We start from the raw sequence: 57,671 nt of genomic DNA, 5'->3' as shown, positions 1-57,671 counted from the left end.
AAATAAACGAATGCGTGATGTAGCTATTCCCATTTTTTCGCCGAGATAAGAACAAACGCCGAAAACTCCTTTTTCCACCAAATATTTTAACTGATAGAACATATTGCAAAGTTAAATTATTCTTGCATTCCCAAAACAAAATATCCCACATGGCAATGTAAACAATTGCGATTGTCGCAGTATTCTTTCTTTAATTGTATCATCGCCTGCGATTCAGCAGCATTCATAGCAGTAAATCCTAACTGTGCCCAATTCGCAATGATTGAATTTTTTTCCGGCTTCAATTTTTCAAGTAACGCAATTGCATCATCTATCATTTCTTGTTTACCATTTTTTAATCCATATAAATACTTAATGGGTGCAACGGTATTCATAAGTATAATTTGTATGGTTGATTTGCCAAGACCGGAAACAGAAACTTTTGCTGCTTTTTTAAAATGATAATGTTCTTTCCAATATTCACCGGGATGAATAGCAAAAACAGATTCCATTTTTTTTACATCATTTTGTAAAATCAATTTGTCGAATAATGCATCTGTTTTACAAATTAATGCAGCTAACTGACTGAGACGAATTGTAGGGAATGAGGCAGGTCGCAATCGTGAAAATTTCCATTGCAGCGAGGGGGCAATTAATTCAAATTTATTTTTTAAAAAACGATATTCCGATTGCAGCTTATGCGGATATAATTCTTTATAACTGCTTTCCAGAAATCCTGCGGTTCCAAATATTAAGGCTTCCACTTGAGTGGGATCATTTTTATGGCGCAATATAGTTTTTAATGGTAATGCATTTGCTACTTGTTCCATTGCATCACTATTTATTGGAGCACCAAAACTGCGAGCAATTAATTGATAGCAAGTTTCTTCCCAATCATTTTTATTGTAATGCAATCGCTCTTCAATATGTAACGCTTTTTGTTCTAATCTTTCGGCTGTTAATCGTTGCAACCAACTTTTCCATTTTATCTCAGGAAATTGATTGATATGTTTTTCGCAAGGAATCCACGCAGCAGTTTGCATCATCGCTGCATATTTATTTAAAAGTCTTCCGGGGATTTTTCCATTCAATTCCAAAACAGGAATTCCATTATCATATCCATCATCCATTAAAACAACATGCAGAATTACATTATTAAAAGCGGGGTCAGTTTGATGTGCATGTAATTTCCAATCGGAAGCTTTAATATGAATTTCAATATGTCCGGCCCAAATGGTATCACCAATTTTAATTTTTGCATGCAAAAAATCCGGACCGGCATTCGTATTTAAAGTACCGGCTTGCAGTATTTCTATTTTTTCATTATCGGAGGTAAACAATGCATTGGTTTCTAACAATTGCATACTCCATATAAATTGAAGTAAATCCTCGTTCACGGCGAAAGTTTAAATTAAAATTACAGGATTATTTTTTTGCTGCGCAATAAAACTTCCATTACTTGTTGAATTTCTGATGCAGCTAAAGATGCTTTTTCTGCAAAGTCATTTCCATTGGAAGCATAAATAATATTGCGTGAACTGTTTACCAATAATCCGCAATCCTTATTTAATCCATGTTCAGAAATTGCTTTTAAATCTCCGCCTTGTGCACCTACACCGGGCACTAATAAAAAATGATCAGGAGCAAATCTTCTGATATGTTGAAACACATTTGGATGTGTAGCACCAACAACATACATCAAATTTTCTGTGGTACCCCATTGTTGTGAGCGAAGAATAACTTGTTCAAATAATTTCTTCCCTTCGGATATCTGTAATTGAAAATCATTGCTACCTGTATTGGACGTAAGTGCAAGTAGTATAACCCATTTCTCATCCATAAAAAATGGCGTAACAGAATCTGATCCCATATAAGGAGCCACAGTAATTGCATCCGCTTGCATTGTTTTAAAAAATGCTTCTGCATAGCGTTGTGATGTATTTCCGATATCAGCTCTTTTTGCATCTGCAATTATAAAATGAGAGTCGCCGATATATGCAATTGTTTTTTCTAAACTTTGCCAACCTTTACTTCCATACGCTTCATAAAATGCAGTGTTTGGTTTGTAGGCAACACAATACTTTTTTGTAGAATCAATTATCTGTTTATTGAATTCAAAAACAGGATCTTCATTATCGAGAAGATGTGGAGGAATTTTATTGAGGTCAGTATCTAAACCAATACAGAGGTAAGATTTTTTATCTCGTATGGATTGTATTAATTGGTTGCGGTTCATTGTGCTTTACCGCAAATTTATAGAATATAATAATGGAGTAATTAATCAGGAAACTGTTTCAATAGATTTTATTTCTGGAATAGCATTGCGAATAGATTCTTCCACTCCGGCTTTCATGGTCATAAAACTCATCGGACAAGTTTCGCATGCACCCAATAGTTTAACTCTCACTATCATATCATCCGTAATTTCTACTATCTGAATATCACCACCATCCGCATTTAAATAAGGGCGGATAGTATCCAGCGATGATTCTACTTTTTCGTAAATGTCTTTAGGTAAACTCATAATGTATTCAGAAACAAAATTACTGTAATTATTAAAGTAACACTTCCACCTTTTTTGTGGGAGCCGCAGATTCATTTCGAATAGAAATAAATCGAGCAGTATTTTTTACCATTTCTTCAAATGCTTGTTCTACCTGTGGATTTTTAAATGCGGGCTTACCGTTATCACCACCTTCACGAATTCCCTGCACTAATGGTATTTGACTGAGTAAAGGAATTTTTAATTCATCGGCGAGTTTTTGTCCGCCACCTTCACCAAAAATAAAATATTTGTTTTCCGGTAATTCTTCCGGAGTAAACCAGGCCATATTTTCAACCACACCAATTATGGGCACATTAATATTCGGCATATTAAACATCGCAGCTGCTTTGCGGGCATCAGCAATTGCAACTTCTTGTGGAGTAGTTACCACAACAGCACCTGTAACCGGAACTGTTTGCACTAAAGTTAAATGCACATCACCGGTTCCCGGAGGAAGATCAATTACTAAATAATCGAGTTCTCCCCAATCGCAATCGCTTACAAATTGACGCAATGCAGAAGAAACCATCGGTCCTCTCCACACCACTGCTTGTGATGGATCCACCAAAAATCCGATGGACAACACTTTCAATCCAAATTTCTCTACAGGAATAATAGTAGCCTTGCCATTGATATCTTTAATCTTTGGTTTTGCATCCTGTAAACCAAGCATTAAAGGAATAGAAGGTCCGTAAATATCCGCATCAATAATTCCCACTTTAGCTCCTGTTTCTGCAAGACCCATTGCGAGATTTACTGTGATAGTGGATTTGCCAACACCACCTTTTCCGGAACAAATAACAATAATATTTTTTACACCGGGTAATAATACTTCATTTGATTTACGAGCTGAACTTACATTAGAACCCATTTTTACTTCCACTTCTGCATTTGCATCCACCAATTTTTTTATTGCAGTGATACAAGCATGTTGAATTTGTTCTTTCATTGGGCAGGCAGGTGTAGTAAGTATCACTGTAAAACTTACTTTGTTGCCATCTATCTTAATATCCTGCACCATATTTAAGGATACTAAATCCTTCTTCAAATCAGGATCATCCACATAACTCAGTGCGTCGAGAATCGCTTTTTCAGTAATCGCCATTTTAAAAAATTTATTTACAAAGGTATAAGCATAAGATTAAATACTTTCAACATAACCGCAATAAATAAGTTTGGGTTGGCAAAAATCTACTTAAATAAAAAAATAAAAAAAATTTATAATTAAATAGTGTATATAAAACATGGATAACGCTTATTATAATCTTTACTTTTTTTTGGATATTCCTTTTCAGATAAGTAATTATAAACAATTGTAATTAAGTGGAAAAAGAAATAGATTTTCGCATGAATGCATCACGATTTTTTAATAGTTTTAGTCTATGAATTCAATTAAATTATTCGAATCAAAAAAAGTCCGTACGCATTGGGACGAAGAAAATGAAATTTGGTATTTCTCGGTGGTGGATGTGATTGAGATATTAACGGGGAGTAGTATACCCAAACGGTATTGGAGCGATTTAAAAAAGAAACTTTCAAAGGAAGGAAGTCAGTTGTACGAAAAAATCGTACAACTGAAATTAGAAGCATCCGATGGTAAAAAATATGCCACTGATTGTTTAGATACTCCTAATCTTCTCCGCATGATCCAATCAATTCCTTCACCCAATGCAGAGCCTTTTAAACAATGGTTAGCTAAAGTGGGATATGAACGAATGCAAGAGATTCAAAACCCGGAAATGAAATGCTCTCAAAAAATACCACAAGTATTATTAGATGCAATTTAAATAAGAATAAACAAAGTGGATATGGGCGATGTTTGTTTAGATATGAAGAATAATACATTAATTTATTTATCACTATCACTATTATTTATGACAGCATTATTTTCTTGCGCTACTATTCCCAAAGGAGCAGAAGCGGTATCGTCTTTTAATAAAGAAAAATATTTGGGCAAATGGTATGAAATAGCAAGATTAGATTTTAAATACGAAAGAGATTTGAATAATACCACCGCCGAATATTCATTAAATGATAAGGGAACTATCAAAGTAGATAATCAAGGATATAATACGAAAGAGAAAAAATGGGAACAGGCAATTGGTAAAGCAAAATTTGTGGGTGATGATAGTATTGCTAAATTAAAAGTATCTTTCTTTGGCCCCTTTTATTCCGGATATAATGTTATTGCGATTGATAGTGAATATAAATATGCACTGATTGCCGGAGCTAATCTTAAATATTTATGGATTCTTTCTCGGGAAACAAAAATTCCTGAGTATATAAAAAATAATTATTTAAATATTGCAAAAGAGATTGGATATAATACAGATGATCTGTTATGGATAACACATGATAACCAAAAATAACTTTATATAAATCTTCTGTTGCTGCAAACTCAGTTATCATATCTTTTCTTTGATTTAATTTAATATCATCCAAAATTGTAATTGTTGGTATTAGTTTTAAAAAAATATTTCACATGTATTATCTGATGAATATTTTTAAAATAATGAAACCACAAAAAAACTCCTACATCCTGATAAATAGTTTTAAAGAATTGGAATAAAGCATTTTCACATTAAACCGATATCGGCAATTTTGATTTCAATGTTAAGTCAAACTTTTTCCTGAAGTGACATAAAAAAAATACAAACTTCTATTCCTGTAATTAATAAAATAATTATTTTACAAGGCTTGCACGCCACGATACAAGCCTTATAATCAGCGACATTCAACCCACTTTATCTGATTTGCGTCCTGGTTTCCTTGTCATAAGAAATAGTCAGTGAAAATTTGCTATTTCGGCATAAAGTTATATTTGCACCGAATCAATGACAGTTAATACCCAACACATGGCAAAAAATTTAATGATAGTAGAGTCGCCCGCAAAGGCAAAAACAATAGAGAAATTTCTGGGAAAGGAATTTATTGTGAAGTCTTGTTACGGACATATTCGTGATTTGGAAAAGAGTAATTTTTCTATTGATATTGAAAATGAATTTGCACCGAAATATGTAATTCCTGCGGACAAAGAAGATGTTGTAAAGGAATTAAAAAAGCTTGCAAAGGGCGCCGAAGAAATTTGGTTAGCGACGGATGAGGACCGTGAGGGAGAAGCAATTTCCTGGCATTTATGTGAAGTATTAGGTTTAGATCCGAAGGAAGCAAAACGAATTGTATTTCACGAAATAACAAAATCTGCAATACAAAAAGCAGTGGATAATCCACGCAATTTAAATATGGATTTGGTAAATGCACAACAAGCTCGTCGTGTGTTAGACAGATTAGTTGGGTTTGAATTATCTCCTTTATTATGGAAGAAAATAAATTTATCAAGATCATTATCTGCGGGAAGAGTGCAATCTGTTGCTGTGCGATTATTAGTGGAAAGAGAAAATGAAATTATCGATTTTACCGCTACAAGCAGCTTCAAAGTTGCCGGAATATTTGCAGTAAATAACGGTAAGAAAACTGCACAATTAAAAGCAGAGTTAAATCAAAAATTTGATCAGGAAAAAGAAGCAAAAGATTTTTTAGATAAATGTATTGGAGCAGAATTTACGGTAGCAGATATTACTGTTAAGCCGGGTAAACGTTCGCCATCAGCACCATTCACCACATCTACATTGCAACAGGAAGCAAGTGCTAAACTTGGTTATTCTGTAAGTCGCACAATGGTGGTTGCACAAAAATTATATGAAGAAGGACACATCACTTACATGCGTACTGATTCTGTGAATTTATCTGAACTTGCAATTGATGCGGCAAAAACTGAAATTGTAAAACAGTTTGGTGAAAAATATTCAAATCCTAGAAAGTATAAAACAAAATCATCTGGTGCTCAAGAAGCGCATGAGGCAATCAGACCGACATATATGGAAGCGCAGGATATTGAAGCGGGTAATGATGAAAAACGTTTGTATAAATTAATATGGCGACGTACTCTTGCATCCCAAATGAGTGATGCTGAATTAGAAAAAACAAATGTTACTATTGATATAAGTACTCGCTCTGAAAAATTTCATGCAAAAGGTGAGGTAATCATATTTGATGGATTTTTAAAATTATATACCGAATCAAAAGATGATGATGTGGAACAGGAAGATGATTCCATTATTCCTCCTTTAAATGTGAATGATAATTTAACTCCAACAGATATTTCTGCAACCGAAAGATTCACACGTCCCGCACCAAGATATACAGAAGCAAGTTTAGTGCGCAAACTAGAAGAGTTGGGTATTGGTCGTCCTTCAACATATGCACCAACCATTAGTACAATTCAGAAAAGAGAATATGCAATTAAGCAAGATAAGGATGGATTGGAAAGAAAATATGTACAATTAAATCTGAGTGAGAAAGAAGTAAAGCGTAAAGTACTTACTGAAATTACCGGAGCAGAAAAATCAAAATTATTTCCAACAGATTTAGGCATGTTGGTTACTCAATTTCTTGTAGAAAATTTTATGACTATCATGGATTTTAACTTCACTGCGAAGGTAGAAGAGCAGTTTGATGAAATAGCAGTAGGTAAAATAAATTGGCCGAAGATGATTGGTGATTTCTATTTTCCGTTTCATAAAACATTAGAAGAAACAGAAAAAACCGCACAGCGTGTTACAGGAGAGCGTCAATTAGGTGTGGCTCCTGACACAGGACTACCAGTAAGTGTACGCATGGGAAAGTACGGCCCGATTGCAGTAATGGGCGATACACAAAAAGAAGAAAAACCAAAATTTGCAGGCTTGCTGAAAAGTCAAAATATGCAAACTATTACTTTGGATGAAGCATTAGAACTTTTTAAATTGCCGAAATCAGTTGGTGAATATGAAGGTAAAGAAGTGGTAGCCGCAATTGGTAGATTCGGACCTTATGTAAGATGGAACAGTAAATTTTATTCTATTCCAAAACATCTCGAAGCAATTTCAATTACATTAGCTGAGTCAATTGAATTGATAAAAATCAAAGATGAAAAAGATGCAAATAAAATTATACATGATTGGCCTGAAAATGAGATACAAATATTAAATGGGAGATATGGGCCTTATATAAAAAAAGGAAAAGAAAATTACCGTATTCCTAAAGGTACAGAAGCAGCAGGTTTATCATTAGAGGAAGTAAATGAAATTATTGCGACAAGTAAACCTACAGGTGGTGGTAAAACTAAAGGCGGTGCTAAAGGAAAAGGCAACTCTAAATCAGAAGGTGAGACTAAATCAAAAGCAAGTACTAAAGCAAAGAGTGGTGCTAAACCAAAATCTAAAAAAGTGAAAAAATAGTTCAGCATGGATGCGGCAGAAAAAGAAATACAAGCGCTGATTGCTTTATTGGATGACTCAGATAACGAAGTATTTGATCATGTGGCACAGCGTTTATTTTCTTATGGCCCGCAAGTAATTAGTAAACTTGAAGATGCATATACCTCTATTCCCGATCAGTTGGCTCAGGAACGTATTGAAGGAATTATTAAGCATATACAATTTACAACTGTAGAAAAAGATTTTAAAGATTGGATTCGATCCGATTCTGATGATTTATTGAAAGGAACATTAATTATCAATCGCCATCGATATCCTGAATTGGATGAAGCTGAAATCACAGCAAAGATTCAAAAAATTAAAAAAGATATTTGGCTGGGATTAAATAATTATCTGTCACCGTTGGAGCAAGTAAATGTGGTGAATCAAGTGCTGTTTAATCAAATGGGTTTTTCGGGAAACATAGATCCTGCTGCCGATTTACCATTGAGTTATTTTCATAATGTACTCGATAAAAATAAAGGGAATCATTTTTCATTGGGCTTATTGTATTTAATTCTTTGTCAGCAATTAGAAATGCCGGTGTATGGAGTTTGTCTCGCAAGTCATTTTATTCTTACCCGTTGCAAAGAATATATCATTGACTTCACAGATATGGAAAGTTTGCGCAGTGATGTATTGTTTTATATCAATCCTTACAACAAAGGATTGGCATTTGGCGAAAAAGAAATTACAGTCTATTTAAATAAAGTAGATATGTTGGCAGATGAAAAATATTTTTTACCCGCTTCCAACAAAACAGTATTAAGAGAATATCTGTCGTGGTTGCAAAATCTATATGTAAAATCCAATGAAAAAAATAATGCTTTTGAATTGGATAATTTAAAAGCGCTTCTCGACGAATAATTACATTTCTACAACTTCTATTTCCACTCTTCTGTTTGCTGTGCGCTGTTCTTCTGTCGTTTCATATGGATAAATTTTTTCTTTGCCACCCATACCTTTAAAATCCATGCGTTTGCCATCAATTCCATTGCGCACTAAGTATTCATAAATTTCTTTTGCCCTGTTATAGGATAGATTCTGGGTATGTGTATCGTAATCATATCCATCAATAGATATATCTGGCTCACAACAAATATGTCCGATGATTAAAATGTGTAACGTTGGATTTTCTTTCATCACTTTCAATAAATTTTTTAGAGGGGGCATACTTTCCGGTAATAGTTTATGACGACCTCCAATAAAATGTAAACTCTCCAGAGCGAACTTATCACCCACATCATACTTAGTAATATCAATATCGCCTTCTACAAAATATTCCTCTTTTTCATCTTCCAATGTTTCCTCTTTTTTTTCATCATCATCATTTAAAACAGTAGTTTGCTCATGGCAATTACATATAAAATTTATTTCCACTCTGCGTTGTAATTGTCTTTCTGTTTCGGAACCTTTTCTATCATCTGCACTTTTTTCACCATAACCTTTGCAAAGCGCAATTGCAGATTCTTTTACTCCATTACTCAACAATATATTTTTTACATTGTCTGCTCTTTCTTGAGAAAGGGTATTGTTATAAGTGTCGTTGTCAATAAAATCGCAATAGCCTTTAATTTGAATGCTGTAACTGCGTTCTTTATCTAAGCTATCATCTAAAAAATATAGCAGGCGCATACGTTCATTAACAGGAAGTTCAGCTACATTAAATTCAAAATAAACGATCAAAGCATGATCCTGTGCCTGGAGATGAAAGGATGAAATAAATAGAAATAAGGAAGTAAGAATTTTGGAATTCATATTGGGATTAACGGTAAACAACTCCAATTATGTACAAAAAGAATTTTCATTTTATTCTGAGATATAACAAAAAAAAGACAACCCCTACATTAGAGGTGTCTTTAAAATTCTTAATTTGACCGAATGCCGTTATTTGGAGCTTACCACCTTACCGTCTTTCACCTTGCCGTAAAAATTCACATCATGTGTACGACGATATTGATCTATGGCGTTTTCTGCTTCTACCATAGTATCAAACCGCATTTTCATCGCTGAAGTATCTCCTGTGCGACGGATTTCTACATAGAAACCATCACGGAGTTTCGGCGGAGCGGTTGGTGGGCGGCCTAATTTTTTCTGCTTAATAACGATTGCGATTGAAGTTGTTACGCTTTGGCGCAAATCCTCCGCCACCACCACCACCTTCGGTTTTAGGGCGGGCTTTATTTACAACAACACTGCGTCCGTCAATTTCTGACTCGTTCAGGCCATTTATAGCATCGTTAGCCTGGGTATTATCCGGCATTTCAACGAAACCAAATCCTTTAGAACGACCTGTTTGGTTGTCCATAATAATTTTAACAGAATCAACCTGGCCAAAGGCCTCAAAAGCGTTCCGTAGCGTGTCTTCGGTAGTACTGTAATTCAGTTTACCTACAAAAATGTTCATGTACTCTAATTGTTTTTTAAATGATCAATGATTTTGCACGGACAAAAAAACACAGCGAACAGTCCGTTAAGGAACAATGAGAGATGTATTGATTTAAATCCAGAGCGAGTGTAAAGATAATGTATTTTAATTTATGCAACATACAATCAATATTGCAACTTTATGAACCGGGGTCAATTCCCTTTAATTAACGGCTTTTATTATTACTCACCATTCATAAAAGTATTGGCATCAAATGGTTTTACCGCATAATCTTTAGGCAAAGTAAAATGTGTCTTTGATGGTTTTTTGGTTTCCATATTTATTAGCTCCATCGAAATTACCATGCCTTCCACTTCAATTTCTGTGCGCATTGGCATACCTTTAATACCGTCAAAATAAAAGGTGGAATTCATATTCAGACCTTGCGAGTTTTTTACTTTAGGAAGCAAATACTTCTCATTTGCCCAAACATTTTGTGTAGTAGCAATATCATCTACTACAGAAATTACATTATATTTTTTGCAGGTGTATCCCAATATTTCTTTTGTTTCATCAGTTGCTGTCACTGTTGTTTGTGGTGTAGCTTGTTGTGTTAAGTCTATTGTATAAATTGTGGAATCGCCATCTTTAATAATAAAAGCTTCTCCTGTATTATCCTGATACAATACTTTGCCCATCATTTCTGAAACAAGTCCGCCTTGCATGTATAACAAGTAATCGCTTTTCAGAACTTCAAAAATATATTTCTCCGGCATCATGCCCGCCATCATTTCTGCCATACCGCCAGACATTTCAATCTTGTATTCTAAAGTACCCTGAAAAGTTTTTTGAGAAAATGTAGTCGTGACGCTTACTAATATTATCGCAATAGCGATTGTGATTTTTTTCATTATCTGATTTTATTTTGATTTAATTAATCTTTCCCATCCCAAAGCAAATATGCTTTAATAAATTCATCGAGTTCGCCATCCAAAACCGCACTTGCATTTCCTGTTTCATAACCGGTGCGGGCATCTTTTACTAATTTATAGGGATGCAATACATAGTTACGAATTTGAGAACCCCATTCAATTTTTTTCTTCGAGCCTTCGATTTTTGCTTTCGCATCTAAACGCTTTTGCATTTCCAAATCGTATAATTTCGAACGCAACATCTGCATTGCCATTTCACGGTTTTGTCCTTGGGTGCGGTTCACCTGACAACTTACAACTATACCTGTCGGGCCATGTGTAACTCGTACCGCTGTTTCTACTTTATTTACATTTTGTCCGCCGGCACCACCTGATCGAAATGTATCCCATTCCAAATCACTCGGACTAATTTTTATATCAATTGTATCATCAATCAAAGGCGAAACATATACACTTGCAAATGAAGTATGTCTTCTTGCATTGGAATCAAATGGGGAAATACGCACTAAACGATGCACACCATTTTCACCTTTCAATAAACCATAAGCAAATTCACCATCTACTTGTAATGACGCACTTTTAATTCCGGCAACATCACCTGGCTGAAAGTCTAATTCTGTTATTTTAAAATTATTTTTTTGAGCCCACATCATATACATGCGATATATAATACTTGCCCAATCGCAGCTCTCTGTTCCACCAGCTCCTGAGTTAATTGTAATTATAGCAGGCAACTGATCTTCGGGCTCGTCTAATGTGGTTTTAAATTCTAAAGCGTCTACCAATACTTTAGCAGCAGCAAACGATTTATCCAATTCTTCTTCGGTAACATCACCTGCTTCATAAAACTCGAATAATACACCGAGGTCTTCCACGGCTGTTTCTGTTTTTTTATATTCGGTTACCCAAAGATTGTTGAGCTTAATGCGCTTTAATACTTTCTCTGCATTTTTGGGATCGTCCCAAAACCCCGGTTGTTGAGTTATTTGTTCGTCTTCTTTTACCTGATGTACTTTATCATCGTAGTCAAAGAAACCTCCTCAACACCAGCATCTTTTCTCTTAATTCGCTGAAATGTTCTAATGTCATAATGGGCGCAAAAGTAATATTTTAAAAATGAGAAAAGTAAAATACTATACCACCATATATTCATCTTCTGCGGGAATTCGCAATTAACTTTATGCGTAATGCAGCAATTTTCATTTACAGCAAGAAAAGAAATTTTAAATCAATTACCAGATGTCGTTTATGATGTATTAGTAATTGGCGGTGGAATTACAGCCGCCGGTATTGCATTAGATGCTGCTTCAAGGGGATTGCGTGTTTGTGTGATAGAGAAAAATGATTTTGCATCGGGCACCAGTTCCAAAAGCACAAAACTTATTCATGGTGGTTTGCGCTATTTAAAAAATATGGAATTTGCATTGGTAAGAGAAGTTGGAAGTGAACGGGCTGTGATACATTCTTTAGCACCTTATTTAGTACAACCAATTTCTATGTTGTTACCCATTTATAAAAATGGAACACTCGGTAGAATAACAACAGCAATTGCATTGACAATTTATGATTGGCTTGCAAAAGTGAAACAGGAAGAAAGGTTTCGCATGCTGAAAAAAAAGGAGTTGCTGCAATTAGAACCTTTGTTAAATAATCATAATCTTATTGGCGGCGCATTGTATAAAGAATATAAAACAGATGATGCACGATTGACAATTACTGTTATGAAAACAGCGGTTAATTATGGAGCTGATTGTTTGAATTATTGCAAATATGAACTACCAATTTATAACAATAGTAAAATTGCAGGTGCTGAAATAACAGATGAATTAAATCACACCAAACTTATAATTCATGCTAAATATATTATTAATGCGGCAGGACCTTGGGTGGATGAAATAAGAAAATCAGATACAGCAATTTCCGGAAAATTTTTACACTTAACTAAAGGCGTACATATCGTAGTTTCAAAAAAAGATTTTCCCTTACAACAAGCAATTTATTTTGATGTGCAATCTGATAAGCGGATGATATTTGCAATTCCACGTCAGGATATTATTTATATAGGAACAACAGATACGGATTTTAATAACAACATTGATAATCCTGAAATAACAGAAACTGATATAACCTATTTATTAAATGCAGTAAATGAAAAATTTAAGGATTTAAATCTTTCAACTGCGATGGTGCAATCTACTTGGGCAGGGTTGCGACCATTAATTCATGAAACAGGAAAAGCACCGGGTGAATTATCCAGAAAAGATGAAATTTTTATTTCTGAAAGCGGTATGATTTCTATTGCCGGTGGTAAGTTGACAGGATATAGAAAAATGGCAGAGAAAACAGTGGATATTGTTGCAAAGAAAATGCAGAATAAATCAACTTGTAAAACAGATACTTTAAAACTTACAGGTGCAGATTTTCAAATTCCAATTTCTGAATTTATTGAACGCCGTTTTGGTGAAGCAAAGCAAGCGGGATTTACCAAAGAAAATATTGCAAAGTTGGTTTACAGATATGGAACTGCAACAGAAATCATTATTGAAAATGCATTTCAATTATATCATCAATATCCCAATGTAGAAGAAAGAAAATTAGCAGCCGAAATACAATATACTGTTGAACATGAAATGGTTTGCAACTTAAGTGATTTTTTAATACGCCGCACGGGTATGTTGTATTTTGAAATAGCAAAAGCAAAGTCTGTTTATATTTTTGTTGCTTGCGTAATAAAACAACTATTGCAATTATCCGAGGACGAATATCAATGGCAGGTAGATATGTTTGAAGAGGATTTAAATCTAATTTGAATAACGAGACACTCAATTATCAATTATCAGTAATGAGTTTATTTTATTCACTTTTAATTGACAATTTAAAAAGTCATTACCAAAGTAGTTGATGAATTGTAGGTTATTAATAAGAAAACAAAATATTAATTATTTCACCCTTCTTCCTGCCTTAAAAATTATTTATGTAGATTTGAAATACCAAAAATTTCAATCATCATGAAAATATTGAAATATTCTTTCTTCACTTCTTTTAAAAGCAACACTTTTCATAAGCTTTTGCAAGCTGTAAATCCTGCGTTCTATTTAATTTTTTTTCACACTTTAAACTAAAAATTATGACAAAGAATTCTACTATTAAATTTGGAAATGTGGATAATAATCGTTATCCTTCCTTCCTTCCTTCCTTCCTTATCTACTAACAACCATTTTATTCTTTACTATGAATAGCATTGTGTGGGGGCAATGCACTACTGTGGGTAGTGGCATATGCACTGCCGCTGCGGATGTTGGCTCTGCTACATGGAGTGGTTACTACTGCGTAAACAGTGATATTACAGTAAGCGGCGCCTTGGTAATTACCAGTGGTTCTACTTTAGAGTTTAGTGGTTTTTATAAAATAACTGTTGTCGCTGGGGCATCACTTAATATTACTAATACGGATATTTATGGCTTAACTACCTTATGGGATAGAATTACTGTGGAACCAGGCGGATATTTAGATTTAACTGATAGTCGTATTCAGGATGGCACAAAAGCAGTGTTTGCTCAAAACGGCATATCAGAATCTTTTCTGAATTTAACAGGCAATATATTTTGTAATAATGAAACTGGGATATATTTAAATTCAATAACCACTTCAACATTATTAACTACCAATATTGCAAACAACGAAATATATGCACCTTCATTAAAAGGCTCGGGTACTAAAGGTGATTTTGGAATATATATTAATGAAGTAAAAAATTCATCTTCAGGAGCTTATGCAGTTCGTATCGGAACACCTTTACCCTATACAGGATCTTCTTCCTATAATTATATTCATGATGTAAATATTGGAATAAGATCTTATAGAAGTTCACCATTAATTCAGAATAATTTAATTACAAATATTCTCGGTGGATCGCCTACTACTTTACCATCATTGGATGCACCTTATGCCAATACTGCAATAGCGGCTTCTTCCAATTCATCCGATTTGGTTTCTATACAAATTGGTTTAATGGCAATACCATCTGTTTATAATAATGAAATAAGAAATAGCACAACAGGAATTTCCTGCAATCAATATGTAAATACAATTATTACAGGTAATAATATTTTTGGAAATGTAGTTTCCGGAAGTTATTCAATGACACGAGGAATTTTTCTGTATGATAATATAAATACAGCAACCATAAATGGTAATCGCATCGAAAAATACAGCAATGAAGGTGTATTCTTTGATAATCTTTTATTGCAAGGAATAAAAACTGTTTCTGATAATAAAATAGGAACCGTAAGTGGATTTACATCTGTAATGAATCCACACGGAGTGAGGGTAAGAGAATTAGTGTTGAGCAGTAGTTATATATTAAATATTAGCGGCAATACAATAGATAAAGTGCGCACAGGTATATTCACTAACAATATAAACCATCCAACCATTTCGGGCAATATTGTAAACTTTCAATCTACTGGAGGTTCATCCACATCTTGCGGTATTCGCAGCATCGAATGTCCCACAGTACAGATATCAAGTAATACGGTTATTGGCGACTGTTTTTCCGGATTCTGTGGAGGAAATGTTAGACCTATAATGGTAGAGGGCTGTGGTGATTTTGTATTAAATGAAAACTATGTGCAATACGGTAGTGCAGGTATTTGGATACAGGATAATTCTGTTTTAGGAAATTTGTATTGCAATCAAATTAGAGATAGTTATAAAGGTGTGATGTTGTATAATATTGGTGGACCTTTACCTTCTCCATTAGGACCAGTTGAAGGACTTGGCGGATTTGCAAGTGATAATGCATGGTATTCCGCCAGTATTCAAAATAGACTTCATACTTTCGGAACGACAGATGCAAGTAATGTCAAATGGAGACACAGAATTATTCCTTCATTTGATAAATATGATCCCACGGTATTAAATACAGGAGGTGGTCCTTACCCCTCTTATGTTACGGCCACTAATTATTGTGATCTTCCAGATATGAAAATGACGGATGAGGAGGAAGGATATTTAATAAACAGATATGGTGATTGGATGATAGAATACATATCAGATGATGCATCTTATTCATCAACATCTTATTATTATAGCTGGCAATTTTGGAATGATATTCAAAATGACACAAGTGTAATAGAATCTTTATCTGATGATTTGCTTGAGGCTTATAATAAAATATCTGAAACAAATATTCCATTATTTTATGAAGTATTAACAGCTATTTCAGAAAACAATAAGGTGTATGCATTTGAATTAAATAATACAATTGTTTCTGAAAATGAAATTGAAGAAAACTGGCAAATTACAAATGGCATTTATCTGAATAGTTTAGATGATGAAGGAATTTTCAATTTGAGTGATGATAATGCGGCAATACTTCACAATATGGTTTCACTAAATCCGCAGGAATACGGATTTGGGGTTTACAATGCATGGAGTATGCTGGATACAGTGGTGAATTATAATTTAGATTGGACAGAAGAAAAACTTGTTCTTGATAATTTAGAACAATTACATTTTTATCCTAACCCAACAACAAATACAATTACCTTTTCTACTGCTTTAAATAGTGGTGATTTAATTCTCATTTCATCTTTAGATGGAAGAATGATAAAGCAATTTAAAATTCAAAATGAAATGAATATTATAGATGTATCATCATTAATAACAGGCATGTATATCATTACAGTTTTAGATGATAATAGCATTAAGTTGACAGACAAATTATTCATCATTAAATAATTAATTCCACTATGAAATATTTTATTTTATTAAGCATTGTTGCACAATTGTGTAGCAATGCTTACCCGCAAGGGTACAGTAATAATTGGGTATTTGGCGAAAGTGCAGGTTTAAATTTTAATGTTTCACCACCTGAGAGTTTTGAATCTTCAATAATCACATTTGAAGCTTGTGCAAGCATTTCCGACAGCTTAGGCAATTTATTGTTTTATACGAATGGTGGAAAAGTTTGGAATAAGAATAATGAATTAATGTTAAATGGAGATAGTCTGGAAATTGGACAGTTGTTTTATGAAGAATACGGCTCAAGTCTTACACAAGGAGTTATTATTATTCCTATACCAGGCAATACATATAAGTACTATATTTTTTATATCGCCTATGAAATATTGCCTGTAGAAAGTTTTGGCATACGCTACGCTGTGGTTGATATGAGTCCGGATGATGGATTAGGTAAAGTGGTATTAAAAAATTTTTCCATCTATGATAGTTTAACTGTAGAAAAAATGCAAGCAGTCAAGCATGCCAACGGAAAATATTGGTGGTTGATCACCAGACAACTTTCATTCAACGTTGATGAGCTAATTGACGTTAAATTCATCACATTTTTAATAACGCCTCAAGGTATAGAAGGACCCTATTTTCAATCTTATGGATCTGATAATGAATGGACAGCACAAAATATTGGAAATGCGGGTGAAATGGTGTTTTCTCCAAACGGAGATAAATTAGCCTATACGGCAGGACCCAATTTAGACATATATAATTTTGATCGTAATACAGGAGAATTGAACAATGTGAAAACAATTTATGATATTGATAGCTCAATAACTTACGGTTGCTCTTTTTCGCCTGATGGGAGTAAGTTATATGTATCTGGGGTTGAAAATAAAGCATTGTATCAATATTGCCTTGATTGCGCTACTGAAATAGAATTAACTCAGAGTTTAATTTATCAAATATCAGGTAACTACTCTATCACTCAAATGGAATTAGGCCCGGATGACAAAATTTACATTGCCACTCCTTATTATTACTCTTGGCCGCATGATGTATATTCTATAAAAAATCAAAATCTCTGTGTTATCAATAATCCCAATGCTTTAGGCTTAGACTGCGACTTAGATACCAATACTGTTTCATTAGGAGATGCCAGAGTAATTTTGGGTCTTCCGAATATGCCTAATTACAATCTTTGTGTTGTTGATGGTGGCGATTGCGATACATTGGATGTGGGTATGCAGGAATTAAATAAAGAAGAAGGCATAAAGATTTATCCTAACCCAACAACAAATACAATTACCTTTTCTACTGCTTTAAATAGTGGTGATTTAATTCTCATTTCTTCAACAGATGGAAGAATAATTAAGCAAATTAATATTCAAAATGAAATGTCTGTTATAGATGTTTCATCATTGTCAACTGGCATGTATATCATTAATGTCTTAGATGATAATAGCATTAAATTGACAGACAAATTATTCATCATTAAATAATTAATTCTACAATGAAATATTTTATTATATTAAGCATTGCTGCACAATTGTGCAGCAATGCTTACCCGCAAGGGCTTGATGCAAACTGGGTATTTGGAGATAGTGTAGGACTTAAATTTGAAGACGACGGCAGTTTTAATATTTTTAACAGCAAGATGTCAGCTTATGAAGCCAGTGCAAGCATATCAGATAGTATGGGAAATTTATTGTTCTACTCAAATGGCGAAAAAGTGTGGAATAAGAATAATGAAATAATGATGAATGGTGAAAATTTGGAAATTGGCTTATCTACTTCTTATGGATCTAGCCTTACACAGGGGGTAATAATTTTACCTGATTTTGACGGAAATAAATTATACTATATTTTTTATATTGCTTACCAGTTTTTCCCAACAGAAAACTATGGTCTTCGCTATGCTGTGGTAGATATGAGCCTGGACGGAGGATTGGGTGAAGTCGTTGAAAAAAATGTTTCGATATACGACGATATCACCACGGAAAAACTACAGGCAGTAAAGCATGCCAATGGTAGAGATTGGTGGTTGCTTACCCGTCAATGGAATAATGATGTAGAGAACCTAAATGAATTGCAATTTATCCGGTATTTAATTACACCGGATAGTATAAAAGGACCTTACTTTCAGAATTATGGGCCGGGAAATGAATGGACTACTACTAACTTCGGTAGCACTGGAGAAATGGTTTTTCTCCTCAAGGTTATAAGCTGGCATATACGGCGGGCTCTAATCTTGACATTTATGATTTTGATCGCTGCAACGGACAGTTAAGCAATGTGCAGACTATTTATGATTTAGATGAAATAGGTATTTATAGTTGTGCTTTTTCACCTGATGGGAATAAAGTTTATGTTTCTACATATGAAAGTAAAAAGCTTTATCAATATTGTTTAAATTGCAATGAAGTGATTGATTCGACTCAAGAATTAATATATAATATTGGTGGAAGTTATGTTATTGCCCAAATGGAATTAGGCCCGGATGATAAAATATATATCGCCACACCCTATTTTTCGATGCCAAGTGATGTCTATTCAATTAAAAATAAAACTCTATGTGTTATCAATAACCCAAATGAGTTGGGCTTAGCATGCGACTTTGACACAAATACTGTTTTTTTGGGAGTTGCAAGAACGCTTTATGGCCTTCCCAACATGCCCAACTATAATCTCGGTGCTTTAGCCGGAAGCGGATGCGATACACTTACCAATGTTATGCAAATAATAGAAAGTAATAATATTCAAATTTATCCCAATCCGGCAAAAGATTACTTCATTATTTCAGGAGATATAAATGCAAATGATCTTCTAAAAATATACAGTGCAGATGGAAGAGTAGTGTTGCAGGAAAAAATATATACCACAAATACGAAAGTGGATATTTCTAAGCTGCCGTCCGGTGTTTATGTTATTCAAATAATTGAAGATGGCTGGGTGAAGTATTCGGAGAAGTTGTTGAAAGAATAGTATCGGGTATCGGGTATCGGGTATTGGGTATTGTGTAATGAGTGATGAGTAATCAGTGATGAATTGAATTATCAGTGATGAGTAATAAGTTTTTTTATGTCAATGTTCAAAGTCAATAGTCATTGTTTAATTTGCCAATAGCTAACGGCCAAAAGCCAATAGCCATTAAATGAGTAATGAGTTTTTTTTACCCGGAACCTGAAACTCGAAACATGAAACTCGAAATTTCTTTTCATTGTCAATTGTCAACTGTCCACCCTCAATTGTTCAAATCAATCTTTCAACAATTTCCTTTTATCAAGATCAGTTAAAATCGCTTTAATAATTGTTTTAGAAAGTATTTTCACTATGAAGGGTGCCATTAATTTCAAACCAACTTTTTTAACTCCGGCTCCAAACAATTTTTTGATTTTAGATGGTGGTGGAAACTTTGCACTTAATATGGATGATGAAATGCGTAAATCAGAATCGTCTTTGGATTTTCCGTTGTGTAAAAATCCACCTAAATGATCGGATGAAATATTCACAATTTTTTCAAGTCTTGTTTCAATTGCATCCTGCATTTTAAATAATGTGGTTGAAGAATATTTTGGCATTTCCGATACAGGATATGTTTTTCTTTGCTGTGTTAATTGATCAAGAGTTTTTCCAATTACATCCATATCGGGAATTATAGGCAGAATAAATTTATAGCCTTTATCAATTCCGAAAGTGGTAATCATTTCCTGCGTCCAATTTTTATGTATCGGATGTCGTTTGCTTTCCATACCGGGTAACAGATCATCCGGGTTGTAGGTAATTGAAAAAAAATAGCGCAAAAAATTCATGCAGTTATGTCTTCCTAAAAAGTAATCATGCTTGCGAAATTCAAAATCCAGAAAGCCACCAAAAGCACCAAAGGATGCACATGCAATCGGATATTCTACTTCATCAATTTTGTCTGTATAATTTCCGTTTGCATCTGATTGATACATATTTTTTTTGGGAAATATCATTCCACGAGGATAATCATAACCATACTTGGTGAGTGAAGATCCTTTCTTTAAAAGCGACTGCTGACGAAGTGTATTGTAGATGTTAGGAATTACTGAAAAGATTTCCTGTTGATAGCCATGAAATTTTTCGCTTGCATTAAAATCCGGAAATGGATCTATCATTATCATTGCAAACTGATGATATAATTTATCATCCACTTCAATTACTGCAAGTTCATATTTATCATTTAATACACTTACCACTTCACCAAACGGCTCGTTGTTTACAGTGCCACCATCAATGGCTGTAAACTTAAATTTGTTGCTGTCCACTTCGCAACTTTTTAATAATACATTCCATGAATTATCATCCAGTTCATGATCGCCTGCATTTAAATATCTGTCGGTAATATTTTTTATATACTCTGCATTTAATTCGTCGAATTGCCGCATTTTTAAACCAAAGGGAAATGCGCCTGTTGCTATCGTTATTTTCTTTAAAAGCCTTGCAATTTTTTCATCATAAGGATTAAATTCAAGATATTGATTCTCGTCTGTTGCTCCATTATAATTCAATTTAAATTGTGCTATTAACCGGTGTTGATTCATACGGTGTGAAGGCAACAAATCTTTATTCATTTTAATATTGGTGATGGTATCAAAATTCACATCCACAGGAATTCCCCGCAGTGTACACAAGCTCAATATCATTTGTAAATCTTTAGAGATAAAATCCGGAAGTTGATTTATTTTTTCATCCAAATGCTTTTTGGAAGCAATGTCATTAGATAAAGATTCAGGACTACCAATTTTTTCTTTAGCACTATTAAAAACAGCATCCGCAATTTTTTCAATAGGAGTGGTATTGAATAGCGATGCAATAGTATTATCCTTCAAATCATCTGTTGCAAACATTTGCTCAAACGTACTTTCCTTATGTTGCAAATCATTTAAATACACCCAACTATCAAACAGAATATTATTTGTTTTTTCTCTGCGATTAAATCTTTCATCCTTCGGATTATTTACAGGATTATAATTGTTATAATCCAATAATGCCATCAATGACATTGTGGTTGTCATGCCACCAGCAGAAGCACCACCCATAGCATCAATTACAACTTTATGCATGGGAACAATCGCCATATCAATAGTGGGATGCATTCCATTTTTTGCATTTTCCCATTTCTGCAATGTTTCAAAAAGATAATCCATAACACCGGCGGTATAAGCACCTGCCGAAACAGCACCCGCCATTGTTAATCCAATATGAAATTCGTTTTCAGGAATTTTAGATTTATTATTTTCTGTAGGCATAATAAAAATTTTTGTTGTGTAAGCATATAAATATAGGATTTTTTTTGTAGTGATGTTACTAGACAAATTTCTAATGAGTCTGAATCATGGATTAATTGGAATAAAAAGATTACAGTGATTTACAAACTATTTTATCAATGTATTCATAGTTGTGTCGGTCGGTGAGATACCAACTGATAGATAAAAAAGGAGTAGAGAGAATTGAAATAATGAGTAATCAATAATCAGCAATGAGTTTTTTTCCATTGTCAATTGTCAACTGTCAATTGTCAATTTAAAAAGTCAATAGTCTAAGTCAATAGGCAATAAGCAATACCAATAAGCAATAGGCAATAAGCAATACCAATAGGCAATAGGCAATAAGCAATAGGCAATAAGCAATTGTAAATTATAAATTATAAATGGTAAATGAAATAATGAGTAATCAATAATCAGCAATCAGTTTTTTTCATTGTCAATTGTCAATTGTCAACTGTCAATTTAAAAAGTCAAAGTTATTTTACCAACAGATAATATCTATTAATCAAATACTATTTAAAGCAATCATCAATTTTTCTTGTACTTCATTTGCTGCAATTTCCAGTTCTTTATTTCCAACCGCACTCATTGCTTCAGCAGGTGCCATCATTGCAATTTCCACATCCCCATTTCCTAATTCACGTAAGGTTACATTACAAGGCAGCATCGTGCTGATAGTTGGTTCAATGCTCAACACTTTATCTGCATATACCGGATTGCAAGCACCGAGAATTACATGCGGTAAATAATCTTTATCTAATTTCTTCTTCATAATTGCTTGTATATCAATTTCAGTAAGCACACCAAAACCTTGCTTTTTTAATTCTTCTTCTACCTTCGGGCGTATAGCATTTATGGTAGTTTCTTTAATAGTTTTTGAACGATAATATTTCATAATATTTAGTTTTTTATTTTATTCATTTCCACAACAAAAATTCCTCTGATATCATTTTCTGCATAGCCAACAGCCTGGTCGTTGGGATATAATTTTTTTATTTTATTCAGTGTAGCAATATTAATTTCTTTCTTAGGTTGCCCATGACATTGCATACACATTTGATTGGTGATGATAGGATAGTATCCCACCATTTTTCCATTCATTTCAGTTATTATCGGTGGCTGTTTTTCTCCATTTGCTTTAGCTGCTTTCCATTTATTAATATAAGCCAATTCACTTTCATCAGCAGCATTAGCAGGATTTCTTGGTTTGTCGCTCACACGTTTTATTTTAGCATCTAACACCAGCGACATACTATCTGTAATCGGAATTGCTTTAGTGTTACAAAATTCAACAGCACCTTCAGATCCTTTTTCACTTATAGCAGTAATTAAATAATTAGCTAAACCCGATTTAGTTTGTATTGCGAATTGTTTACCTGTTTCAAGAAAATTTATTTCAGGTTCTACTAATGTATCAATAAGTTTTTCTGTATCACTATTTGTTTGATTTGAAACCTGATTTCCTGTACAGCTATTCAATACAAGCATTCCGCTAATTACTGTGGTTATTAATACAACTTCTATTTTCATTTTACTATTAATTTAAAAATCTATTAAATGTGTTATCGCTATACTACGCCAAACCCTATTTGATGCTATAAAGTTTCTATTTTAAATTATAGTCAAGTTATTTAAAAAGTAATTGATGAAATACAAAATATATTTAATAGAAACAAAATACAATCTGGTTATTAGTTAATGTTTTTATCAATTGATAACCAGATTTATTATTTACCATTCAAACTCAGTTATCAATTTTCACAACAGCATCTGTTTGATAAGTGCCATTTATATATTGCTGAATATAATACACACCGCTTGGCCAGTTTTCTGTTTGTATTTCAATTTTACCACTCACATTATACAGGCTAAAAATAGCAGTACCTTGAAGATTAAATACAGTGCAATTAATAATATCATTGCCGGTATTTAAATATAGAATATCCTTAAATGGATTGGGATAAATGTTAGTATTACTATTTTGTTCCGCTGACATTAATTTCAATTCAGGATCATTAAAATCATAACGCACTATTAATTCATCCTTTTCAAGGGGGTCTGGATATATTCTATCTCCTTGCAGATAAAACGAAATTCCATCGGCTGTAGCAAAGTCTGCTTCCGGATCGTATCCAAAGGAGTATGGTGAAGAGGGGTTGCCATAGAATACATTACAATTCTTTTTCACTTTTGCGCCATCCCCGGTATATCCATTTAGAATTATAATTTCATCTAATCCATTGTCTATTCCATCCCATCTTTCTGATAATATCCAAAGCATATTTTGTTCATTAATAAAAATAGCTTTCTTAAAAATGCGATGATTTATTTTATCAGCCCATACCACATTTCTATTCGAATCAATTTTGACAGTAAACAAAACATAGTTTTCAAAATCACCTGCACTGTAATTGATATAATTTCCGGTAAGATAGATATCACCATTATCAGTTGGGAAAACCTGGACATCATGCACATCTTGCCAACCCACTCTTCTATCTAATATTGTTTTACGAATTCCATCTGGTGAATATGCCAATAACACGATATTATGATAACTGCTTCTTCCACCTACTAATATTCTTCCGTTATTATCTACAGCGAGAGAGAAACCTATACCAAAAGGATAAGCCGGTAATGAATCGGGTAAATCATAAATATTTGTCCATACAATAGTACCGCTCTCGTTAAATTTTCTGGTTATAAGTTCTGCTCCGATAGGGTCCACTTCCAACTCTCCCGTAACATATATTGCTCCCTCAGAAAATATCAAATCAAAAATCGTTGTTGAATAATTTGGCTTTACCCAAACAATTTCACCATTATCACTTTGCACTTTGTAAACGTTCCCATATTGAGAAGCAAAATAATAATACTCGCCGGTATCATCAAAATCAAAACCTTCGATATCAGAGCCATCATAAGTTTGTTGCCAAAGTAAACTTCCTTCATTATTCACTTTATATAAAAATGATCTGTCTGCATTGGTTGGAATATATCGGGCATACCCAATTATTATAACATTTTCTTCCTCATCAATATATAAATTTGTTATGTGATAAAATTTATAGTCCTCAAGCGATAATGCTGTTTGCCAGAGTTGATTTCCATCTGCATCCCTGCTTATTAAAATTATATTTGTATTTGTATCTACACCTGATATAACTACTGAATAAACTGTTGTTTCTTCAGTTATCGGATTCTTAAATACTTCTACCCCCCTCCCTACGTCACTTGCAGTGTAATAATCCGTTATCTGTTGCCATACCGGTGTAAATTGAGCAAAGGTTTGTGTAACCAAACCTGCTAAAAGAATCATTAAAAATGTTCGCTTTTTCATAGTTGTATATTTAGATTCTAAACGTACTAATTAGTAGTTTAAATAATAGTGATTTACAATGCATGTTCAAATGATTTTAATCACATTAATCAAATAAGCTTTTAAAATAATTTTTATTACATACACATACATAAATTAACTCCCTGTCCGCATTTTAATACAAGTATCCACACCATTGTTTACATAATTAGATTGTTGTAATGCAAATGAAAACTACTTTCGGGTTATACAACGCCTATGACACTGAAGAAGATTGCAAAAGTGCAGCAAGAGAAGAAGATATTCGTCCTTGACACATCGGTGATTCTGCACGACCATAGTTCTATTCATAATTTTGAAGAACACGACATCGTAATTCCGATAACGGTGCTTGAAGAAATTGATAATTTCAAAAAAGGAAATGAAACAATCAATTTTGAAGCAAGGGAATTTATTCGCTTTCTCGACAATAAAACAAAAGAGGGAACACTACAGGATTGGCGCCCAATTAATGGTCGTGCTACCGGCAATATGGTGGTGATGATGTTTGAGAAAAATGGTGTGGATGCAGAAAAAATATTCGGTGAAGAAAAACCGGATCATAAAATATTAAATACAGCTTTAGTTGTAAAAAAACGCTATCCGAATAAACAAGTTATTCTTGTTTCTAAAGATATTAATCTGCGATTGAAAGCAAAATCTTTAGGTCTGCTTGCAGAAGATTATAAGAATGATAAAATAAAAGATGTCAATTTTTTAAAGGAACCGATTGAAACTATTGAAGAGATAGATCATTCCACTATTGATAAGATTTATGAAGAAGGAAAAATTGGATTTAAAGATATATTAAAGCACGAGCCATTTGCCAATCAATGTTTCATTTTAAAGAATGGCAGCAGCAGTGTTTTGGCTACTTATAATGCAGAAGAAAAATCCTTTTTAAAAATAAATAAATCAACAGCCTACGGCATTAAACCACGCAATGCAGAACAAGTGTTTGCAATGAATGCGCTGTTAAATCCTGAAGTAAAATTGGTGGTGTTACAAGGTGTAAGTGGAAGTGGTAAAACATTATTGGCATTGGCAGGTGCATTAGAACAACGCAGAAATTATCGCCAGATATTTTTAGCACGACCAATTGTACCGCTTGCAAATAAAGATATCGGTTTCTTACCCGGAGATATTAAATCGAAGTTGAATCCCTACATGGAACCGCTGTGGGATAATTTAAAAATGATACAAAGTCAGTATCAGCAAAGCGATAGCGAGTTTAAGGCAATTGCACAAATGTTAGAACAGGAAAAATTAGTAATTCAACCCTTGGCATATATTCGTGGAAGAAGTATTTCCAATATCTTTTTCATTGTAGATGAAGCCCAAAATTTAACACCGCTTGAAGTGAAAACAATAATTACAAGAGCAGGAGAAAATACAAAAATTATTTTCACCGGCGATGTAAATCAAATTGATACACCTTATCTCGATTCGCAGAGTAATGGCTTGTCGTATTTAATTGATAAAATAAAAGATAATGCAATGTGCAGTGTAATTTCTTTACCAAAAGGTGAGCGTAGTGAGTTGGCAAATCTTGCAAATGATTTATTGTAAATCGAAAATTAAAAAGTTTTTATAATTTCCAATTTGTTTATTGAGATAAGGAATATATTCTGTTGTGTTAAGATAAGTGCTGTCGCCGATAATTAAATATTTTGCACCTAAATTAATTTTATCCTGAATAGATAGTGTTTGCAATGTAAACACCTCCGTCCATCCCGGATTGTTGAACAGATATAAACTGATATTAGAACTTCTATCGGGTACACTAATAATTTTATCAGTGCGCATAATTCCCAACGATCGCATATAGGGTTGTAGTTCAGAAGTGGCATCACTTACATTTTTGTATTCCGGAGCAAATAAACGATGATGCTGCATTTTGCTGTTGTAATTCAGACACCAAAAAATGAGTGCAGATAAAACTGTAATAGAAATCCCTGCTTTAAGTGTAGAGTTATGAGTAGCTAATTTCTTGAAAAGAAAATCGGTAACAGTAATAATTAAAAACAGAATCGCAATGAGGGGAGTCAACATATAATAATCATGATGATATAGTGCATCAAAAAATAGCAACAGATAAATAATACTGCCGGTAAATAATATTGTTGTAATACTTCTAAGCATCTTATGCATTTGCTTAAATTGAAAAATAAATAGCAACAGGAAACAACCTAATAGTATCCATACCAATGGAGAAAAAATATGCAGACTCCATGAAGTATAAAACCTGCTCCAGATATCCGCTATTTGATTGCTGTTTAAATTCCAGATTGGTAAAATTCCTAACAGGCTAAGATCAAAACCGTTTTTTGCATTAAACCAAATACAATATTTTATCCATGCAGCATTAATGAGAAGTAACCCAAAACCACTTATTGAAATATGTATTAATTGCTGTTTTGTAAACAATTGTTTTTTACCAATCCATAAATACAACAGACAAGTACCTGCCGCAAAAAAACTGAGCAGGTCACTCACTTTTAAAAGTCCGGCAAGGCAAAAGAAAAATGCAGTGAGATAAATCCACTTTGCTTTTTTATTTTCTAAATAATTAAAGAAAAAATACCAGCCTGCCAAACACATACTTATTGCAGGAACGTTTGGCAGAAAATGTATTCCATAATAAAAATAATAAGGAGAAGTGCCTGCAAGAATTACAGGAATCATTGCCGCAATCGTATTTCCAATAAATTTTCTAACAATTAAAAATAAAAACATCAAACCCATAAAAAAGACCAACATATTTACACAGCGAAACACCCATTCATGAAAACCAAACACATGATATAATTTTCCTGTAATAAAATAAATCAGTGGAAACTCACTTGCTGAATATCCATTGGTCCCGGTTTGATTCAGCATTTGCGGTTTCAAAAAAGGTGTGTTGTTCTGATAATAATTTAAGGCATAAGTTGCACAGTCTGTTTGTCGCCATTGATGCACTCCTGTGGGTTTTAGATTTAAAGTGTGTTGTAAATCTGCACTGAAAAACAGCGTGATAAAAAAAAGCAGGAGTAATATGTAATGATATTTTTTCAGCATATTATGTTAAAGCAAACTTACTATTTGTAATGGTGTTATGCATAGTACAAACGGTGTGAATATCCTGTTAACTCGTGCTAAACTCAGTGCGATATTAGATGAAATCACCATTAATTTAGCAGCTTATGGCAAATCAGAATTATAATTATAGTGAAGAACATGTGCGCACTCTCGATTGGATTGAGCACATGCGTTTACGTCCGGGAATGTATATCGGTAAATTGGGTGATGGCTCTTCGCCCGATGATGGTATTTATATTTTGGTGAAAGAAGTAATTGACAATGCCATTGATGAATATATGATGGGTTATGGTAAACGCATTGATGTGGATATTGATAAATACAAAGTAACCGTGCGTGATTTTGGAAGAGGTATTCCCTTGGGAAAAGTGATTGACTGCGTAAGTAAAATGAATACCGGAGCGAAATACGATTCGAAAGCATTTCAAAAATCTGTGGGATTAAATGGCGTAGGAACAAAAGCAGTGAATGCATTAAGTTCTGCATTTAAAGTGCAGAGTGTACGTGATGGAAAAACAAAAATTGCGGAGTTTGAAAAAGGTGTAATTATATCAGATAAGAATTTACAAAAAACTACAGAGAAAGATGGAACTCTGGTTGAGTTTATTCCTGATGCAACGATTTTTAAAAACTACCATTACATTCCTGAGTACTTAGATAATTTATTGTGGAATTATGTTTTTCTGAATGCAGGTTTATCTATCTATTGCAACGGACAAAAATTTTATTCTCAAAATGGTTTGCTTGATTTATTAAAAAGAAAAACCAATGAAGATTCTTTACGCTATCCAATTATTCATTTAAAAGGTGAGGATATTGAATTGGCAATAAGTCATGGCAATGAATATGGTGAGGAATATTACAGTTTCGTAAACGGACAATACACTACTCAAGGTGGAACTCACTTAGCTGCTTTTCGTGAAGCAATAGTAAAGACAGTCCGTGAGTTTTATAAAAAAGATTTTGATGTAAGTGATATCAGGCAAGCTGTGGTTGCGGCAATTGCAGTGCGCATTCAGGAACCTGTATTTGAAAGTCAGACAAAAACAAAATTGGGATCTATAACTATTGCACCCGATGGAATAGCAGTGCGCACTTTTATCATTGATTTTATAAAAAAAGAATTAGATAATTATCTGCATAAAAATCCCGCAACAGCCGATGCATTATTAAAACGTATTACTCAAAGTGAAAGAGAGCGGAAAGAAATTGCAGGTATTAAAAAGTTAGCGAATGAACGTGCAAAAAAAGCAAATTTGCACAATAGAAAATTGCGTGATTGCAGAATGCATTATGGTGAAGATAAAGATGTGAAATCGTTGGAGACTATGTTGTTTATTACGGAAGGAGATTCAGCAAGTGGCTCTATTACAAAAGCAAGAAATGTGGAAACACAAGCGGTATTTTCATTGAAAGGAAAACCATTGAATGTATTCGGACTTACAAAAAAAGTAGTGTATGAAAATGAAGAATTTAATCTGTTGCAACATGCTTTAAATATCGAGGATAGTTTGGAGGGATTGCGTTATAACAAAGTGGTAATTGCCACTGATGCAGATGTGGATGGTATGCATATTCGTTTGTTGATTCTCACTTTCTTTTTGCAATTTTTTCCTGACTTAGTAAAGAATGGTCACTTGTATGTTTTGCAAACGCCATTGTTTCGGGTAAGAAATAAAAAGGAAACATTGTATTGTTATTCAGAACAGGAAAAAGAAACTGCAGTAAATAAATTGGGTAATAAACCGGAGATAACTCGCTTTAAAGGATTGGGTGAAATTTCTCCTGAAGAGTTTAAAGGATTTATTGGTGAACAGATTCGTTTAGACCCATTGATAGTGGGGAAAGAACTTACAATTCAGCAAGTTTTGGAATATTACATGGGCAAGAATACACCGCAACGACAGGAATTTATTATTAGTAATCTACGTGTAGAAAAAGATAGAATTGAAGAGGCTTTTCTCGCCAATGCCGAATGATTTTAGGTTATACCTTGCATAAGGTATTTTTTTCGTTAGAAATAATTAGTTGCTAATTTTTGTAAATTTTGCTGCTTAATTATTAATCAGCATTATGCGTTTCATACACAGGTCAATCGTTTTATTATTTTTAATTACACTGTTCTTCTTCACCAGTGCATGCATGAAATCTACAAGTACAACCACCACTGATATAAGTTTGCAAAAGAAAGTAGATTCTTTAGAAAAGGAATTTGATAAATTAAAAGAACAAGTGGCTCCCGGACTTGGCGAATTAATGAATACAAATCATGTGTATATTCAAAAGCTTGCAACAGATATTGCAACGGAAAATTGGGAGTACGCCGATTTTCATTTGCACGAAATGGAGGAAATTTTTGAACGCATGGAAGAATTACATAATCATCATGATGAATTAGTACAACCGGCAGAGGACCAGTTTATAGCATTTATTTTCCCCACATTTAATAAATTAGAATCTGCAGTAGATGCAAAGGATAAAGCAACTGCAGAAGCCGAATATGTAAACCTGAAAACAGGTTGTAACAATTGCCACAAGGCAAATAATATGGCCTTCATTGTTATAGAATAATACAAGCTTTATAGTGCAGTTCCATTAGCATGGTGGAAAAGTTTGATTTCCTTGTGAATTCTGCAATACTATATTTGTTGCTTCACATCCATGGCCAAAATAAAAAATAATTTACCGGATAATAAACCAATGCAAACCACAGGCGAAGTAACGCATGTGTCGGGTATGTATCAAAATTGGTTTCTCGATTACGCCAGTTATGTAATTCTTGAAAGAGCTGTTCCTGATATTCGTGATGGATTAAAACCTGTGCAACGCAGAATTTTACATGCAATGCGTGAAATGGATGATGGCAGGTTTCATAAAGTCGCAAATATTATTGGACAGACAATGCAGTTTCATCCGCATGGTGATGCAGCAATTGGAGATGCTCTGGTGAACTTAGGACAAAAAGATTTACTGATTGATACGCAGGGTAACTGGGGCGATTTCAGAACAGGAGATGATGCCGCAGCGGCAAGATATATAGAAGCTCGTTTGTCGCAGTTTGCATTGGAAGTTGCTTTTAATAAAGATACTACCGAATGGCAATTGAGTTATGATGGCAGAAAATCAGAACCTGTTTTTTTGCCAATGAAATTTCCATTAGTGCTGGCACTTGGTGTGGAAGGTATTGCTGTGGGATTGAGTACTAAAATATTACCCCATAACTTTTGTGAATTAATTATTGCAAGTATTCAAATATTAAAAGGAGAAGAGATAGAAGTTTATCCGGATTTTCCCACGGGTGGAATGGTAGATGTTTCTGATTATAATAAAGGTGAACGAGGCGGAAAAGTGAGAGTGAGAGCTCGCATGGTAGCAACAGATAAAAAAACAATTCTGATAAAAGATATTCCTTACAACACAACTACCACTTCTGTAATTGATAGTATTATCCGTGCAAATGATAAGGGAAAAATCAAGATAAAAAAAGTAGTAGATAATACAGCGCAGGATGTAGAGATTGCTATTGAAATTGCACCCGGTGTTTCGCCGGATGTTACTATGGATGCCTTGTATGCTTTTACCGATTGTGAAATTTCTATCTCACCAATTATTTGTGTTATTCGTCAGGATAAACCGGTTTTTCTTACAGTGGATGTGTTGCTAAAAGAATCTACACAACATACCAAACAATTATTAAAAAAAGAACTTGAAATAAAACTTGCCGATCTGGAAGATAAATGGCATTTCAGTTCCTTGGAAAAAATATTTATTGAGAATAGAATTTATCGTGATATAGAAGAAAGCGAAACATGGGAAGAAGTAATCATTGCAATTGATAACGGATTGGAGCCACATAAATCCAAACTGATGCGGGAAGTTACCAGAGAGGATATTATTCGGTTAACAGAAATAAAAATCAAACGCATTTCCCGCTTTGATGGATTTAAAGCAGATGAACTTATCCGTCAATTAGAAAAGGATATGAAGCAGGTGAAACATGATCTGCGACATCTTACTGATTTTGCAATTGCATACTTTGAAAACCTGTTAAAGAAATATGGAAAGGGTAGGGAACGCAAAACAGAAATCAGAAAGTTTGATACAATAGAAGCGAAATCTGTGGTTGCCAATAATGCAAAATTGTATGTGAATCGTGAAGAGGGATTTATTGGTTTTGGTTTAAAGAAAGATGAATTTGTTAGCGACTGTTCTGATATTGATGATATCATTGCATTTACCGAAGATGGTAAAATGAAAGTGGTGCGCATTGCAGAAAAAGTGTTTATTGGAAAAAAAATATTGTATGTAAATGTGTGGAAGAAAGACGATGAACGCATGACTTATCACATGATTTATAGTGAAGCAAAAACAGGAAAAGTATTTGCCAAACGATTTAATGTTACTTCTATAACAAGAGATAAGGAATATAATATGTGTGGAAGTGCAGCAAAAGCAAAAGTGTGGTATCTGCATGCAAATCCAAATAGTGAAAGTGAAGTGGTGCAAGTACAATTACATCCGAATGCAAGAGCCCATGTGAAATTATTTGATTTTGATTTTGGTACAATGGGAATTAAAGGCCGGGATTCAAAAGGAATTATACTTACAAAATATGGCTTAAAGAAAATTACGCAAAAGGAAATTGGTTCTTCTACTATTGGTGGAAGAAATATCTGGTATGATAATATAGTGGGCAGATTAAATACAGATCAGCGGGGAAGAAATCTGGGGAAATTTGATACCGGCGATTTGTTGCTTGCAATATATAAAGATGGTACCTACGAATTAACCGATACTGAATTATCAAATCGTTTTGATATTGCGGGTTTATATCATTTGCTGAAATATGATGTGGAAACTATTGTAACTGTAATTTATTGGGATGCAGAAAGTGGCAACACATTTATTAAACGTTTTTATATTGAGAATACAGTACCCGGAAAAAAATATTCTTTTATTGGTGAAGCTAACGGTAGTAAATTATTAATTCTAAGTATTGATGCAGATCCTGTTATTGAATTAACCGTGTTGAAGGGAAAGAAAAAAGAACAGGTGAAAGAAGTGATACATACTTCAAAATTTATAGATATTAAAGGTTGGAAAAGTCAGGGCAATCGCTTGAGTAATTTTGAAATTGCTAAAGTAAAATTGCTTACACCGGCAATATCTTCTGATGAAAAGAAAACTAAAGAAAATCCATTGAAAGAAAAATCCCAAACTAAAACGGATAGCGCATCCGATTCAGAAAAATCTGTTGAAGAAAATACACTGAAGATAGGTTCCAAGATTGAATGGGATGTGAAAAGTGGTGATAAAAAAATAAAAGAATCCGGTAAGCAAGGGGATTTATTTGAATAAAAAATTGGAATTTCAAATCTTAGATTTCTAAATAATATTATGTGTTCTTTCTTGTCTTGAATAAAGAAAGAACAAAAGAAATTCTGTAAGGCTGGAGAACATCTTTCTTCTATCTGTAAATGTTATTTAATCAAAAAATGAATTGAATTATACTGACCTCTCATTAATCTCATTTTGACCCTCTCCTAACTCTCCCTTAAAAAGGAGAGCGATAAACTCTCCTAATCTTGATGTTTTTCCATTCTATTGATATTTATTAATACTTATTATCGAAAGAATGATAGCTCATTATTTAAACAAGAATTTGATAGAACAACTGCATAAACGTATTCCCCTTCCTTCGGCGGGTAAACCTTTAAGCTTGCCTGCCGGAGGCAGGGGAAGATAAGAGATGGGGCAAAACAATTGACAGTTGACAATTGACAGTTGACAATGAAAATAATTCATCCTACTTATTAACTCTTATATCATATTTAATTGAAGTTTCTAATCTTAATTAGAACAATGCATTTGAATGTACCACTACCTAAACGTCTTCCCCTTTAAGTTTACCTGCCGAAGGCAGGGGAAGAAAAGAGATAGGTCAAATACAAATTTCATATACACTAACAATCATCAGCAAAGTGGTTATGCTACAATAGAAAATAAAAGAATCCGGCAAGCAAGGCGATTTATTTTCATAAAAAAAGAGCCATAAAACTTATGGCTCTTAAACTCAAAATATCAAGGGAAATTTTATCGAATCATTTCACGAATTTCTTCGGTGTAATCAACAACTACTTCTTCCCATTCTTCCCAGAATAATCTCCAACTACCTTCTCCATTCACTTTTTCATAAGCATCTTTTAAAGTATCCGAATCCCATTCAGCAAAATTATCAAAGGTCCAAAGAATACTAACATCTGCTTTAGAATCTCTGCGCACTACATTCCACCAAACAAGATTACTGTGTTTGCCATCTTCTTTTACAGCAGCAGATAATTTTTTCATCATTTCATCAAAGCGATATCCTTCACCTCTTTTAATGTCAATTACCCATGCATCATAATATTTGGCAGTTGCCATTTTTTCTTTTCCATAGGATAGTGCATCATCATATTCCCAAAGATCAATTGGGCCATATTCTTCTATCAAGGGGTCAACAGTATTGCTCCAATCATCATCATGTGCTTGCCCTTTTACAATATCGAGATCAGCATAAGTAACCGGTCCATGAATCCAAACAAACCAACCCGCCTTTTCTCCATACACAACCTTTCGGAGTAGGGCTGAATTTCCAGTGTTTGCAGGATGAAATTTTGCATTGTGTGCCATTACTGCTTTTTGAAAGGCGTCTTCCTGACCTCTCTTGGCAAGCATGTAAGATGTTTCTGAAACTTTTTTGTCTGCCGTTTGAGCAGATATGCCCATCGACAAAAATCCGGCAAAGACTGCCAGTAATAATACTTTTTTCATAAATATAGGTTTTAGGTTAAATAAAAATCTAAAGTAAACAAAAACCCTGATAAGAAAACTTATCAGGGTTTATATATTTATGCAAAAGGAGGGGTTACTTTATATTCGACATTACATCGGTATTATATTCCATTACAATTTTTTTCCAGTCTTTCATAAATTGATTATAGCTACCGTCGCCATGTACTAATTCATAATTATTTTTAAATGCGGAAGAAGTAAAATCAGAATCGTTTGCTGGCATAATCACTTTTACATCATACTCATAACCGTAATTGTAAAGATTCCAATACATCGTGTTTGTATATGCAGGAATTTCTTCTTGTTCTTCTACCTGCTGCACTTTCTTCATAATATTTTTAAATTCTTTTTCTTTTCCTTTTTTCAAATCAACTGCCATTACATTATAAGTAATCCCTTCAGGAATTTCTTCATTGCCTTTAGAAAATTCAGGATCGTACTGCCATAAACTTACATCACCATATTGTTTTATATAGGGCTCTACATTTGTATTCCAATCTGCATCATGTGCGCCATCAGATTTATGTTTATTAATAGATGCATTACCACAAGGTCCGTACATCCAAACATACCAACCTGCAAGATCTCCCTCAGTAACTGCACGTACACTTACTGTGCTTACATCATTCGTTTCATGGAATAATTTATAATGCGCTTTAATTGCATACTCTAAAGCAGATGATTGATTTGGTTTAGGTTGAATATAGGAAATTTCATAGAATTGATTTGTACTATTGTTTTGAGCAATCAATACGCTGCCTGCAGTAAACATTATTAGAAAGATTAATAAAAGCATTTTCATAAATTGTTGATTTTGGTTCAGTTGACGAATACAAAAATATACGCATTTTTTATTAAACCAACAATTAAAAAAAACAAACACTTATCCGTGACAGAATAGACATTTCATATATCAAGTTACTCATCGGGATTGTGACTTTATAAACTTATTGTTTAATAAAGTTTTTTACAATGAATACATCGTCTTTGATAATGCTGAGAATATACATGCCCGGATTAAGATGCTCGGGTAAATTGATTTCTACTTCACCCGTAAAATCAGTGATAGTTACACTTTCAACCAAACGACCTGTAATATCCGTAATTGGAAAACTACCGCCATTCATGTTTGACGGCAGACCTGCAATATGTATTTTATCCGAAGCAGGATTGGGAAATAGTGAAACAGAATTGGGATTTAAAGTATTGATGTTGGTTTCAATTATAGTGTTGTTGAAAAACCTCGCCATACCAATGCGTAAGCCTCCATCATTTATCTGACCTGCTTGCAAAATTTTAAAATCGCTTTGCATTATTATATCTAATGCTTTATCATCGCCACCTGCAAAATCTGTTAATGTTTTACCATCAGTTCCAAACAAATTATCAATATCACCATTGTTCTCAAGCCGCATCAATACAAAGTCTCTGTCTCCATTAACATTGGAGTGGCCACCAACTAAAATCGAATAATCATTTTGTAATTCAATACTGGTTCCCGATTCGTTATTGCCATCAAAATCAATAGTTACTTTACCACCATCACCAAAAAATGTATCATAAGCACCGTCCTCATTTAATCGGATTATTTTCATGTTTGTATCTCCGGTTATATCGTCTGTATATGTGCCGATGAATAAAATTTTATTGTCCGGTTGAACAAGCATATCATAAGAAAAGAAACTACTTGTACTGATATCTACCCATTGAATACCATCCGTTCCAAATTCTGGTTTTAAGGTACCATCCTCGGTAAATACTGCAATAAATGAATCATTGTAATCTCCGGATTGAATACCAAAACCACACACCGCAATTTTGCCATCTGGTGTTCTGAATGCTCTTGTAATAATAGTACTGATAGCGGGCACAGCAGTAATTACATGACCACCATCACCGAAATCTGTATCAAGACTTCCATCTGAATTAAATCTTGAATATGAAAACTGTGGAGTACCTCCTCCTCCAATATGACCTATCACCACAATTTTCTCGTCAGGTAATTGAATCACTGCTTCACCCAGATTTGTGGTATCACCCAAGTCTATAAATATAGATCCATCCGTGCCGAAATCTGTATCAATACTTCCATCTGTATTCATTCGGGTAAGCGCCATATCAAATTGCCCGGCAGTTATTATGGAATTTCCAAGTACTAAAAACTTTCCATCTGTTTGAATAAAAAGATCGGAGAAGGTTGTAAAATAATTGATATCACTGAGTGCAATTCCATCAATTCCAAAGTCAGAATCAATCACTCCGGTGGTATCATATCTTGATAAAAACATGATGGGTAAAGGACCTTCATCACATCTTCCGCCCAACACAATTTTGCCATCATCCTGAACCTTAACTCTGCTGGAAATATCATTATTTCCGGGTACGTCTGTAGTTATTAAACCAGAGGTTCCAAAATCTGTATCTAATGCGCCCACCTGACTGAATGCATTGGTTACTGTAAAAAACAAGAAAGCGATAGGTAGAAAAAATTTTGTCATAAGTATTTTAATTTATTCGGCAAATGTATAAGGTAATGTGTTATGTAAAAGGTAAAGATAACTGTGTATATGGTTTTTTAATGAATCGTATGCTTCAATTTTTTGACAGAGTCAGTTTTATCCGGCATCAATATTTATCCAATTGATAAGTATTGCAATCTCTATTTAACAATTGCTTTTCGTGCATTGCATGTATTCATTTTTAAATCTTTTGATTTATATTTTCTTTACTTTAATTTCAATGCAGAAATAATTTAAACCGTATGCAAATCAGTGCGCTTATTGCCGAATTAAATCCAATTGAAATACCAGAGTCAGACTATTTATTTATTCAAGATTCAGGAATTTCAAATGCAGGCAAAGGATTGTTTACAGCAATAACAATTTATAAAGCGGAGATTATTGCAAAGTTTGAGGGAGAAATTCTGAATGCGGAAGAATCTGCTTTGCGCAAAGCTAGCGGAGAGGATAACTATTTTATGATGCTGCCGGATGGAAAAATTTTAGATTGTATGCATACCACTTGTTTTGCAAAATATGCAAATGATGCAACAGGTTTAGGCGTAACACAATTTAAAAATAATGCTGTGATTCTTGCTGATGAAACCAATGCCATTTGTCTTGTTGCTATACGAAAAATACAGGCTGGTGAAGAAATATTTTGCAGCTATGGTGCAAGATATTGGAATAAGAAAAAATAATATTAACTGAATGAGGCACAGTTTTTAGGTAAAGCACACTGCATTTCAGAAAGTCATTTAATCAAAATATTTTTTTGAATGTGTATTTCTGAATTTGAAAATGAACATATTTGTATCGGCATGCAACACAAAAGAATAAAAAACATAAATTATTTAACCACACTTTCATTTGGAATTTTACTTTCTATCACTTCAATGGCGCAATCCTATAGCGATGCCATTCTTGGAAAGTGGAGATCCAGTGATGGAAAAACAGTGGTTGAAATTTATAAATCGGGTAATACTTATTCAGGAAAAATAGCTGCTCTTCAAGAACCAAATGATGCAGCAGGAAAACCACGCACCGATTTGGAAAATCCAGATGCGAGTTTGCGCAAGCGTCCTTTGATGGGATTGGTGGTTTTAAAAAATTTAAAATTTAAAGATGGCTATTGGAAAGATGGAGATATTTATAGTTCGCAAAACGGAAAATCTTATACCTGTGATATTTGGCTTGAAGGAAATGATATTTTAAAAATGAAAGCCTATTGGTATTTTATGCATCAAACGGAAGAATGGAAAAGAGTGAAGTAATCTTACTTTAAGCCAATAATTATTTGACAATCCGCAGAGGCATAGTTCTTGTTTTATAAATTTCTTAAACAAGCTATTCGTTTCAAAATCGTTTAACAATTTTAAAAAAAAATGCGTTTGTAATGGAGAATGATCACATTTACAAACGCAAATAATGTATGGTTTAATTTTGAAGGAGTATAATTCTGAGTTTTACCCTTATTTATTCATCAATACATTCTCTTTTTCCCAGGCTCTTACATCTGCTCTTGCTTTATCAAATATTCTTTCATAGTTACTCAGTAATAATTTTTCTTTAGTGTTCTTACTCAACATATCCCACAATGGTTGATACATATTATATACACCCAAATAAAAATCCTGAGTCGGTGGTGCAACTACATCTGTTCCGAATAAAAATCTGTCTGGAAATTCTTCCATCACTTCTGCAGTATTTTTAATTGCTTGGGGAGAGGAGACAATATACTTTGCCACTTCATCCCATGATATATCAAAATACACATTCTTGAAAGCAGGATCTTTTAATATTTCTTCTACTATATCCAAATGTTTGGTGCTACGTTCCGGATTATTGGAAGAACCATATCCCGCAGGATAAACAATTCTACCTAAGCCTACATGTGCCCAAATAATTGTTGTATTAGGGTTACGACGAAATAATTCTTTCATCTGATTGAGATATACAGGGTCAGTTCCTTTCTTCGCCATTGGCATATCCATATCGCTATGTAAAATCACAACCAAACCAACTTCAGCACAAAAATTAAGAATACTATCTAATGCAGGGTTTGTTAAACTCGCAACACCACCTGCAATTTTTGATGAAACAAATTCTTTGTGAATACTAAATTCACCTATGCCGGAAAATACTCCCGGAAAAGTTTCCAATACTCTTTTAATATGTTCTGCTGCATACATATCAGCAGGATTAAAACCTGTGATCATCGGATCGAATCGTTTTTGATCTGTAGCAGATAACGATTTATATTGCATAGCAATAAATGCATCTGTAAATGAATAATAATATAAAGGCGCATCTGATTGCAAATAATAAGTGGGCGCATATTCACCTGAATTTCCATACGACCACATTTGCTGAACGGGTATTCCAAATAGTGTTGAACGCCCAACTTTATTATCCATTATTTTCAGATAGTCTTGAACCGTTATTCCTTCCTGAATATAATTGGTAAGATGAAAATGACTGTCGTTAAATAAGTAGTTAGATTGACTGTAAAGAATTTGTGTATTGAGTAAACCAAAAAAAGTAATTATATAAATTAAAGATCTGATAAAGCATTTTTTATTCATCTTATAAAGGTTGAATTATTAAAAAATAAACTATAATAAAATATCTGTTCCTATAGTGATAGTAGGGCCCGTTTGCCCTGCTGTATATAATCCAAAGCTTCCTCCTGCTGCTGTTTTATATACGTACATTGCTTGTGCATTTATTCTCCAACTTCTACTTTCAAGAAAATATAAATTTACACCACCACCAATTTCATAAGGATGACGATCAAAGGCATCCCAGAAATAAGAATTAATTGCATACAGCATCACTTTTTTAGGAACAATCATTTGAGAAATCTGAAGGCTATAAGCATAGTCTTTTAATGATGCATCCGGTACGGGACCATCAGCTTTTATATTGTACAAGTTTCTTGCATAAATTTCTGCTTGTGCATTAAATCCTTTGTATTTTACTCCGAGATCCACAGAGAGCATTGCAAAATCCGCTACATCCACTGTTACTCCATCTGCTAATGCGCCGGTTTCAAAAAATAATATGCCATCCGACATACGCACCTGTGTATTATCCGGTGAAGGCTCACCAATATTATTAAATCTATCTTCTTTGCTATAACAAAATGAAGCACCAAAACGGGTAGCTAATTTTTGATGATTTTCTAAATCACCTATTCCACCACGAGGACCAAATTCACCTGTGGTTGGCATCCACCAAATAGACGCACTTTTGGAAAGATCACGAGTTAAATTTGCAGCTTTAATTCCCAACGTACTTAAATTGTTTCCAATCATTAACGAGTAATTGAGTTTAGGAACAATCTCACCAATAACTCTAAAGCCACCGGTAAATCCACCTCGCAACGCATCTTCTCCCATAGTACGATCTGTTGAAGAATAAAATGGAAAAGGTCCTTGTAATGACCTGATACATAAATTAGGTAGTACACCAATTCCCATTTGAAAATGTTTGTTTACCTCATAATGTATTTGCCCGTAAATTAAAGTTTGTTGCGTTGTAAAAATGGTCCATACGGTGGCACTGTATTTTAATTTTGGAGTACCAATGAAACCGGAAAACCAAATCATTGCACGATGCCAGTAAATATCGTTACGTCCGGTAATTTCATGTTCTCTTCCAAGATGATCTTCAAATGTTTGTTGCCCAGGCATTTGATTCAGATATCTGGCTATTGCATAGATGCTGATATTCAAGCTTCCAAAATTTGATTTCACTACATCAAATCCTCTACCCGGTGTAAATTCCCCGGCAGTTTGATTTACATATGTTGCAGAATCCTGTACAATACCTCTTTCAAAATTTACAACTGTGGAATCTAAATCAGGATGTGCATTTTGATTGAAACCAATTTGGTTTATTGATAACATAATCAGTAAATACAGAAAGGGATTTTTGTAAAATTTTTTCATAGTTAAAAATTAAAAAAATCGGGAGACATTTAAAATATAATGTCACCCGATTTTTATTGAGATAATTAATTATTTCGGTTGAATTGAATATGGATTTGCACCTAATTTATTGACCACATATTCAATTGTTTTTTGTGCTTTCACACTATTGCCTGCCGCATCTAATGGAGGTGAAATAACAGCTATACCAAATTTACCGGGACACACGGCAATTACTCCGCCGCCAACACCACTCTTGCCTGGTAATCCAACATTGTACAACCATTTTCCTGAATCATCATATAGGCCGGCAGTTGCCATTACAGGTAAAGTATGAGAAACAGTAGAAGGAGAAACAACTTTCGTTTTTGTAATTGGGTTTGTGCCACCGTTAGCAAGTGTAGAAGCCATTACTGCAAGGTCTTTTGCATTCACACCAATAGCACATTGTTTTGTGTAAATATCTGTTGCTTCGGCAGGATCAAAATACATTCTACCATACGCTAACAGCAATTGTGCAATTGCTTGATTGCGTTGATTGGTAGCAGCTTCACTTTCATAAACAGGTACATCTACTTTTAATTCTCTTCCTGCAAATGCTTCATGTACGGCAAGTATATTATCCCATTTTTCTTTATAGGTATTTCCTTTAATTAAACTTGTTGCAGCGATTGCACCCGGATTAACCAACGGATTTATTTCTTTGCCTTTTTGTAGTTCAACAGCAACAATGGAATTGAAACGCATACCTGTTGCATCCACACCAATCTTATCCTCAATTGCCTGAGATCCTTGTTCTTCAATTACCTGAGCCATAGTAAATACTTTAGAAATAGATTGAATAGAAACTTCTGATTTCAAATCTCCTGCAGTATATATTTTTCCATCTACTGTTACTAATGCAATACCATAAATATTCGGATCTACTTTCGCAAGCTCCGGAATATAGTCTGCATTTGCGCCTTCTTTTAAATCTTTAAATTTTGCAAAGGCTTCATCCACCACTTTTTGATAATCCATTTGGCTATAGCCAATGGAAAATGTTGCTAAGAAAAGAGAAACTGCTGCTCCTAATTTTTTCAAGCTTGAGATTACATTTGATTTCATCATATTATATTTTATAAGTTGAATTGATATTAATTGTTTTGAGCAAATACCTGCGAGAATTTATATCTGAATGAAAATTGCACACGTAAAGCATTATACTCCCAGCCGTCATTAAAATTTTCTCGACCACCATATTGTAATTCCATACCTGCCATTACATTATTTACAGGATAGTAAAGCAAGTTTACTAGACCATAAGAACCTGCATGAAATGCTGCATCCGCTTGTCCATCTGAATTTGTTATTTGTGTCATTGAGTAACCAAGTGAAGTACTGAATTTATCACTCCAAGTGTGATCAATAAATGCCACTATTCCTAATATTGGTAAGGCAACACCTTCCACTGGTCTTGTTGCACTTTCAGGATGATTTTCTATACCCACATCTTCAGGGGCATCGTTCATATAATTTTGTATTCCTTCTCCATAAACTACCTGACCACGGAAGACATCTTTGCTACCAATTTTTAGATTTGTACTCAGATTTAATCCCCAACCTATTATATCGCCACTTAAGTCAATACTATCTTCAATTTGATCTTCCCATCTAATGCTGCGAGCAATACCGGCAAGTTCTACATAACCCCAATCACCACCTTTACGATATTCAGCTGATAGATCGGGTACTTCAAATTTTGGAGCAATGCCGGTGAGTTCAATTCTATCAGCGTAATTACCCTGATCCGCACTTGCACCTGGTCTTTCTAAAGCAAAGGTTAAAAAGCTTTCTCCTTTAATAGGCATCCATCTTAATTGTACGTTTCTGAAGAACACCATACCAGTTGGTCCCCAATATTCAATTGAATTTGGAAATACATCAATATCCATAAAAGGACTCCAGTATTGACCGGCACCAAATTGACCTAATTCACCATAAGCATGGCGTAAACGAAATGTGGTTTGGCCGGCATCTACACCGGTACCAAAAAGCTCGAATTCAAATATTGTATTTAAATCGCCAACCGGAGTTTTTGTGTGACTTTTAAATCCTAATCGGGTTTGACGTACACTAAAAAATGCATTGCCGTCGGACCCGTATTCATCTTCAAAAGCGGGTAATTTAGTTGGACGCACTACATCAAACCAGTCAGGGTGATTTTGTCCGAGATTATAACCTGCATCCATCATTGCAAATCCATAAATATTAAATGTATTTCCATCTGTTTGAGACTTTGCTTGAAAGCTCAATAAAAGGAGGCATACCAGTACACATGTAAAATTAATTTTCATAATAATTTGGAGTTTTAGTTTTTAGAGTTTGAATTGATTCTTTGAAAATTACCAAGCATAAAAGTAAATATCCAATGTGAATTATTCTGTTAAATATAATGTGGGTAAACATAGATACTACTATTTAAAGAAACACCGGAATGTAAATGTTACAGTCCGGTGTAAAAACTAATCTGCAAATTCAGTTATTGAATAATAAATGAATGTGTTTCTTTTACTCCATTTTGAATTAGAGATAAATGATACATACCCGCAGGTAATTCAGAAATGGATTTGGTAATTTGATTGTTACCTTGTACCGCTTTAAATGTTTGTCTGTTTACAATTTCTCCTGCATTATTTGTTATGATTAATGAAACTATAGAACCGGAGTTCGAAGTAAATTCAATAGACATCACATCACTTGCAGGATTTGGATAAACATTGAAATTTTTATTAAATAATGGATTGTCAATTGCAACGGTTCCATCATCATAGGCTTCATATTCCATTGTCGCCTTTAAACTTAAATTCCAAACAAATCCATCCCAATAAGAAATAGTATTTGTAGCTGGCATTCCATTTTCAAATTCAACGAAAGCAAATTTTTGATAATCTAAATAATCTAACCCATCATATAGTTGTGTCTTTACTTCATTTAAAAATCCACTTGCATTGTAATTATATACATATCGTCCTTCAGTTTCCCATCCGGGCGCATAATCCTGATTAATTTCTTCAATTAGATTACCATCTTCATCATAATTAGAAATTAATCGGTAAGTATCTGCCCATGTTGATCCGGTCCAGTATTGATAAGTTGTTGTTTCAACTAGTCCATCCGAATTATAACTATAAACTTCTATTGCATCATTCTCCCATTCTGTTGTATAGTATTGAGAAGTGATATTTACTAATTGATCTGCTGAATAATTATACTTCTGCTTATATAAAGAATCATAATCTCCTCCGCTATAATCTAAAGTAATTATTGTTGAAATTGAATTATCTATATTATAGGTATATTCAATTCTTCCATCACCAGCATAATCAGTCCCATCCCAGGAATCAATATTTTGTGCAAACCGAAGATCATCGCTATTAAAATTGTTATAGTATTTAACTGCAGGCACCCATTCAGCACTATATTGAAAATATTCACAAATATAAAATAGTGGTTCTGACGAATAATTTTGGAATTGAATGAAATCAAAATTACCATGTCCGTAAGGTAGATCATCATCATATGAATAAATAACACTGTCGGAGGATACCCAATCGCCTAACTCATAATCTTCTATAATAAAGTTAATTAACCGGTAATCCATAACCTGTTCTTTGTTTTGCAGATACTGATGATTGTTAGTATTTAAATGGTTGCTATTAAAGAAAACAGACTGTGCATGCAACATGATATTGCAAATAATAAGTAGAGTAAAAGTAAATTTGGTTTTCATATTATAGTTTTTTGTTTGTATAAAAATAAATAAATAATAGTGGAATACTGTTAATGAAAATTGAAAAATTATATTTAGTTTTTTTGTTTGTGATAGATTTATTTGAGATTGCTTTTGTCTAATAGCGCAATATGCTTATCTTAGATTTATAAAATAAATTATATGTCAAGTCCACAACAAGTATTAGATTATGTGAAGGAATTTATCAACGGCGTTGGTATTGATCCTGCCACCTGTTGGAATGAGCAGAACCAAGCCTACTATCTTTATAAAGGCTCCGCAAGAATTGAATTATTTATTTCAAGTCATGCACAACCGGATGGATCCACCCGACATTTTCTTCGCATATTCAGCGGACTAATGTTAGTGCCAGTGGCAAATCGTGAAAAATTTTACAGACGTTGTCTTGAAGTAAGTGATCAGAGCTTAGGCGTAAAACTTACAGTACGTCCTGATGCAACTCCTGACAACGATTGGGTATATGCAACTTACGAAAGAGATATTCATGGAATTGATTTCGGTGAAACAAAAACTTGCATAGAAGATATGGCACTCTGGTCGGATTGGTTAGATGATACATTGCAAAAAGAATTTACAGCGGCAGGTCCGTCAAGTAATCAGTAATTTTTTTCTTTTCTTTTTTTTAACATCATATTAAAAAAATTATATGATACGGATATTATTTTATCTATTAATGAGTGTATGCAGTACCTATAGTATTGCACAAACGCAAATAACATTAGAAGATATTTTTCAAAACAATACCTATACTCCCAAATCTATTTATGAATTGCGCAGCATGCAAGATGGCCTGCATTATACAGTGAATGAAGGTGGTAGAGTGATTGGTAAATATGCATATAGCAGTGGCAATCGTGAAGGTGAAATTTTCAATGTAAATTCTTTTGATTTAATAAATCGCTTCTATAGTTATCAGCTTAATAATAATGAGTCACTGTTGTTATTAGCTGCAGAATCATATTCCAGATATCGTCGTGCAACATTGGATAATAATTTTATTTATACACTAAAGTCAGGCACTATTCAGCAATTAAGTGAAACAGGATTGCAGATGTATGCTCACTTTTCACCCGTTGAAAATAAGGTGGCTTATGTAATTGACAATGATATTTATTTTAAGGATTTAGATAGTGATAAAGAAATCAGAATCACTTCCGATGGATTGAAAAATCATATCATTAATGGAGGTAGTGATTGGGTGTATGAAGAAGAATTTAAATTAGTACGTGCTTTTGAATGGAGTCCGGATGGAAAAAAAATTGCGTATTACCGTTTTGATGAATCCGATGTTACTGAATATACTTTACAAAAATTTGAGGGTAAACTGTATCCGGAAAATATCGTTTACAAATATCCCAAGGTAGGAGAGGTAAATTCCAGAGTTGAAATTTATATTTATGATTTGGAAACCAATACAACAGTGAAAGTAAAAACCGGTAGTCCGGAATATATTCCACGAATAAAATGGATTGATGCTGACTATTTAAGTGTGATCATTTTAAATCGTTTGCAAAATCAAATGTATTTATTAAAAGTAAATGCGCTTACCGGTGGATCTGAAATGTTGTTGTTCGAAGAGGCTGCAAAATATATTTTTATTAATGATGACCTTACTTTTTTATCCGAAGAAAAGGGATTTATATGGCGCAGTGAAAAAGATGGATATAGTCATCTCTATCATTTTGATATGAAAGGGAATCTAATAACTCAAATTACAAAGGGTGAATGGGAAGTGATGGAATTATTGGGATATGATGAAAAGCTTCAAACACTCTATTATATAAGTACAGAAAAATCTCCTCTCTACAAAAATGTATATAGCATCGGTTTGAATGGTAAGAATAATAAATTAATCAGCACAGCGAATGGAAACAACACAATTAAATTCAGCAAAGGCTTTAATTATTATATAAGTTATTATTCCAATTTTGCCACACCGGTGAAGATTACTCTGCATGATAAATCAGGTAAACAAATCAGAGTGCTGGAGGATAACGCAACGTTGAAAAACTTAATGACGAGCGCAGAAATAAATGCACCAGAGTTTTTTTCATTCGCCACTTCTGAAAACATTGCATTAAATGGCTGGATGATAAAACCACATGATTTTGATTCTACAAAAAAATATCCTGTCTTTATGTTTGTATATGGCGGTCCAGGTTATCAGCATGCAGCGGATGAATGGTTTGTAAGAAGCGGAGGTAATTATGCATGGTTTCAAATGTTGGCACAACAAGGATATATAATAGCAGGAGTAGATGGAAGAGGGTCAGGTGGAAGAGGCAGAGATTTCAGACAAATTACATATCAGAATCTTGGAAAATATGAAACTATAGATCAGATAGAAGCAGCGAAATGGTTAGGTACGCAATCATATGTAGATGCAAAACGTATTGGAATTTTTGGCTCCAGTTATGGTGGTTACTTAAGCTTACTGTGCTTAGAAAAAGGTAGGGATATTTTTAAAACAGCAATTGCAGTTGCACCTGTTACTAATTGGAAATATTATGATGATGTGTACACTGAAAGATATATGGGAACATTGGAAAGTAATCCCGGAGGTTACGATGCAAACTCACCAATTTTTTATACTGATTTAATACAAGGTAATTTATTATTGATACATGGTGCTGCGGATGATAATGTGCATTGGCAAAATACAGCGGAATTAATTTCGGCATTAGTTGCAAGTAATAAGCAGTTTGATTTAATGATCTATCCCGATAAAAATCATTCGCTCTCCGGAGGCAATACGAAATATCATGAGTATAAATTAATAACAGATTTTATTTTGGAAAATTTATAGTTACTAAATTCTTAAAAAGAAAAAACCACACTGCGAAGCGTGGTTTTTTTGTTATTACAAACCTGTTTTGGTTGATAGGTTTTTATTTAATGTGTGGTAATTTTTTACTCTGATTAAATCTCTGAGATTCTTTTACCACAGAATATCCTCTGCAATATTAATTCATGTTTATAATTTATCCTAATTATCAAGAATAAATATTCATTTTTTTTCTACACATTCTGCACATTGCAAATTTGCAATTTTTAATCACACACTTTTTTAAACTCTAAATTCTTTTAAATGATTAATAAAATTTAATCCTTACAACAGTCATTTGTTATAGATGGAAAAATCAAAATCAACTTTTAGCATTTTATTTATTTCCATTTTCCAAAATACCGCAATACGGGATAGCGATTGTAAGATGCTTCTTTGTATTTAGAATTTTCGAAAATAAATTCCAATTGCAATGCAGGGCTTTCGGCAAATGTTGGTTCGTCTTGTTTCTTTTTCTCGAAGGCTGTACGCAAGTTTGCATCTGTTTGTAAAAGTTCTGCAGCTACATCTTCAAAAACATAATCGCTGTACCATTCTTTACGGGAGAGTATAGGATCAAAAAAATTCCAATTAAAAAATGCATCTGCAGATTGTGGCTCCAACATTTCTACTATATACTTATTGGCGTTTTGATTTAGCGGAATCATCCAATCACCGGCATGCAATTGAATCTGAATTATTTCTTTTTTTATTTCTGTATCATAGTGCAGATAATGTCCTTCAAAAGGTTTTTGGATAGTTTTATAATCTTGTATATAATAGACTTCTACTTCCAAAAGTGTATCCTTATCTAAAGGTATCATTGTAATATTATTCCATTGCAGGCGCTCCACTACTTTGTACCAGGCCTTTGGTAAAATATAAAAATCAGGTAGCTCAATAATTATATCAGGATTATAAGTATTGAAATAATCTATAGATTTTGTGTAAGGTGCATTTCTATCATACCACAATCGTTGCGCACCTGTTACTTCACTTGTTTTATATTTTGCTTCATATCCTGAAAAAATAAATTGATCCTTTTGTTCTAAATCAATTTGCCAGTGTACTGGTAATGATTTTGCATTCGCCACAAATGCATTAGCATCTCTTCTCGCTTCTAATAATGCAGAATAATGTGTAGATGCAAATTCTAAAAATGTTTGTAATAATAAGAGTGTTGCTTCCACTCGGTTGGGATATGGTTTCAGCATGTGTGTCTCCGGCATAAAACCAATTGTATTAAACAATGCTGCATATCCTGTTGAATAGCGGGGCGTTTCTAAAAATGCGGCAATACCATTGTCCGGAATTTCTTTTATTGGTTCCACATATGGACACATTGGAAATCCTCCTTTATTCATTCCATCATATAAATAAGGAAGTAAATGATTGTTGAGAAAAGTATTTAGCGGTGGTGTAAGCTTATTATGTTGCGTTGCAATTAACGTCATTACATATTGATAATCGGCACCATTACTTACATGAGTATCTACAAATAAATCCGGATCCCATGTTCTGAAAATAGTAGTAAAGGCTTGAGCATTTTTTGAATCACATTTTATAAAATCACGATTCAGATCTAAGTTTTGATCATTGCCTCTGAAACCATATTCTTCCGGTCCATCTTGATTTACTCTCGACATAGAGTTTCTATTCAGACAACCATCTACATTGTAAATCGGAATAATACAGATAACCAAGTGTGATAAATCCGCCTGCCATGATTTTGTTACCAATAAATTATTGGTGAGTTGCAGACATGCATCAATACCATCTGGTTCGCCGGGATGGATACCATTATTAATCAGCAATATTGTTTTCCCTTTTGCTTTGGAAATTGCAGGATCAAAATCCTTATCGCTATCAATAATAAATAGATGCAGCGGATAACCGGCATCTGTAGTTCCATAGGTTTTTAATTCTGAAATAGAATTTTCTTTTGCTAATACTTCATAGTATTCAATTATTTCATGATACTGTGGAGTTTTGTTTTCCTGGTATAAATCTAATATCTGACTTTGCATAGTGAATGGTATAAAAAAAAGGATTATAAACCCTGTTGAGCTGAGAATCCTTTTTATAAAACGTAGTTGAAATAATGGTGGAAAAGAACAACAGAACATTATTTTTTAGTTTCGGATGTTCCATTATCTAGGTCAAATAATAATCCGATGGTGTATTTTTTCTTCTTCTTAAAAGCCATTTCCTTTTCATAGACAGCATCAATACTAAAGCTATTTGCAATTGTATGTTCTTCCCACACATTTTCATAATAGGCATAGTTAACAATCCGAACAGTGTAAGTGCCTGGAGCTACCTCACAAGTAAAAGTCATTGGATTGCTTTCTTTGTGTTCTTCACTCGTGCATAATTCTTCTCCATTTAAAAACACCATTGTTTTGGAAGTGTGATCATAGCCTTCCACTAATCCTTTAAAGGAATACTTCACTGTAAGTTTTGCATTTTGTGCTGTCAGCAGATTGGTGGAAGAAATCAAAAGAAATATTCCAAACGTAAGTAGTAATTTTTTCATGTATTAAATTTTTGCTAAAGGTAAATTAATTAGTCTATCAAAATATGATGTAACCCAATAGGATAGAAATTTTCTACCAAGGCACTAATGCGATTATATTGATTTGCATTTTCTACAAAATCTGCATGGGTAACATCTACAATTAATTTTACAGCTCCTTTCAAATTATTAAAGCCCTCGAAGTAAGCATCTTCAATTTTTTTTAGATATTCTAATTGCACAGTTTGCTCAAATTCTCTTCCACGAAATTTTATATTCTCAATCAGTCGCTTCGGTTCTGAATGTAAATAGATAATTAAATCAGGTGATGGTAATTTTGGATTCAAAATATCAAATATCTTTTTAAACAAATTAAACTCTGTGGTATCTAGGTTTGCATTTGCAAATATTAATGATTTGGTAAACAGATAATCTATTATGATTGGCCTGTCTTCCTGCAGATGAATTTCTATTTCGTTATTAAATTGTTCATAGCGTTCTGCCATAAAAAACATTTCCATTCCTAATGCATAGTCTTGTTGTTTCTCAAAAAATTTTTGGAGAAAGGGATTATCCGCAAAAGTTTCTAATACTAAATGTGTGTTGTATTGTTGCGCAAGTTTTTTTGCTAAAGATGTTTTGCCGGATCCGATATTTCCTTCGATAGTAATTATCTTATAATGCATTAATCAAAGCTATGCAAATTATAAGTTTAGAGAAGTGAAGATTAAAATTTATATACAGAATCCAATTTTGATACTGCAAGAGGGTCAATGCAATCTGCTCTGAGTTCAGCAATTGTTTTATTGAAAACCGGATGCACTAATTCAGGAGCAAGTTCAAATAGTGGCTCCAAAGTAAATCTGCGTTCATGCAAATGCTTATGTGGAATAGTGAGCAGAGGAGATTCCACATTCAGTGCATCAAAGAATAAAATATCAATATCCAAAGTACGTGGCGCCCATTTCTCTTTCCCGTCCCGCCCTAATAAAAATTCTATTTGTTTTATATGATGCAGAGTTTCAAGCGCTGTACTTGGTGTTTGAATTTGCAATACCTGATTATAAAATAAGGGTTGATGTGAGCGGCCCCAAGGTTCCGTTTCATAAATATGTGATTGATTAATCACTGTGCCCAAGAAGGTGCGTATTGCACCTGTTGCTGCCATCAGGTTCTGAGCCTTGTTTCCTAAATTTGTGCCTAATAGCAACCATACATTATGCTCCATATTCATTTGAGGAGGTTTATTCGATAAAAGTAACGATTTAATAGAATAAACAATATGTCTGCTAAAAAGATTATTTAAACTTACAATGATTTGACATGCGAGATTTTTTCCGTTCCTTTTTTGCCAGCCTGTTGGCTTTAATTGTTTTTATAATTCTGCTTATCATTTTAGCAGGTGGTATCGTTTCTTCTTTAACAAATAAATTAGAAGGTACAAAAACAAGTGTGCAACCCAATTCTATTTTAGAGCTTAATCTTAACTATGCAATTCCTGAACAAACACAGATTTATTCACCAACGGATATTGTGTTTTCAGGCCTTGATTTTAGAAATCCCCTTGGCTTAAATGATGTGTTGTTCGCAATTAATAAAGCAAAAGATGATAACAACATCAAAGGTATTTATATCAATTTGGGATTGAATATGAATGGGTACGCCACCTTGCAGGAAGTGCGGGATGCATTAACTTCTTTTGAAAGCAGTGGGAAGTTTATTGTTGCGTATGGAGAAATGGTTAATCAGGCTTCTTATTTTGTAGGTAGTGTTGCAAATCAAATGTATTTAAATCCATCGGGCTTTTTGGAATTTAAAGGATACAGTGCAACATGGTCTTTTTATAAAGGTACTCTCGATAAATTAAATATGAATGTGCAAATATTTTACGACGGGAAATTTAAAAGTGCTACCGAACCTTTGCGCAATAGTGAAATGAGTGAAGAGAATAAAACTCAACTGCGTGAATACTTAGTAGGATTGTATAATCATAATCTTTCTCAAATTGTTAATTCCAGAGGTAAAACAATTGACGAGTATAAATTGATAGCAGATGCATTTCCAGGATGGAGTGCTTATAATGTTTTGGAAAAAGGTTTGGTAGATGGAGTGAAATATAAAGATGAAGTGATAGATGTGTTGCGTGAAAAAATTGGTGTCGGTGCAGAAGTGGAAGTGCCAATAATTAAACTTGATGATTATTTCAGCACCTTAACAAAAGAACAATCTTATCGTGGCGATAATACAATTGCCATCGTGTATGCAAATGGTGATATAGTGGATGGAGAAGGAAGCAGAGGCAATATTGGCTCAGCAGCTTTTACAAAAATATTTGAAGACATTAGAAAAAATAAGGATATAAAAGCAGTTGTATTTCGGGTGAACTCTCCCGGAGGAAGTGCAACCGCAAGTGATGTGATTTGGCGTGAGATTGAAATCACCAAAAAGAAAATTCCTGTAATAGTTTCTATGGGTGATTATGCTGCTTCCGGTGGTTATATGATTTCCGCCAATGCATCTAAAATTTATGCGCATCCAAATACATTAACCGGCTCTATCGGTGTGTTTATGATTTTACCGGAGATTTCGGAATTTATGGATTCAAAAATCGGCGTTACTTTCGATACAGTGAAGACTTCTCCATATGCGGATTTTCCGAGTATTACCCGTCCTGTAAGTGCAGATGAAAGTGTGTTACTTCAAAGTGCAGTGGATACGGTGTATTATAATTTTAAAAAGATGGTGGCCAATGGAAGAGGATTAACTATGGAGCAGGTAGAAGAAATTGCACAAGGAAGAATTTGGTTGGGAATTACTGCAAAAGAACTCGGCCTAGTAGATGAACTCGGTGGTATTGATGAAGCAATTGCAGGGGCTGCTGGAATGGTAGGCTTAACAAGTTATAAAGTGAAAGAATATCCCGAAATAAAACCTACATTATTTGAATCATTAATGAAGAGTATGGGTAGTGAAACTGAAGCAAGTGTAATGGAGAAGAATTTAGGAATATTATATCCGCACTATAAAACATTGGAGCAATTAATTGAGCGTCCTTCTATCCAGACACGTTTGCCTTACACCTTAAAAATTGAATAAAAAAAAACGCTGTAATCGCAGCGTCTTTTTATTTTTTTAGGATGAAGTATTGTCTTTCAAATTCATAATCTCTTGTTCCAATTGCTTCATAGTTTCCGTTTGATGAAAAATAGATTCTTTGTGAATTGCATGAAATAATTCTGCAATGAATTTATGTGTAAGATTTTTACGCTCACTCATCTCTTTTCTTGTTTCTACTATTTCATTCCAGCGACTTGGTTGAACAATCGCAAGATTACTTGCAAATTTATATTTACCGATTTCACGAACCACATCCATGCGCTCGCTAAGTAATTCCAATAAATATTTATCTATTCCATCAATACGTCCTCTCAACTCATCCAGCTGATTTTCAGCTTCAGGATTATGATCAATATTTTCTCTGGTTACTAATGAAGCAATTATTTCTCCGAACACTTCCGGCGTTACTTGTTGTTGGGCATCGCTCAATGCTTTATCCGGTGTTATATGACTTTCTAAATGTATTCCTTCAAAACCAATATCTAATGCTGTTTGTGCAACTTCACGCAACATATGTCTGTTGCCACAAATATGACTTGGATCGCAAATAATTGCTAACTCAGGATAACGGCGATGTAATTCAATTGGAAGATTCCAACGTGGAATATTTCTGTATTTTGTTTTTTCATGAGTTGAAAATCCACGATGTATAGCGGCAAGTTTTGTAATTCCAGCACCATTCAATCTTTCAAAAGCACCAATCCATAATTCGAGATCGGGGTTAATTGGATTTTTTACAAGTACAGGAATATCCACACCTTCTAATGCATCGCAAATCTCTTGCACTGCAAATGGATTTACTGTGGTGCGGGCACCTATCCATAAAATATCTATTCCAACTCGCAATGCTTCAAAAACATGTTTCGTATTTGCAACTTCAACTGCTGTAGGAATTTTATTCTCATGACCTGCATCTTTCAACCATTTCAATCCAACAGAGCCTATGCCTTCAAATGAATTTGGACGTGTTCTTGGCTTCCAGATTCCGGCCCTTAAAATATCAATATTATAAGTTGCTAATTGTTTAGCAGTTTCATGCACTTGCTCTTCTGTTTCTGCACTGCATGGACCAGCCATGATAAGAGGATGTTTGAAATTATATCCCCATTGGTCAACGGGTGTGATTTTGAGGTCTTTGCCTTTCATAAGATTCTTTATTGATTTGACTGTAATAATGTGTTTTCAGTTGCAAAATTACAAAGTTTATAATCGCTGGATTAAGTGTTTACAATCTTTTCACATTCAGCATAATAACCAAGCACCCGAATTTCCGGATAATGTTTTTTAATTGAGGCAATATATAAATCGGCAACATTGGAGTTGATGCAAATAAATTCAAAATAGCTTTCATCTGAATTTGGTATTTCTAAATGCTCCCGAATCTCTAGTGATGTATTGCCAATAGAAGTAAAAATGATAGTGCTGTCACCTTCCACAGATATTATTATGTGTGATGTTTTCTGAGTTGTTTGAAATGTTTTTGATACCACTACAAACCGTGTGATATTATCTTTTTGTTCCAGTGTTGCTTCTTCCAGTATTATCAATTTTGTTTGTTCAATTACTTGTTCACCTGCAAGTACTGCAATATTTTTTCGTGCATCATTAGCAACTAAATTCGCAGCTTCTGCTGTGCTGCTTACTTCAGTAAGTGTTGTATTTGGAAATTTTTTTAAGAACTCCGCACATTGTTTTATAGCTATTGGATGCGAAATTATTTCGTGGATTTCCATCGGCTCCACAAGATGATTTACCGCAAGGAAAAATCGAATTTGCAATTTCACTTCATCAAGGATATATAATCCATTCTTTGCAATGCAGATTAAATTATCACCCACAAATCCGGCGTAAGTATTTTTCACAGCAATAATTGCATTATCAGATTCGCCGGAACTGACACTATTAAAAATTTCTTCAAAACTATGTTTAAAAACAGGCTGCAATGCATTGCCGAAATAAGACGAAGCTGCGATATGATGAAAAGAATTTTCAGGCCCAAGTATGGCAGTAGTTTTTTGCTTATCCATTGTAATTAAAAGTAAATGGAATAAAGCATAAATACAACCACGAACATACTGATTACAGTAAATAAACCACCTACTCTTACAAAGTCAGCGAATTTGTAATTGCCGGGACCGTATATTAAAATGTTTCCCTGATATCCAACGGGTGTTAAATAACATGTGCTTGCAGCAAACATGATGGTAAATAAAAATGGTTTTGGATCCAAACTCATTTGTGCTGCTAGGCTAATTGCAACTGGACATAACAACACTGCAGTTGCTGCATTGGACATAATGCTTGTGGTGAGTGCAGTAAGAATAAATAAAAAAAATAAAATATACAAAGGCCCGAGGTCAGATAAATAATCTAGTATACTTCCTGCAAGTTGATCTGCGGCACCGGAATTTGTAAGTGCAGTTCCCAACGGAATTAAACACGCAAGTACAAAAATTATTTTCCAGTCCACTTGTCTGTATGCCTCTCTAATAGTTATACAATCAGCAAGGACTAAAATAATTATTCCGATAAGTGCACCTACTATTATTGGAAGAATATTAAATGCTGCTAATAGTATAACCCCAAATAAAACCGCAACGGACAGATACATTTTCTTTGGATTAAATTCTACCTTGTCAAGCTCCTGTGTAAATACAAAATCATAACTGCGCTTTAGTTGATCAATAGAATCTTTTTTTACTTCTAATAATATATCATCGCCAAAGCGCAATTCCATATCAGAAAATTTTTCGTTCATCAGTACCCCTTTTCTGCGCAATGCAAGTGGAATGGCATCATATAAATCTTTAAAATTTATTTCGTTGATACTGGACCTAGCAATGCTGGAGTTTGGTGCTACCACCACTTCAATTAGCGTGGTCTCATTACTTTTTAAATCCAGATCTTCAATCAACTCTTCAGGTGCAAACACAACACCTTTCATCGCTTTTATCATTGCGATATCCGTGCGACTTCCTCTCACCAACAACTTATCACCTGCTTCTAAAATTTCATACGCATCCGGTAACCAAATGGAACCATCATGACTTGTAATTTCAATTACTTCCAAATGCATATCGTCAATAAGTACTGTTTGCTTAAATCGCTTTCCTATAAGTCGTGAGTCTTTTTCAATTACAATTTCTGTGAGATAATCTTTTAATTCGTAATTCTCCGTCAATGAATCTACACTGCGTCGTGCAGGCAACATTCTGCTGCCGATAAAAAACATAAACACAAAATAAAAAGCAAAGAGTACCAATCCTATTGTGGTAAACTCGAACATGCCGAATCTGCCAAAACCCTCTGCTTCGGAAATACCACTTACAATAATGTTTGTGGATGTTCCAATAACGGTACAAGTTCCACCAACTACAGCCGCAAAAGACATCGGCATCAAAAGTTTTGTGGGACTGATATTATTAAAGCGTGAAATTTTAAAAACTATCGGCATCAAAATAATAATTACAGCCGTGTTATTTAAAAATGCGGATGCTGCACCTGAAACTAGCATTACTACTAAAAGTGCAACTTTAGGTTTGCGACCAGCAATCTTCAACATATACCT

General features: G+C 33.9%; 47 protein-coding genes (2 of these 47 cut by a window edge). 18 read left to right on the top strand and 29 right to left on the bottom strand.

Annotated features, from left to right (window positions below; translation table 11 throughout):
* The 5 genes in view from IPN31_13795 to IPN31_13775 are tightly spaced (at most 45 nt apart) and all read right to left on the bottom strand, a layout consistent with a single transcriptional unit that may run on beyond the window.
* Positions 1-102, bottom strand: the beginning of a protein-coding gene (locus IPN31_13795; protein ID MBK8682948.1) for a PspC domain-containing protein. Its footprint begins 126 nt before the window's first position; the window shows 102 of its 228 coding nt (coding positions 1-102); the start codon lies at positions 100-102; the stop codon falls past the left edge of the window.
* Between the two features lie 14 nt (positions 103-116).
* Complete coding sequence (locus IPN31_13790) at positions 117-1,376, bottom strand: DUF2851 family protein (GenBank protein MBK8682947.1); 1,260 nt, start codon at positions 1,374-1,376, stop codon at positions 117-119.
* 20 nt (positions 1,377-1,396) lie between these two features.
* On the bottom strand, positions 1,397-2,215 hold the full coding sequence (gene pyrF, locus IPN31_13785; protein ID MBK8682946.1) for an orotidine-5'-phosphate decarboxylase: 819 nt from the start codon (positions 2,213-2,215) through the stop codon (positions 1,397-1,399).
* Positions 2,216-2,260: 45 nt separating this feature from the next.
* Entirely contained in the window at positions 2,261-2,503 is a 243-nt protein-coding gene (locus IPN31_13780; GenBank protein ID MBK8682945.1) for a NifU family protein, read from the bottom strand.
* A gap of 31 nt (positions 2,504-2,534) precedes the next feature.
* Positions 2,535-3,629: an Mrp/NBP35 family ATP-binding protein gene (locus tag IPN31_13775; protein ID MBK8682944.1), complete on the bottom strand. Its 1,095-nt coding sequence runs from the start codon at positions 3,627-3,629 to the stop codon at positions 2,535-2,537.
* A 277-nt stretch (positions 3,630-3,906) separates the two neighbouring features.
* Between IPN31_13775 and IPN31_13770 the strand changes: the two genes are divergently transcribed.
* The 4 genes from IPN31_13770 to IPN31_13755 all read left to right on the top strand — a co-directional run bounded on the left by IPN31_13770 (position 3,907) and on the right by IPN31_13755 (position 8,688).
* The gene (locus IPN31_13770) at positions 3,907-4,311 is read left to right on the top strand and encodes a Bro-N domain-containing protein (GenBank protein MBK8682943.1); all 405 of its coding nucleotides are present in this window, start codon (positions 3,907-3,909) and stop codon (positions 4,309-4,311) included.
* A 42-nt stretch (positions 4,312-4,353) separates the two neighbouring features.
* On the top strand, positions 4,354-4,893 hold the full coding sequence (locus tag IPN31_13765) for a lipocalin family protein (GenBank protein MBK8682942.1): 540 nt from the start codon (positions 4,354-4,356) through the stop codon (positions 4,891-4,893).
* Positions 4,894-5,379: 486 nt separating this feature from the next.
* Positions 5,380-7,803 carry a type I DNA topoisomerase gene (gene topA, locus IPN31_13760; protein MBK8682941.1) on the top strand — a complete coding sequence of 808 codons (2,424 nt, stop codon included), beginning with the start codon at positions 5,380-5,382 and terminating at the stop codon, positions 7,801-7,803.
* A gap of 6 nt (positions 7,804-7,809) precedes the next feature.
* A complete protein-coding gene (locus IPN31_13755; GenBank protein ID MBK8682940.1) occupies positions 7,810-8,688 on the top strand; it encodes a transglutaminase family protein in 879 nt (292 codons plus the stop codon).
* Here IPN31_13755 and IPN31_13750 read toward each other — a convergent pair whose 3' ends face one another.
* The 4 genes from IPN31_13750 to prfB form a co-directional block, all read right to left on the bottom strand.
* The gene (locus tag IPN31_13750; protein ID MBK8682939.1) at positions 8,689-9,579 is read right to left on the bottom strand and encodes an OmpA family protein; all 891 of its coding nucleotides are present in this window, start codon (positions 9,577-9,579) and stop codon (positions 8,689-8,691) included.
* 340 nt (positions 9,580-9,919) lie between these two features.
* Positions 9,920-10,228 (bottom strand): RNA-binding protein, encoded by a 309-nt coding sequence (locus IPN31_13745; GenBank protein ID MBK8682938.1) that lies wholly within the window; start codon positions 10,226-10,228, stop codon positions 9,920-9,922.
* Positions 10,229-10,431: 203 nt separating this feature from the next.
* Complete coding sequence (locus tag IPN31_13740) at positions 10,432-11,100, bottom strand: DUF4412 domain-containing protein (GenBank protein ID MBK8682937.1); 669 nt, start codon at positions 11,098-11,100, stop codon at positions 10,432-10,434.
* Between the two features lie 23 nt (positions 11,101-11,123).
* Positions 11,124-12,210 (bottom strand): peptide chain release factor 2 gene (gene prfB / locus IPN31_13735; protein MBK8682936.1). Its coding sequence is split into 2 segments (ribosomal slippage): positions 11,124-12,149 and positions 12,151-12,210, totalling 1,086 coding nucleotides; the frame shifts between segments, so codons are not numbered across the junction.
* A 98-nt stretch (positions 12,211-12,308) separates the two neighbouring features.
* Here prfB and IPN31_13730 point away from each other — a divergent pair.
* From IPN31_13730 to IPN31_13710, 5 genes are all read left to right on the top strand, one after another.
* Positions 12,309-13,931: a glycerol-3-phosphate dehydrogenase/oxidase gene (locus IPN31_13730; protein ID MBK8682935.1), complete on the top strand. Its 1,623-nt coding sequence runs from the start codon at positions 12,309-12,311 to the stop codon at positions 13,929-13,931.
* Between the two features lie 421 nt (positions 13,932-14,352).
* Positions 14,353-16,863 carry a T9SS type A sorting domain-containing protein gene (locus IPN31_13725; GenBank protein ID MBK8682934.1) on the top strand — a complete coding sequence of 837 codons (2,511 nt, stop codon included), beginning with the start codon at positions 14,353-14,355 and terminating at the stop codon, positions 16,861-16,863.
* Positions 16,864-16,874: 11 nt separating this feature from the next.
* Entirely contained in the window at positions 16,875-18,359 is a 1,485-nt protein-coding gene (locus tag IPN31_13720) for a T9SS type A sorting domain-containing protein (GenBank protein ID MBK8682933.1), read from the top strand.
* Positions 18,360-18,370: 11 nt separating this feature from the next.
* Positions 18,371-19,147 carry a hypothetical protein gene (locus IPN31_13715; GenBank protein ID MBK8682932.1) on the top strand — a complete coding sequence of 259 codons (777 nt, stop codon included), beginning with the start codon at positions 18,371-18,373 and terminating at the stop codon, positions 19,145-19,147.
* Positions 19,148-19,152: 5 nt separating this feature from the next.
* Entirely contained in the window at positions 19,153-19,842 is a 690-nt protein-coding gene (locus tag IPN31_13710; protein ID MBK8682931.1) for a T9SS type A sorting domain-containing protein, read from the top strand.
* Between the two features lie 272 nt (positions 19,843-20,114).
* Here IPN31_13710 and IPN31_13705 read toward each other — a convergent pair whose 3' ends face one another.
* The 4 genes from IPN31_13705 to IPN31_13690 all read right to left on the bottom strand — a co-directional run bounded on the left by IPN31_13705 (position 20,115) and on the right by IPN31_13690 (position 25,491).
* Positions 20,115-22,133 (bottom strand): patatin-like phospholipase family protein, encoded by a 2,019-nt coding sequence (locus IPN31_13705; protein ID MBK8682930.1) that lies wholly within the window; start codon positions 22,131-22,133, stop codon positions 20,115-20,117.
* Positions 22,134-22,656: 523 nt separating this feature from the next.
* Positions 22,657-23,046, bottom strand: a complete 390-nt coding sequence (locus IPN31_13700) for a DUF302 domain-containing protein (GenBank protein ID MBK8682929.1) — start codon at positions 23,044-23,046, stop codon at positions 22,657-22,659.
* Positions 23,047-23,051: 5 nt separating this feature from the next.
* Positions 23,052-23,681 carry a DUF3365 domain-containing protein gene (locus IPN31_13695; GenBank protein MBK8682928.1) on the bottom strand — a complete coding sequence of 210 codons (630 nt, stop codon included), beginning with the start codon at positions 23,679-23,681 and terminating at the stop codon, positions 23,052-23,054.
* Positions 23,682-23,895: 214 nt separating this feature from the next.
* Positions 23,896-25,491 (bottom strand): T9SS type A sorting domain-containing protein, encoded by a 1,596-nt coding sequence (locus tag IPN31_13690; GenBank protein MBK8682927.1) that lies wholly within the window; start codon positions 25,489-25,491, stop codon positions 23,896-23,898.
* Between the two features lie 237 nt (positions 25,492-25,728).
* On the opposite strand from IPN31_13690, the gene IPN31_13685 reads away from it, so the two are divergent.
* Positions 25,729-27,078, top strand: a complete 1,350-nt coding sequence (locus IPN31_13685; GenBank protein MBK8682926.1) for a PhoH family protein — start codon at positions 25,729-25,731, stop codon at positions 27,076-27,078.
* Here IPN31_13685 and IPN31_13680 read toward each other — a convergent pair.
* Entirely contained in the window at positions 27,070-28,569 is a 1,500-nt protein-coding gene (locus IPN31_13680) for a glycosyltransferase family 39 protein (GenBank protein ID MBK8682925.1), read from the bottom strand. The genes IPN31_13685 and IPN31_13680 overlap by 9 nt on opposite strands.
* Positions 28,570-28,694: 125 nt before the next feature.
* Between IPN31_13680 and IPN31_13675 the strand changes: the two genes are divergently transcribed.
* The 3 genes from IPN31_13675 to IPN31_13665 all read left to right on the top strand — a co-directional run bounded on the left by IPN31_13675 (position 28,695) and on the right by IPN31_13665 (position 33,948).
* Positions 28,695-30,569 (top strand): type IIA DNA topoisomerase subunit B, encoded by a 1,875-nt coding sequence (locus IPN31_13675; protein MBK8682924.1) that lies wholly within the window; start codon positions 28,695-28,697, stop codon positions 30,567-30,569.
* Between the two features lie 163 nt (positions 30,570-30,732).
* Positions 30,733-31,161, top strand: a complete 429-nt coding sequence (locus IPN31_13670) for a hypothetical protein (GenBank protein ID MBK8682923.1) — start codon at positions 30,733-30,735, stop codon at positions 31,159-31,161.
* Positions 31,162-31,251: 90 nt separating this feature from the next.
* Positions 31,252-33,948: a DNA gyrase/topoisomerase IV subunit A gene (locus IPN31_13665; GenBank protein MBK8682922.1), complete on the top strand. Its 2,697-nt coding sequence runs from the start codon at positions 31,252-31,254 to the stop codon at positions 33,946-33,948.
* 735 nt (positions 33,949-34,683) lie between these two features.
* On the opposite strand, the gene IPN31_13660 is transcribed toward IPN31_13665, so the two are convergent.
* The 3 genes from IPN31_13660 to IPN31_13650 form a co-directional block, all read right to left on the bottom strand.
* On the bottom strand, positions 34,684-35,403 hold the full coding sequence (locus tag IPN31_13660) for a hypothetical protein (GenBank protein MBK8682921.1): 720 nt from the start codon (positions 35,401-35,403) through the stop codon (positions 34,684-34,686).
* A gap of 94 nt (positions 35,404-35,497) precedes the next feature.
* A complete protein-coding gene (locus IPN31_13655) occupies positions 35,498-36,220 on the bottom strand; it encodes a hypothetical protein (GenBank protein MBK8682920.1) in 723 nt (240 codons plus the stop codon).
* A gap of 151 nt (positions 36,221-36,371) precedes the next feature.
* Positions 36,372-37,922, bottom strand: a complete 1,551-nt coding sequence (locus IPN31_13650) for a T9SS type A sorting domain-containing protein (GenBank protein ID MBK8682919.1) — start codon at positions 37,920-37,922, stop codon at positions 36,372-36,374.
* Positions 37,923-38,185: 263 nt separating this feature from the next.
* Between IPN31_13650 and IPN31_13645 the strand changes: the two genes are divergently transcribed.
* Together IPN31_13645 and IPN31_13640 are read left to right on the top strand one after the other, a co-directional pair.
* On the top strand, positions 38,186-38,623 hold the full coding sequence (locus tag IPN31_13645) for an SET domain-containing protein (GenBank protein MBK8682918.1): 438 nt from the start codon (positions 38,186-38,188) through the stop codon (positions 38,621-38,623).
* Between the two features lie 78 nt (positions 38,624-38,701).
* Positions 38,702-39,196 carry a DUF2147 domain-containing protein gene (locus IPN31_13640; GenBank protein ID MBK8682917.1) on the top strand — a complete coding sequence of 165 codons (495 nt, stop codon included), beginning with the start codon at positions 38,702-38,704 and terminating at the stop codon, positions 39,194-39,196.
* A 198-nt stretch (positions 39,197-39,394) separates the two neighbouring features.
* On the opposite strand, the gene IPN31_13635 is transcribed toward IPN31_13640, so the two are convergent.
* From IPN31_13635 to IPN31_13615, 5 genes are all read right to left on the bottom strand, one after another.
* Positions 39,395-40,507, bottom strand: a complete 1,113-nt coding sequence (locus IPN31_13635; protein ID MBK8682916.1) for an amidohydrolase family protein — start codon at positions 40,505-40,507, stop codon at positions 39,395-39,397.
* A gap of 30 nt (positions 40,508-40,537) precedes the next feature.
* Positions 40,538-41,875 (bottom strand): hypothetical protein, encoded by a 1,338-nt coding sequence (locus IPN31_13630; GenBank protein MBK8682915.1) that lies wholly within the window; start codon positions 41,873-41,875, stop codon positions 40,538-40,540.
* 69 nt (positions 41,876-41,944) lie between these two features.
* Complete coding sequence (gene glsA, locus IPN31_13625; GenBank protein MBK8682914.1) at positions 41,945-42,964, bottom strand: glutaminase A; 1,020 nt, start codon at positions 42,962-42,964, stop codon at positions 41,945-41,947.
* Between the two features lie 26 nt (positions 42,965-42,990).
* Complete coding sequence (locus tag IPN31_13620; protein ID MBK8682913.1) at positions 42,991-44,190, bottom strand: hypothetical protein; 1,200 nt, start codon at positions 44,188-44,190, stop codon at positions 42,991-42,993.
* A gap of 185 nt (positions 44,191-44,375) precedes the next feature.
* Positions 44,376-45,626, bottom strand: coding sequence for a T9SS type A sorting domain-containing protein (locus tag IPN31_13615; protein ID MBK8682912.1), 1,251 nt, complete (start codon positions 45,624-45,626; stop codon positions 44,376-44,378).
* A 162-nt stretch (positions 45,627-45,788) separates the two neighbouring features.
* Here IPN31_13615 and IPN31_13610 point away from each other — a divergent pair, with 162 nt between their 5' ends.
* On the top strand, positions 45,789-46,250 hold the full coding sequence (locus IPN31_13610; protein MBK8682911.1) for a YbjN domain-containing protein: 462 nt from the start codon (positions 45,789-45,791) through the stop codon (positions 46,248-46,250).
* Positions 46,251-46,293: 43 nt separating this feature from the next.
* Positions 46,294-48,453, top strand: a complete 2,160-nt coding sequence (locus IPN31_13605) for a S9 family peptidase (GenBank protein MBK8682910.1) — start codon at positions 46,294-46,296, stop codon at positions 48,451-48,453.
* Positions 48,454-48,812: 359 nt separating this feature from the next.
* Here the strand turns inward: IPN31_13605 and IPN31_13600 are convergent, their stop codons facing one another.
* From IPN31_13600 to folK, 4 genes are all read right to left on the bottom strand, one after another.
* Positions 48,813-50,498, bottom strand: a complete 1,686-nt coding sequence (locus IPN31_13600; GenBank protein MBK8682909.1) for a hypothetical protein — start codon at positions 50,496-50,498, stop codon at positions 48,813-48,815.
* A gap of 98 nt (positions 50,499-50,596) precedes the next feature.
* On the bottom strand, positions 50,597-51,007 hold the full coding sequence (locus IPN31_13595; protein ID MBK8682908.1) for a hypothetical protein: 411 nt from the start codon (positions 51,005-51,007) through the stop codon (positions 50,597-50,599).
* A 29-nt stretch (positions 51,008-51,036) separates the two neighbouring features.
* A complete protein-coding gene (locus tag IPN31_13590; protein MBK8682907.1) occupies positions 51,037-51,672 on the bottom strand; it encodes a deoxynucleoside kinase in 636 nt (211 codons plus the stop codon).
* A gap of 41 nt (positions 51,673-51,713) precedes the next feature.
* Positions 51,714-52,220 carry a 2-amino-4-hydroxy-6-hydroxymethyldihydropteridine diphosphokinase gene (folK, locus tag IPN31_13585; GenBank protein ID MBK8682906.1) on the bottom strand — a complete coding sequence of 169 codons (507 nt, stop codon included), beginning with the start codon at positions 52,218-52,220 and terminating at the stop codon, positions 51,714-51,716.
* Positions 52,221-52,309: 89 nt separating this feature from the next.
* On the opposite strand from folK, the gene sppA reads away from it, so the two are divergent.
* Positions 52,310-54,082: a signal peptide peptidase SppA gene (gene sppA, locus IPN31_13580; protein ID MBK8682905.1), complete on the top strand. Its 1,773-nt coding sequence runs from the start codon at positions 52,310-52,312 to the stop codon at positions 54,080-54,082.
* Between the two features lie 36 nt (positions 54,083-54,118).
* Here the strand turns inward: sppA and IPN31_13575 are convergent, their stop codons facing one another.
* From IPN31_13575 to IPN31_13565, 3 genes are all read right to left on the bottom strand, one after another.
* A complete protein-coding gene (locus IPN31_13575) occupies positions 54,119-55,249 on the bottom strand; it encodes a bifunctional 3-deoxy-7-phosphoheptulonate synthase/chorismate mutase type II (protein MBK8682904.1) in 1,131 nt (376 codons plus the stop codon).
* Positions 55,250-55,320: 71 nt separating this feature from the next.
* Positions 55,321-56,130 (bottom strand): hypothetical protein, encoded by an 810-nt coding sequence (locus IPN31_13570; protein MBK8682903.1) that lies wholly within the window; start codon positions 56,128-56,130, stop codon positions 55,321-55,323.
* Positions 56,131-56,135: 5 nt separating this feature from the next.
* Positions 56,136-57,671, bottom strand: the 3' portion of a protein-coding gene (locus IPN31_13565) for an anion permease (GenBank protein MBK8682902.1). The gene runs 237 nt beyond the window's last position; 1,536 of the gene's 1,773 nt are visible here — the last part of the coding sequence; its start codon lies beyond the right edge, outside the window; its stop codon occupies positions 56,136-56,138.

This window comes from Bacteroidota bacterium (assembly GCA_016715425.1).
Lineage (GTDB): Bacteria > Bacteroidota > Bacteroidia > Chitinophagales > BACL12 > JADKAC01.
Note: the sequence above shows the minus strand (reverse complement) of the source record. Positions and strands in the feature narration are given on the sequence as shown.

Coding starts and splice junctions, on each gene's coding strand:
- pyrF (MBK8682946.1), bottom strand. CDS start 2,215: ATGAACCGCAACCAATTAATACAATCCATACGAGATAAAAAATCTTAC.
- IPN31_13780 (MBK8682945.1), bottom strand. CDS start 2,503: ATGAGTTTACCTAAAGACATTTACGAAAAAGTAGAATCATCGCTGGAT.
- IPN31_13775 (MBK8682944.1), bottom strand. CDS start 3,629: ATGGCGATTACTGAAAAAGCGATTCTCGACGCACTGAGTTATGTGGAT.
- IPN31_13770 (MBK8682943.1), top strand. CDS start 3,907: ATGAATTCAATTAAATTATTCGAATCAAAAAAAGTCCGTACGCATTGG.
- IPN31_13765 (MBK8682942.1), top strand. CDS start 4,354: ATGAAGAATAATACATTAATTTATTTATCACTATCACTATTATTTATG.
- topA (MBK8682941.1), top strand. CDS start 5,380: ATGGCAAAAAATTTAATGATAGTAGAGTCGCCCGCAAAGGCAAAAACA.
- IPN31_13755 (MBK8682940.1), top strand. CDS start 7,810: ATGGATGCGGCAGAAAAAGAAATACAAGCGCTGATTGCTTTATTGGAT.
- IPN31_13750 (MBK8682939.1), bottom strand. CDS start 9,579: ATGAATTCCAAAATTCTTACTTCCTTATTTCTATTTATTTCATCCTTT.
- IPN31_13745 (MBK8682938.1), bottom strand. CDS start 10,228: ATGAACATTTTTGTAGGTAAACTGAATTACAGTACTACCGAAGACACG.
- IPN31_13740 (MBK8682937.1), bottom strand. CDS start 11,100: ATGAAAAAAATCACAATCGCTATTGCGATAATATTAGTAAGCGTCACG.
- IPN31_13730 (MBK8682935.1), top strand. CDS start 12,309: ATGCAGCAATTTTCATTTACAGCAAGAAAAGAAATTTTAAATCAATTA.
- IPN31_13725 (MBK8682934.1), top strand. CDS start 14,353: ATGAATAGCATTGTGTGGGGGCAATGCACTACTGTGGGTAGTGGCATA.
- IPN31_13720 (MBK8682933.1), top strand. CDS start 16,875: ATGAAATATTTTATTTTATTAAGCATTGTTGCACAATTGTGTAGCAAT.
- IPN31_13715 (MBK8682932.1), top strand. CDS start 18,371: ATGAAATATTTTATTATATTAAGCATTGCTGCACAATTGTGCAGCAAT.
- IPN31_13705 (MBK8682930.1), bottom strand. CDS start 22,133: ATGCCTACAGAAAATAATAAATCTAAAATTCCTGAAAACGAATTTCAT.
- IPN31_13700 (MBK8682929.1), bottom strand. CDS start 23,046: ATGAAATATTATCGTTCAAAAACTATTAAAGAAACTACCATAAATGCT.
- IPN31_13695 (MBK8682928.1), bottom strand. CDS start 23,681: ATGAAAATAGAAGTTGTATTAATAACCACAGTAATTAGCGGAATGCTT.
- IPN31_13690 (MBK8682927.1), bottom strand. CDS start 25,491: ATGAAAAAGCGAACATTTTTAATGATTCTTTTAGCAGGTTTGGTTACA.
- IPN31_13685 (MBK8682926.1), top strand. CDS start 25,729: ATGACACTGAAGAAGATTGCAAAAGTGCAGCAAGAGAAGAAGATATTC.
- IPN31_13680 (MBK8682925.1), bottom strand. CDS start 28,569: ATGCTGAAAAAATATCATTACATATTACTCCTGCTTTTTTTTATCACG.
- IPN31_13675 (MBK8682924.1), top strand. CDS start 28,695: ATGGCAAATCAGAATTATAATTATAGTGAAGAACATGTGCGCACTCTC.
- IPN31_13670 (MBK8682923.1), top strand. CDS start 30,733: ATGAAATCTACAAGTACAACCACCACTGATATAAGTTTGCAAAAGAAA.
- IPN31_13665 (MBK8682922.1), top strand. CDS start 31,252: ATGGCCAAAATAAAAAATAATTTACCGGATAATAAACCAATGCAAACC.
- IPN31_13660 (MBK8682921.1), bottom strand. CDS start 35,403: ATGAAAAAAGTATTATTACTGGCAGTCTTTGCCGGATTTTTGTCGATG.
- IPN31_13655 (MBK8682920.1), bottom strand. CDS start 36,220: ATGCTTTTATTAATCTTTCTAATAATGTTTACTGCAGGCAGCGTATTG.
- IPN31_13650 (MBK8682919.1), bottom strand. CDS start 37,922: ATGACAAAATTTTTTCTACCTATCGCTTTCTTGTTTTTTACAGTAACC.
- IPN31_13645 (MBK8682918.1), top strand. CDS start 38,186: ATGCAAATCAGTGCGCTTATTGCCGAATTAAATCCAATTGAAATACCA.
- IPN31_13640 (MBK8682917.1), top strand. CDS start 38,702: ATGTGTATTTCTGAATTTGAAAATGAACATATTTGTATCGGCATGCAA.
- IPN31_13635 (MBK8682916.1), bottom strand. CDS start 40,507: ATGAATAAAAAATGCTTTATCAGATCTTTAATTTATATAATTACTTTT.
- IPN31_13630 (MBK8682915.1), bottom strand. CDS start 41,875: ATGAAAAAATTTTACAAAAATCCCTTTCTGTATTTACTGATTATGTTA.
- glsA (MBK8682914.1), bottom strand. CDS start 42,964: ATGATGAAATCAAATGTAATCTCAAGCTTGAAAAAATTAGGAGCAGCA.
- IPN31_13620 (MBK8682913.1), bottom strand. CDS start 44,190: ATGAAAATTAATTTTACATGTGTACTGGTATGCCTCCTTTTATTGAGC.
- IPN31_13615 (MBK8682912.1), bottom strand. CDS start 45,626: ATGAAAACCAAATTTACTTTTACTCTACTTATTATTTGCAATATCATG.
- IPN31_13610 (MBK8682911.1), top strand. CDS start 45,789: ATGTCAAGTCCACAACAAGTATTAGATTATGTGAAGGAATTTATCAAC.
- IPN31_13605 (MBK8682910.1), top strand. CDS start 46,294: ATGATACGGATATTATTTTATCTATTAATGAGTGTATGCAGTACCTAT.
- IPN31_13600 (MBK8682909.1), bottom strand. CDS start 50,498: ATGCAAAGTCAGATATTAGATTTATACCAGGAAAACAAAACTCCACAG.
- IPN31_13595 (MBK8682908.1), bottom strand. CDS start 51,007: ATGAAAAAATTACTACTTACGTTTGGAATATTTCTTTTGATTTCTTCC.
- IPN31_13590 (MBK8682907.1), bottom strand. CDS start 51,672: ATGCATTATAAGATAATTACTATCGAAGGAAATATCGGATCCGGCAAA.
- folK (MBK8682906.1), bottom strand. CDS start 52,220: ATGAATATGGAGCATAATGTATGGTTGCTATTAGGCACAAATTTAGGA.
- sppA (MBK8682905.1), top strand. CDS start 52,310: ATGCGAGATTTTTTCCGTTCCTTTTTTGCCAGCCTGTTGGCTTTAATT.
- IPN31_13575 (MBK8682904.1), bottom strand. CDS start 55,249: ATGAAAGGCAAAGACCTCAAAATCACACCCGTTGACCAATGGGGATAT.
- IPN31_13570 (MBK8682903.1), bottom strand. CDS start 56,130: ATGGATAAGCAAAAAACTACTGCCATACTTGGGCCTGAAAATTCTTTT.